Annotated in this window: 59 protein-coding genes (2 of these 59 only partly in view); 15 read left to right on the top strand and 44 right to left on the bottom strand. The window is 73.0% G+C overall.

All coding sequences use genetic code 11. The annotated features are described in order from the left end of the window. The 12 genes from WBQ80_RS13815 to WBQ80_RS13760 form a co-directional block, all read right to left on the bottom strand. On the bottom strand, positions 1 to 178 hold the 5' end (the start) of the coding sequence (locus WBQ80_RS13815; RefSeq protein ID WP_336573146.1) for a regulatory protein RecX. 590 nt of this gene lie to the left of the window's left edge; the window shows 178 of its 768 coding nt (coding positions 1–178); the start codon lies at positions 176 to 178; the stop codon falls past the left edge of the window. 17 nt (positions 179 to 195) lie between these two features. Next, entirely contained in the window at positions 196 to 1266 is a 1071-nt protein-coding gene (recA, locus tag WBQ80_RS13810) for a recombinase RecA (RefSeq protein WP_336573145.1), read from the bottom strand. 260 nt (positions 1267 to 1526) lie between these two features. Next, positions 1527 to 1757 (bottom strand): DUF3046 domain-containing protein, encoded by a 231-nt coding sequence (locus WBQ80_RS13805; RefSeq protein WP_336573144.1) that lies wholly within the window; start codon positions 1755 to 1757, stop codon positions 1527 to 1529. 73 nt (positions 1758 to 1830) lie between these two features. Continuing rightward, positions 1831 to 2145, bottom strand: coding sequence for a helix-turn-helix domain-containing protein (locus WBQ80_RS13800; protein WP_336573143.1), 315 nt, complete (start codon positions 2143 to 2145; stop codon positions 1831 to 1833). A gap of 145 nt (positions 2146 to 2290) precedes the next feature. After that, the gene (locus tag WBQ80_RS13795; RefSeq protein ID WP_336573142.1) at positions 2291 to 2812 is read right to left on the bottom strand and encodes a CinA family protein; all 522 of its coding nucleotides are present in this window, start codon (positions 2810 to 2812) and stop codon (positions 2291 to 2293) included. Next, positions 2809 to 3411 (bottom strand): CDP-diacylglycerol--glycerol-3-phosphate 3-phosphatidyltransferase, encoded by a 603-nt coding sequence (pgsA, locus tag WBQ80_RS13790; RefSeq protein ID WP_336573141.1) that lies wholly within the window; start codon positions 3409 to 3411, stop codon positions 2809 to 2811. The genes WBQ80_RS13795 and pgsA overlap by 4 nt, the downstream gene beginning before the upstream one ends. Before the next feature lie 54 nt (positions 3412 to 3465). Beyond that, positions 3466 to 6351 carry an FtsK/SpoIIIE family DNA translocase gene (locus WBQ80_RS13785; protein ID WP_336573140.1) on the bottom strand — a complete coding sequence of 962 codons (2886 nt, stop codon included), beginning with the start codon at positions 6349 to 6351 and terminating at the stop codon, positions 3466 to 3468. Positions 6352 to 6467: 116 nt separating this feature from the next. Beyond that, on the bottom strand, positions 6468 to 6959 hold the full coding sequence (locus WBQ80_RS13780; protein WP_336573139.1) for a GNAT family N-acetyltransferase: 492 nt from the start codon (positions 6957 to 6959) through the stop codon (positions 6468 to 6470). 84 nt (positions 6960 to 7043) lie between these two features. Beyond that, the gene (locus tag WBQ80_RS13775) at positions 7044 to 8720 is read right to left on the bottom strand and encodes a ribonuclease J (protein ID WP_336573138.1); all 1677 of its coding nucleotides are present in this window, start codon (positions 8718 to 8720) and stop codon (positions 7044 to 7046) included. Positions 8721 to 8824: 104 nt separating this feature from the next. Next, positions 8825 to 9799 (bottom strand): 4-hydroxy-tetrahydrodipicolinate synthase, encoded by a 975-nt coding sequence (dapA, locus tag WBQ80_RS13770; RefSeq protein ID WP_336573137.1) that lies wholly within the window; start codon positions 9797 to 9799, stop codon positions 8825 to 8827. A 538-nt stretch (positions 9800 to 10337) separates the two neighbouring features. Then, complete coding sequence (locus tag WBQ80_RS13765; protein ID WP_336573136.1) at positions 10338 to 10847, bottom strand: dihydrofolate reductase; 510 nt, start codon at positions 10845 to 10847, stop codon at positions 10338 to 10340. After that, positions 10844 to 11653, bottom strand: coding sequence for a thymidylate synthase (locus WBQ80_RS13760; protein WP_336573135.1), 810 nt, complete (start codon positions 11651 to 11653; stop codon positions 10844 to 10846). The genes WBQ80_RS13765 and WBQ80_RS13760 overlap by 4 nt, the downstream gene beginning before the upstream one ends. Before the next feature lie 132 nt (positions 11654 to 11785). Here WBQ80_RS13760 and WBQ80_RS13755 point away from each other — a divergent pair, with 132 nt between their 5' ends. The 4 genes from WBQ80_RS13755 (at position 11786) to WBQ80_RS13740 (ending at position 14128) form a co-directional block, all read left to right on the top strand. Next, entirely contained in the window at positions 11786 to 12247 is a 462-nt protein-coding gene (locus tag WBQ80_RS13755) for a TlpA family protein disulfide reductase (RefSeq protein ID WP_336573134.1), read from the top strand. Further along, entirely contained in the window at positions 12228 to 12719 is a 492-nt protein-coding gene (locus WBQ80_RS13750) for a DUF4395 domain-containing protein (protein WP_336573133.1), read from the top strand. Before WBQ80_RS13755 ends, WBQ80_RS13750 begins: the two co-directional genes overlap by 20 nt. Positions 12720 to 12794: 75 nt before the next feature. Then, on the top strand, positions 12795 to 13220 hold the full coding sequence (locus WBQ80_RS13745; protein ID WP_336573131.1) for an OsmC family peroxiredoxin: 426 nt from the start codon (positions 12795 to 12797) through the stop codon (positions 13218 to 13220). A gap of 2 nt (positions 13221 to 13222) precedes the next feature. Then, entirely contained in the window at positions 13223 to 14128 is a 906-nt protein-coding gene (locus tag WBQ80_RS13740) for a TIGR01777 family oxidoreductase (protein WP_336573130.1), read from the top strand. Here the strand turns inward: WBQ80_RS13740 and WBQ80_RS13735 are convergent. Together WBQ80_RS13735 and dapB are read right to left on the bottom strand one after the other, a co-directional pair. Next, entirely contained in the window at positions 14100 to 14543 is a 444-nt protein-coding gene (locus WBQ80_RS13735) for a hypothetical protein (RefSeq protein ID WP_336573129.1), read from the bottom strand. The genes WBQ80_RS13740 and WBQ80_RS13735 overlap by 29 nt on opposite strands. Next, positions 14540 to 15289, bottom strand: coding sequence for a 4-hydroxy-tetrahydrodipicolinate reductase (gene dapB, locus WBQ80_RS13730; protein ID WP_336573128.1), 750 nt, complete (start codon positions 15287 to 15289; stop codon positions 14540 to 14542). Before dapB ends, WBQ80_RS13735 begins: the two co-directional genes overlap by 4 nt. A gap of 66 nt (positions 15290 to 15355) precedes the next feature. On the opposite strand from dapB, the gene WBQ80_RS13725 reads away from it, so the two are divergent. Further along, the gene (locus WBQ80_RS13725) at positions 15356 to 15832 is read left to right on the top strand and encodes a GNAT family N-acetyltransferase (RefSeq protein WP_336573127.1); all 477 of its coding nucleotides are present in this window, start codon (positions 15356 to 15358) and stop codon (positions 15830 to 15832) included. A 73-nt stretch (positions 15833 to 15905) separates the two neighbouring features. Here the strand turns inward: WBQ80_RS13725 and WBQ80_RS13720 are convergent, their stop codons facing one another. The 12 genes from WBQ80_RS13720 to WBQ80_RS13665 form a co-directional block, all read right to left on the bottom strand. Then, entirely contained in the window at positions 15906 to 16511 is a 606-nt protein-coding gene (locus tag WBQ80_RS13720) for a histidine phosphatase family protein (protein WP_336573126.1), read from the bottom strand. 28 nt (positions 16512 to 16539) lie between these two features. Continuing rightward, positions 16540 to 17925: a M16 family metallopeptidase gene (locus tag WBQ80_RS13715; protein ID WP_336573125.1), complete on the bottom strand. Its 1386-nt coding sequence runs from the start codon at positions 17923 to 17925 to the stop codon at positions 16540 to 16542. A gap of 47 nt (positions 17926 to 17972) precedes the next feature. Then, entirely contained in the window at positions 17973 to 19046 is a 1074-nt protein-coding gene (locus tag WBQ80_RS13710; RefSeq protein ID WP_336573124.1) for an aldo/keto reductase, read from the bottom strand. A 151-nt stretch (positions 19047 to 19197) separates the two neighbouring features. Then, positions 19198 to 20682 (bottom strand): cytochrome b/b6 domain-containing protein, encoded by a 1485-nt coding sequence (locus WBQ80_RS13705; protein ID WP_337282581.1) that lies wholly within the window; start codon positions 20680 to 20682, stop codon positions 19198 to 19200. A gap of 309 nt (positions 20683 to 20991) precedes the next feature. Next, entirely contained in the window at positions 20992 to 21978 is a 987-nt protein-coding gene (locus WBQ80_RS13700; protein ID WP_336572824.1) for an electron transfer flavoprotein subunit alpha/FixB family protein, read from the bottom strand. Between the two features lie 10 nt (positions 21979 to 21988). Then, positions 21989 to 22765: an electron transfer flavoprotein subunit beta/FixA family protein gene (locus WBQ80_RS13695; protein ID WP_336572825.1), complete on the bottom strand. Its 777-nt coding sequence runs from the start codon at positions 22763 to 22765 to the stop codon at positions 21989 to 21991. Continuing rightward, the gene (locus WBQ80_RS13690) at positions 22762 to 23616 is read right to left on the bottom strand and encodes an HpcH/HpaI aldolase/citrate lyase family protein (RefSeq protein ID WP_336572826.1); all 855 of its coding nucleotides are present in this window, start codon (positions 23614 to 23616) and stop codon (positions 22762 to 22764) included. The genes WBQ80_RS13695 and WBQ80_RS13690 overlap by 4 nt, the downstream gene beginning before the upstream one ends. Next, positions 23613 to 24134 (bottom strand): MaoC family dehydratase, encoded by a 522-nt coding sequence (locus WBQ80_RS13685; protein ID WP_336572827.1) that lies wholly within the window; start codon positions 24132 to 24134, stop codon positions 23613 to 23615. The genes WBQ80_RS13690 and WBQ80_RS13685 overlap by 4 nt, the downstream gene beginning before the upstream one ends. 32 nt (positions 24135 to 24166) lie before the next feature. After that, the gene (locus WBQ80_RS13680; protein ID WP_336572828.1) at positions 24167 to 25330 is read right to left on the bottom strand and encodes an acyl-CoA dehydrogenase family protein; all 1164 of its coding nucleotides are present in this window, start codon (positions 25328 to 25330) and stop codon (positions 24167 to 24169) included. Positions 25331 to 25338: 8 nt separating this feature from the next. Then, complete coding sequence (locus WBQ80_RS13675) at positions 25339 to 27312, bottom strand: ATP-binding protein (protein WP_336572829.1); 1974 nt, start codon at positions 27310 to 27312, stop codon at positions 25339 to 25341. Between the two features lie 4 nt (positions 27313 to 27316). After that, positions 27317 to 28924, bottom strand: coding sequence for a carboxyl transferase domain-containing protein (locus WBQ80_RS13670; RefSeq protein WP_336572830.1), 1608 nt, complete (start codon positions 28922 to 28924; stop codon positions 27317 to 27319). Positions 28925 to 29030: 106 nt separating this feature from the next. Then, entirely contained in the window at positions 29031 to 29615 is a 585-nt protein-coding gene (locus WBQ80_RS13665; RefSeq protein WP_336572831.1) for a TetR/AcrR family transcriptional regulator, read from the bottom strand. A gap of 69 nt (positions 29616 to 29684) precedes the next feature. On the opposite strand from WBQ80_RS13665, the gene WBQ80_RS13660 reads away from it, so the two are divergent. From WBQ80_RS13660 to WBQ80_RS13650, 3 genes are all read left to right on the top strand, one after another. Next, complete coding sequence (locus tag WBQ80_RS13660) at positions 29685 to 30416, top strand: MBL fold metallo-hydrolase (protein ID WP_336572832.1); 732 nt, start codon at positions 29685 to 29687, stop codon at positions 30414 to 30416. A gap of 69 nt (positions 30417 to 30485) precedes the next feature. Then, a complete protein-coding gene (locus tag WBQ80_RS13655) occupies positions 30486 to 31115 on the top strand; it encodes an SACE_7040 family transcriptional regulator (protein ID WP_336572833.1) in 630 nt (209 codons plus the stop codon). Next, positions 31094 to 31579 carry a GNAT family N-acetyltransferase gene (locus WBQ80_RS13650; protein WP_336572834.1) on the top strand — a complete coding sequence of 162 codons (486 nt, stop codon included), beginning with the start codon at positions 31094 to 31096 and terminating at the stop codon, positions 31577 to 31579. The genes WBQ80_RS13655 and WBQ80_RS13650 overlap by 22 nt, the downstream gene beginning before the upstream one ends. A 28-nt stretch (positions 31580 to 31607) precedes the next feature. Here the strand turns inward: WBQ80_RS13650 and WBQ80_RS13645 are convergent, their stop codons facing one another. The 5 genes from WBQ80_RS13645 to pdhA all read right to left on the bottom strand — a co-directional run bounded on the left by WBQ80_RS13645 (position 31608) and on the right by pdhA (position 36074). After that, complete coding sequence (locus tag WBQ80_RS13645; RefSeq protein WP_336572835.1) at positions 31608 to 31940, bottom strand: histone-like nucleoid-structuring protein Lsr2; 333 nt, start codon at positions 31938 to 31940, stop codon at positions 31608 to 31610. Positions 31941 to 32081: 141 nt separating this feature from the next. Further along, positions 32082 to 32390: a 4a-hydroxytetrahydrobiopterin dehydratase gene (locus WBQ80_RS13640; protein WP_336572836.1), complete on the bottom strand. Its 309-nt coding sequence runs from the start codon at positions 32388 to 32390 to the stop codon at positions 32082 to 32084. Positions 32391 to 32500: 110 nt separating this feature from the next. Further along, complete coding sequence (locus WBQ80_RS13635) at positions 32501 to 33940, bottom strand: dihydrolipoamide acetyltransferase family protein (RefSeq protein ID WP_336572837.1); 1440 nt, start codon at positions 33938 to 33940, stop codon at positions 32501 to 32503. Beyond that, on the bottom strand, positions 33937 to 34956 hold the full coding sequence (locus WBQ80_RS13630; RefSeq protein WP_336572838.1) for an alpha-ketoacid dehydrogenase subunit beta: 1020 nt from the start codon (positions 34954 to 34956) through the stop codon (positions 33937 to 33939). The genes WBQ80_RS13635 and WBQ80_RS13630 overlap by 4 nt, the downstream gene beginning before the upstream one ends. After that, positions 34953 to 36074 (bottom strand): pyruvate dehydrogenase (acetyl-transferring) E1 component subunit alpha, encoded by a 1122-nt coding sequence (gene pdhA, locus WBQ80_RS13625; protein ID WP_336572839.1) that lies wholly within the window; start codon positions 36072 to 36074, stop codon positions 34953 to 34955. The genes WBQ80_RS13630 and pdhA overlap by 4 nt, the downstream gene beginning before the upstream one ends. A 167-nt stretch (positions 36075 to 36241) precedes the next feature. Between pdhA and WBQ80_RS13620 the strand changes: the two genes are divergently transcribed. From WBQ80_RS13620 to WBQ80_RS13605, 4 genes are all read left to right on the top strand, one after another. Then, entirely contained in the window at positions 36242 to 36706 is a 465-nt protein-coding gene (locus tag WBQ80_RS13620; protein ID WP_336572840.1) for an Lrp/AsnC family transcriptional regulator, read from the top strand. 6 nt (positions 36707 to 36712) lie between these two features. Next, the gene (locus WBQ80_RS13615) at positions 36713 to 37594 is read left to right on the top strand and encodes an ATP-grasp domain-containing protein (protein WP_336572841.1); all 882 of its coding nucleotides are present in this window, start codon (positions 36713 to 36715) and stop codon (positions 37592 to 37594) included. Positions 37595 to 37692: 98 nt separating this feature from the next. Next, positions 37693 to 38355 carry an ArsR/SmtB family transcription factor gene (locus WBQ80_RS13610; protein WP_336572842.1) on the top strand — a complete coding sequence of 221 codons (663 nt, stop codon included), beginning with the start codon at positions 37693 to 37695 and terminating at the stop codon, positions 38353 to 38355. Beyond that, entirely contained in the window at positions 38352 to 38564 is a 213-nt protein-coding gene (locus tag WBQ80_RS13605) for a hypothetical protein (RefSeq protein ID WP_336572843.1), read from the top strand. Before WBQ80_RS13610 ends, WBQ80_RS13605 begins: the two co-directional genes overlap by 4 nt. An 88-nt stretch (positions 38565 to 38652) precedes the next feature. Here the strand turns inward: WBQ80_RS13605 and WBQ80_RS13600 are convergent, their stop codons facing one another. After that, the gene (locus WBQ80_RS13600) at positions 38653 to 40935 is read right to left on the bottom strand and encodes a polyribonucleotide nucleotidyltransferase (RefSeq protein ID WP_336572844.1); all 2283 of its coding nucleotides are present in this window, start codon (positions 40933 to 40935) and stop codon (positions 38653 to 38655) included. A 412-nt stretch (positions 40936 to 41347) separates the two neighbouring features. Here WBQ80_RS13600 and WBQ80_RS13595 point away from each other — a divergent pair, with 412 nt between their 5' ends. Next, the gene (locus WBQ80_RS13595; protein WP_336572845.1) at positions 41348 to 41554 is read left to right on the top strand and encodes a dodecin family protein; all 207 of its coding nucleotides are present in this window, start codon (positions 41348 to 41350) and stop codon (positions 41552 to 41554) included. A 73-nt stretch (positions 41555 to 41627) separates the two neighbouring features. Here WBQ80_RS13595 and WBQ80_RS13590 read toward each other — a convergent pair whose 3' ends face one another. The 7 genes from WBQ80_RS13590 to WBQ80_RS13560 all read right to left on the bottom strand — a co-directional run bounded on the left by WBQ80_RS13590 (position 41628) and on the right by WBQ80_RS13560 (position 48748). After that, a complete protein-coding gene (locus WBQ80_RS13590) occupies positions 41628 to 42254 on the bottom strand; it encodes an FMN reductase (RefSeq protein WP_336572846.1) in 627 nt (208 codons plus the stop codon). Beyond that, positions 42251 to 43471 carry an LLM class flavin-dependent oxidoreductase gene (locus WBQ80_RS13585; protein ID WP_336572847.1) on the bottom strand — a complete coding sequence of 407 codons (1221 nt, stop codon included), beginning with the start codon at positions 43469 to 43471 and terminating at the stop codon, positions 42251 to 42253. Before WBQ80_RS13585 ends, WBQ80_RS13590 begins: the two co-directional genes overlap by 4 nt. Positions 43472 to 43569: 98 nt before the next feature. Then, on the bottom strand, positions 43570 to 44331 hold the full coding sequence (locus WBQ80_RS13580; RefSeq protein ID WP_336572848.1) for a fructosamine kinase family protein: 762 nt from the start codon (positions 44329 to 44331) through the stop codon (positions 43570 to 43572). 74 nt (positions 44332 to 44405) lie between these two features. Continuing rightward, a complete protein-coding gene (locus WBQ80_RS13575) occupies positions 44406 to 46019 on the bottom strand; it encodes a M28 family peptidase (protein WP_336572849.1) in 1614 nt (537 codons plus the stop codon). A 151-nt stretch (positions 46020 to 46170) separates the two neighbouring features. Further along, positions 46171 to 46794, bottom strand: a complete 624-nt coding sequence (locus WBQ80_RS13570) for a hypothetical protein (protein WP_336572850.1) — start codon at positions 46792 to 46794, stop codon at positions 46171 to 46173. Between the two features lie 46 nt (positions 46795 to 46840). Further along, the gene (locus tag WBQ80_RS13565; RefSeq protein ID WP_336572851.1) at positions 46841 to 47728 is read right to left on the bottom strand and encodes an LLM class flavin-dependent oxidoreductase; all 888 of its coding nucleotides are present in this window, start codon (positions 47726 to 47728) and stop codon (positions 46841 to 46843) included. Between the two features lie 9 nt (positions 47729 to 47737). Then, positions 47738 to 48748, bottom strand: coding sequence for an EamA family transporter (locus tag WBQ80_RS13560; protein WP_336572852.1), 1011 nt, complete (start codon positions 48746 to 48748; stop codon positions 47738 to 47740). Positions 48749 to 48841: 93 nt separating this feature from the next. Between WBQ80_RS13560 and WBQ80_RS13555 the strand changes: the two genes are divergently transcribed. After that, entirely contained in the window at positions 48842 to 49384 is a 543-nt protein-coding gene (locus WBQ80_RS13555) for a CGNR zinc finger domain-containing protein (protein ID WP_336572853.1), read from the top strand. Positions 49385 to 49439: 55 nt separating this feature from the next. On the opposite strand, the gene WBQ80_RS13550 is transcribed toward WBQ80_RS13555, so the two are convergent. From WBQ80_RS13550 to rpsO, 5 genes are all read right to left on the bottom strand, one after another. Next, positions 49440 to 50003: a type 1 glutamine amidotransferase domain-containing protein gene (locus tag WBQ80_RS13550; protein ID WP_336572854.1), complete on the bottom strand. Its 564-nt coding sequence runs from the start codon at positions 50001 to 50003 to the stop codon at positions 49440 to 49442. Positions 50004 to 50081: 78 nt separating this feature from the next. Further along, entirely contained in the window at positions 50082 to 50741 is a 660-nt protein-coding gene (locus WBQ80_RS13545) for a response regulator transcription factor (protein WP_336572855.1), read from the bottom strand. After that, positions 50738 to 52786 (bottom strand): ATP-binding protein, encoded by a 2049-nt coding sequence (locus WBQ80_RS13540; RefSeq protein ID WP_336572856.1) that lies wholly within the window; start codon positions 52784 to 52786, stop codon positions 50738 to 50740. The genes WBQ80_RS13545 and WBQ80_RS13540 overlap by 4 nt, the downstream gene beginning before the upstream one ends. A 32-nt stretch (positions 52787 to 52818) precedes the next feature. Further along, positions 52819 to 53523: a hypothetical protein gene (locus tag WBQ80_RS13535; RefSeq protein WP_336572857.1), complete on the bottom strand. Its 705-nt coding sequence runs from the start codon at positions 53521 to 53523 to the stop codon at positions 52819 to 52821. Between the two features lie 221 nt (positions 53524 to 53744). Continuing rightward, complete coding sequence (rpsO, locus tag WBQ80_RS13530; protein ID WP_067946678.1) at positions 53745 to 54014, bottom strand: 30S ribosomal protein S15; 270 nt, start codon at positions 54012 to 54014, stop codon at positions 53745 to 53747. A gap of 190 nt (positions 54015 to 54204) precedes the next feature. Here rpsO and WBQ80_RS13525 point away from each other — a divergent pair, with 190 nt between their 5' ends. Beyond that, positions 54205 to 54965, top strand: partial view of a hypothetical protein gene (locus tag WBQ80_RS13525; RefSeq protein ID WP_336572858.1) — the 5' portion only. The gene runs 118 nt beyond the window's last position; only the first 761 of its 879 coding nucleotides appear in the window; its start codon is at positions 54205 to 54207; the stop codon falls past the right edge of the window.

Here is a 54965-nt window from a genome sequence, read left to right as displayed (position 1 = left end):
GCGCTGAGCCCATCGACGGGCCGGTCGTTCGGTCGCCCCCGGACCGACCGGACGCGTTGCCGTCGGCGTCGGCGACCTCGGCCTGCGTGGGGGCATCGTCGCCGGGCTCTCCCGGCGGCGGTGCCGCCCACGGCAGGTAGGTCACCGGCGCCAGGCCGTCGTTCCGTTGCTCGCCCATACGACCCGGATTCGGACTCAGGCGCCCTTGCGCTTGGACGCGATCGACTCGACGTTCGCCACCGGCGCGACGGGAGCGGCGCCGCCCGCAGGCTGGCCGATGCCGAGCTTCACGAGGATCTTGCGCTCGATGTCGGCGGCGATGTCGGGGTTCTGGAGGAGGAAGTTGCGCGCATTCTCCTTGCCCTGCCCGAGCTGGTCGCCGTCGTAGGTGTACCAGGCCCCGGACTTCTTCACGATCCCCTGGTCGACGCCGTAGTCGATGAGGCTGCCCTCGCGCGAGATGCCGACGCCGTAGAGGATGTCGAACTCGGCCTGCTTGAAGGGCGGTGCCATCTTGTTCTTGACGACCTTGACGCGCGTGCGGTTGCCGACCGCCTCGGTGCCGTCCTTCAGGGTCTCGATGCGACGGATGTCGAGCCGCACGGAGGCGTAGAACTTCAGCGCCTTGCCGCCCGCGGTCGTCTCGGGGCTGCCGAAGAACACGCCGATCTTCTCGCGGAGCTGGTTGATGAAGATCGCCGTCGTCTTGGTCTGGTTGAGGCCACCGGTCAGCTTGCGCAGCGCCTGCGACATGAGCCGCGCCTGCAGGCCGACGTGCGAGTCGCCCATCTCGCCCTCGATCTCGGCCCGGGGCACGAGCGCCGCGACCGAGTCGATCACGACGAGGTCGATGGAGCCGGAGCGGATCAGCATGTCGGCGATCTCGAGCGCCTGTTCGCCCGTGTCGGGCTGCGAGACGAGGAGCGAGTCGATGTCGACGCCGAGCTTCTTGGCGTAGTCGGGGTCGAGCGCGTGCTCCGCGTCGATGAACGCGGCGATGCCGCCCGCGCGCTGGACGTTGGCGATCGCGTGGAGGGTCAGGGTGGTCTTGCCGGAGGACTCGGGGCCGTAGATCTCGATGATGCGGCCACGCGGGAGACCGCCGACACCGAGGGCGACGTCGAGCGCGATGGAGCCGGTGGGGATGACCTCGACCGGGGCGCGTTCCTCGCTGCCGAGGCGCATCACCGAGCCCTTGCCGAACTGTCGGTCGATCTGGGCGAGTGCGGTCTCGAGGGCCTTCTCGCGGTCTGCAGGGGATGGCATCGGGGTGCTCCTTCGTGGTCGTTGCGGCTGCCTCTAGGCTGTCGGTCCGCGTGCCGGGCCGTGACCCGGCACGTCTCGCGACAAGGCGTTGGCGGTGTGTTCCGACGCATCGACCGTACGGCCGGCCACCGACACCCGCCCCCTGCGAGGAGCCGGACGTGGATGGATGCGACATCCCTTCCGTTGTGCAGGAGCCTATCGCGGGATCCGAACGGATGTTCGACATCCGGATCGGCGTGTCGAACGCGTCTTCGGAGCCCTCAGCGCCGGTCGCCCGGCACCGGGCGACCGGCCCCGTACCACCGCGACTCGGGCACGTCGGTGGCCCGGCACACCGCCAGCCACACCTCGCGCGGCGACGCGCCCGCCGCGAGCGCCTCGGCGGCGGTGCGCCCGCCGAGATCGGGCAGGACGAGGTCGTTCACGACCACCGTGCCGTAGCCCGCGCCGAACTCCTGCTCGACGGCGAGGTTGAACTCGCTTCGCTTCACTTGACCCCTCCGGACATGGCTGCGGCCGGTCCGAGGACCGGCCGCAGCAGTCGAGCTTGGATGGACGTGGGCGTCAGCGGACCATGATGTCCGCGTCGAACTCCGCCATGAGGTCGTCGGGCAGGCTGTCGGGAACCGACGGCGTGCTGAGGCCCTCGAGGACCGCGATGCGGTCGCCGACCTCGTGCATGATCACCGAGATCGGCGTGTCGAGTGCTTCGGCCACCGAGGCGAGGATCTCGCTCGAGGCCTCCTTCTGCCCGCGCTCGACCTCGCTGAGGTAGCCGAGTGCGACGCTCGCCTTGCTGGCGACCTGGCGGAGGGTGCGCCCCTTCTGCAGGCGGAAGTCCCTCAGCACGTCGCCGATCTCCTGTCGAACCAGAACCATCGGAACCTCCCTCTCAGATGCCTGCGGCCCTCGCGGGCCGGTGCGGGGAGGTCAGTTTAGCGCCTCTTCCCGATGTACCGAGCCTACTGTCGCACACTGGACTTTTCTTGTGAACCTGACACCTGTAACAGGCTGTTCACGTCGACTATTCCGCGGCTCGCACGCCCATCGCGTCGAGTTCCGCGACCGCCTCGGCGACGGCCCGGGCGACCGTCGCGCGCCGCACGGCGGCACGGTCTCCCGGCAGTCGCAGGGCCACCGATCGGATGCCGCGCGGCGAGGCGATCCCGACGAACACCGTGCCGGGCGGGTGCCCGCCCTGCGGATCGGGTCCGGCGACGCCGGTAGTGCCGATGCCGAGGTCGGCCGGGCGTCCGCCCACCGCGCACAGCGTGCGCACGCGGTCGGCGAGCTGCTCGGCGACCTCGGGGTCGACGGGGCCCCGCACGTCGAGCAGGTGCGCGTCGACGTCGACGAGTGCGCGCTTGAGCTCGGTCGCGTAGGCGACGATCCCGCCGAGGAACGCGTTCGACGCGCCGGGGACGTCGACCAGCGTCGCCGAGAGCAGCCCGCCGGTCAGCGACTCGGCGCAGGCGATCGTGCGACCGGATGCCACGAGCCGTTCGATGAGCGCCGCGGCATCCGTCGTCGCCGCCCGATCGCTCACCGGCCCTCGGCCCGGTGCTCGCGTGCCAGTCGGAACGCGTCGCGCACGTACAGCAGGCCCGACCACACCGTGAGCACCAGCGCGAGGATCATGAAGGCCCAGTTGACCCACACGATCCAGTCGCCGACGAGCGTCCACAGCGGCGTCAGGAACAGGGAGATGGCGATGGCCTGCGTGAGCGTCTTGAGCTTGCCCCCCGAGGAGGCGGGGACGACCGTGCCCCGGCGGAGCTCGACGAGCCGCCACACCGTGATGCCGACCTCGCGCACGATGATGACGATGGTGATCCACCAGGGCAGCTCGCCGAGGATCGACAGGCAGACGAGCGCCCCGCTCGTGAGGAGCTTGTCGGCGATCGGGTCGAGGATCTTGCCGAGGTCGGTGACGAGACCGTTGCGGCGAGCGATCCACCCGTCGACCCAGTCGGTCGCGATGGCGACGATGAAGAAGGCCGCGGCCCACCAGCGCATCGCGCCGTCGGCGCCGGCGTCGGCGAGGAGCAACCAGAAGAACACCGGCGCCATCACGATGCGGACCACCGTGATCGCGTTCGGCACGTTCCAGTTCGCCGAGCGGGTGCTTCCGGCCGCAGAGGTCATGGCGACAGCCTAGTGCGGCGGATGCAGGCGGTCCGGGCCCTCCGACCCGCTGCGTCAGTCGCGTCCCGTGAGCCCCCAGGCGTCCTCGTCGGACGACGGCTCGACCTCCTCGAGGCCCTCCGACGCGCGGCCGACGGGATCGTCGTAGCGGTCGTCGGCATCGACCGTCGCCGGGGCGGGCTGGGCCGACGCGGCGGGTTGCATCGGAGGTGCGGATGCCGCGGTCGCGGGCGCCGGCGCCGCCGGCTCCTCGCCGCGCAGCTTCGCCAGGACGCCGGGCAGCTGCTCGGGCGTCACGAGCACGTCGCGCGCCTTGGATCCCTCGGACGGCCCGACGATCTCGCGGGACTCGAGCAGGTCCATCAGGCGCCCGGCCTTCGCGAACCCGACGCGGAGCTTGCGCTGCAGCATCGAGGTCGAGCCGAACTGGGTGGAGACGACGAGTTCGGCGGCCGCGAGCAGCAGCTCGAGGTCGTCGCCGATGTCGGAGTCGATCTCCTTCTTCTCGACGGCGGCGGCGACGTCGTTGCGGTACTCGGGGCGGGCCTGGCGCGTGACGTGCTTGACCACGCGATCGATCTCGGTCTCGGTGACCCACGCGCCCTGCACGCGGATCGACTTCGACGCGCCCATCGGCAGGAACAGCGCGTCGCCCTGGCCGATCAGCTTGTCGGCGCCCGGCTGGTCGAGGATGACGCGGGAATCCGTGACGCTCGTGACCGCGAAGGCGAGGCGCGACGGCACGTTGGCCTTGATGAGGCCGGTCACGACGTCGACCGAGGGTCGCTGGGTCGCCAGCACGAGGTGGATGCCCGACGCGCGCGCGAGCTGCGTGATGCGCACGATCGAGTCCTCCACGTCGCGCGGGGCCACCATCATCAGATCGGCGAGCTCGTCGACGACGACGAGGAGGTACGGGTACGGCTTGAGCCTGCGCTCCGATCCCGCGGGCAGCACGATCTCGTCGTTCACGACGGCCTTGTTGAAGTCGTCGATGTGGCGGAACCCGAACGACGCGAGGTCGTCGTACCGCATGTCCATCTCCTTCACGACCCACTGCAGCGCCTCGGCCGCCTTCTTGGGGTTCGTGATGATGGGCGTGATGAGGTGCGGCACCCCGGCGTACGGGGCGAGCTCGACGCGCTTGGGGTCGATCAGGACCATCCGCACCTCGGAGGGCTTCGCGCGCATCAGCAGGCTCGTGATCATCGAGTTCACGAAGCTCGACTTGCCGGAGCCCGTCGACCCGGCGACGAGGAGGTGGGGCATCTTCGCCAGGTTGGCGACGACGTAGCCCCCGCCCACGTCCTTCCCGACGCCGATCGTCATCGGGTGCTTGGCGTTCACCGCCGCGCCCGAGCGCAGCACGTCGCCGAGCGTCACCGTCTCGCGGTCGGCGTTCGGGATCTCGACGCCGATCGCGGACTTGCCCGGGATCGGCGAGAGGATGCGGACCTCGTTCGAGGCGACCGCGTACGAGAGGTTCTTGGACAGCGCCGTGACCCGCTCGACCTTCACGCCCGGCCCGAGCTCGATCTCGTACTGCGTGACCGTCGGTCCGCGTGAGAACCCGGTGACCTTCGCGTCGACGCCGAACTGCTCGAGCACGCCCGTGATCTGGCGCACGACCTCGTCGTTGACCGCCGAGCGCGACTTCGCGGGCGCGCCCGCCGCGAGCGTCGAGGCCGCGGGGAGGTGGTACGGCCGGTCGGGCTCGGGCATCGCCGGCGGTTCGTCGACGGATGCCGCGGCGTCGCCGACGCCCACGACCCCGGCGGCCACCGCGGGCTCGAGGCCCGCAAGCGCCTGCGTGGCACCGGCATCGTCGCCTCGGAGGCCCGTGCCGCCGTGCGGCACCTCGCCCGTGAAGCGCTGCAGCGCCGACTCGGCGCGCTCGAGGTCGTCGAGCACTCCGGCGCCGTAGGCGTCGGGCGCGGGCCGTGCACCCTCGAGCGGGGTGTCGAAGCTGCCGGCCGCCGATCCCTCGCCGAACACCTCGGTGATGCCCTCGACGCCGCCGGCGTCGAAGTCGGGGTCCTCCTCGCGATTGGAGGAGTTGCGGCGCCACCACGGCAGCAGCCCGCCGCCGGGCTGCTCGTCGTCGCCGTCCACGCCGTCGAGCTCGACCTGTTCGGCGCGCTCCTTCTTCGAGCGGCGCCCGGGCTTCTCCGCGACCGCGGTCGCCGCGGCGCCCGCCTCGCCGTGGTCGACGGCGCCGAACAGCCACTCGTACAGCTCGCGGAAGCGCTGCGGGATGCGGTTCGGCGGGGTCTTGGTGAGGATGAGCAACGACAGCAGGCCGAGCAGCGCGAGCACCACGCCGGCGCCCACGTCGGTGATGAGGAGGATGAGCGGCTGCGCGAGCATCCAGCCGAGGATGCCGCCCGCGGTCGCGAGGACCGGCATCCCCGCGCTCGGGGACGGCTGGCCGCCGAGCAGGTGGCACAGGCCGGAGACGGTGATGAGCAGCATCCCGAGGCCGATGCCGATGCGCGTGTTGTCGTGGACCGAGCTCGGGTGCCGGAACAGCCACACGGCGAACATGAGCATGACGACGGGAAGCGCGAACGCGACCCGGCCGAACAGCCCGCCGAACGTGTACGCGTCCAGCGTGCGCGCGACCGGATCGTTGATGAGGAACCATTCGACGACGGCGCCGGCGACGGCGAGGAGCACCAGGAAGAACGGGAGGCCGTCGCGGCGCTCCTCGCGCGCGAGGGTCTCGGGACCGAGCGCCCTCGCCGCCGCGCCCGTGAGGTGCGCGAGGCCCATCCAGGCGCGGACGAGGAGCCCGGGCTGGTCGGAGGCGGGCGTCGCGGTGCGCGCGGTGCGCGTCGACGAGCGCTGCGCCGGCAGCTTCTTCGTGGGCGCGGTGCGCGTCGACGAGCCGCGGCCGGACGCACCCGAGGCGCGCCCGTTCGACTTGGTGCTCGTAGCCATGCGTTCCACGTTACGGCCCGCCGCCGACGCGGCCCCGCAGGCCGGGCGAGTGTCGCCCGCACGCGCCGCAGGGCGACGGACGCCGCGACGCGGCACGGCCGCCGCCGCGGCCCCGTTCAGCGCAGGCGGCGCACCATCGTGACGCGCCCCGCGTCGACGGTCACCTCCGTGAATCCCTCGGACCGGTACAGCTCCCGCGCGAAGTTGTCGCGCTCCACGCTCAGCGCGAGCCGCGCGTACCCGCCGGCACGCGCGTCGTCCGCGAGCGCCCGCATCAGGGCCCGGCCGACGCCCTGCGCGCGCCACATCGGGCGGACGCCGATCACGAGCTCGGGCACGCCGGCGGCGACGAAGCCCATCGACGGACGGTCCGCGCCGAACAGGCGGTACCAGGCGGCGCCCACGGGTCGCCCCTCGGGGTCGACCGCGACGACGCCGCGATCCGCCGGACGCTGCCAGCCCGACACGTACGCCGAGTGCCGGGCATCGGCGAGCACGACCGGGCGCGGCCGGCTCGCACCCGCACGCCAGTTCGCGGCCTCCACGACCATGTCGGCGAGGAACCCGCCGTCGGCCGGGGCGGCGGGCCGGATCGTGAACTCGGCCATGCGCGGAGGGTACGTGCGCGGTGTTACGACCGTGTTTCGGGCGGGCGGATGCCGCGGCATCCGCCCGCCGCCCGCGAACCGGTGCTACGCCTCGATGACGAGCGGCACGAGCATCGGGCGCCGGCGCAGGCGCCGGTTGACCCAGCTTCCGAGCGTGCGGCGCACGGTCTGCTGGAGGGCCCGCGGGTCGCGCACGCCGTGGTGCGCGGCATCCGCGAGCGCGGCGACGATCTTCGGCTTGACGTCCTCGAACACCGCGTCGTCCTCGGCGAACCCGCGCGCGTGGATCTCGGGGCCGACGATGACCTTGCCGGTGTTGGCGTCGACCACGATGATCACCGAGATGAAGCCCTCCTCCGAGAGGATGCGGCGGTCCTTGAGGTCGGCGTCGGTGATCTCGCCGACCGTCGAGCCGTCGACGTACACGAAGCCGAGGTCGAGCTGGCCGGCGACCGTCACCCTGCCGTCGCGCAGGTCGAGCACCGTGCCGTTCTCGCCGATGAAGGTGCGCTCGGCGGGGATGCCGGTGTCCTGGGCGAGGCGCGCGTTCGCGACCAGGTGGCGGTACTCGCCGTGGATCGGCACGACGTTGCGCGGCTGCAGGATGTTGTAGCAGTACAGCAGCTCGCCCGCGGCCGCGTGGCCCGAGACGTGCACCTTCGCGTTGCCCTTGTGGACGACGTTGGCGCCGAGCTTCGTGAGCCCGTCGATCACGCGGTACACCGCGTTCTCGTTGCCGGGGATGAGGCTCGACGCGAGGATGACGGTGTCGCCCTCGCCGACCTCGATCTGGTGGTCGCGGTTCGCCATGCGCGAGAGCACCGCCATCGGCTCGCCCTGCGATCCGGTCGACATGTAGACGATGCGGTCGTCGGGGATGTCGCCGGCCTTCTTGTAGTCGATGAGCACGCCCTCGGGCACGTCGAGGTAGCCGAGCTCGGCGGCGATCGTCATGTTGCGCACCATCGAGCGGCCGAGGAGGGCCACGCGACGTCCGTTCTGGTGTGCGGCGTGCAGCACCTGCTGCACGCGGTGCACGTGGCTCGAGAAGCTCGCGACGATCACGCGGCGCGGCGAGCGCGCGATGACCTCGTCGAGCACCGGCCCGATCGCGCGCTCGAGCGGCGTGAAGCCCGGCACGTCGGCGTTGGTCGAGTCGACCATGAACAGGTCGACGCCCTCCTCGCCGAGTCGCGCGAACTCGCGCAGGTCGGTGAGTCGGCCGTCGAGGGGCAGTTGGTCCATCTTGAAGTCGCCCGTGGCGAGCACGAGGCCGGCATCCGTCCGGATCGCCACGGCGAGCGCGTCGGGGATGGAGTGGTTGACCGCGATGAACTCGAGGTCGAACGGCCCGAGCTTCTCGCGCTGCCCCTCCTTCACGGTGAGGCTGTACGGCTGGATCCGGTGCTCCTTGAGCTTCGCCTCGACGAGGGCGAGCGTGAGCTGCGAGCCCACGAGCGGGATGTCGGCGCGGAGCTTCAGCAGGTACGGCACGGCGCCGATGTGGTCCTCATGGCCGTGCGTGAGCACCACGGCGACGACGTCGTCGAGGCGGTCGCGCAGGAACCCGAAGTCGGGCAGGATCAGGTCGACGCCGGGCTGGTGCTCCTCGGGGAAGAGCACGCCGCAGTCGACGATCAGCAGCTTGCCGTCGATCTCGAAGAGCGTCATGTTGCGGCCGACCTCGCCGAGGCCGCCGATCGGGATGACGCGGAGCGTGCCGGCTTCGAGCGGCGCGGGGTCGATGACTTCGTCGGGCATGTGCCCTCCTCACATTCACGGTGTTCAGTTCGGTGCGACCCTCGGGGCCGCGGATGTCTCGTGTCGGATGGCGCGCGCTCGGGCGCGCCGTGCGCCGGACGTCGTCAGCGCGTGGTGCCGGCCACCCTGGGCAGCGCGCCGCCGGCGGCGGCGTTACGGTCGGGGCGGAAGTTGTGGAAGTCCACGCCCGGGATGCCCTGTACGAGGTCGATCTCGTCCTCGATGAGCGCGGCCTCCCATTCCTCGGGGCCGACGAGCGGCAGGCGCACGCGCGGGCTGCCGATGCGGCCGAGGCCGTGGAGGATGTACTTCGCCGCGACCGTGCCGGGCACGTGGGTCATGACGGCGCGGACGAGCGGCTCGAGCCGCCGGTGCTCGGCCGTGGCGGACTTCAGGTCGCCGCGGTTCACGGCGTCGACGATGGCGCGGTACGGCGCGGGGGCGATGTTCGCGGTCACCCCGATGAGGCCGGTCGCACCGATCGCGAGGTGCGGCAGCACGTTGGCGTCGTCGCCCGAGAAGTACATGAGGTCGGTCTGGTTCAGGACGCGGCTGACCTCGCTGAAGTCGCCCTTCGCGTCCTTCACGGCGAGGATGTTCGGGTGCTTGGCGAGGCGCAGGATCGTCTCGTACCGGATCGGCACGCCCGTGCGGCCGGGGATGTCGTAGAGGATCACGGGCAGGTCGGTCGCGTCGGCGACCATGCGGAAGTGGGTGAGGATGCCGGCCTGGGTCGGCTTGTTGTAGTACGGGGTGACGATCATGATGCCGTCGGCGCCGACCGCCTCGCTCTTGCGGTAGAGCTCGATGGCGTGCGCGGTCTCGTTCGACCCTCCGCCCGTGATGATCCGGGCGCGTCCGGCCGCGACGTCCTTGCCGACCTCGACCAGCCGGATCTTCTCGGGGTCGGTGAGGGTCGACGTCTCGCCGGTCGTGCCGGTGACCACGATGCCGTCGGCGCCGGCGGCGATGACGTCGTCGATGTGCTTCTCGACGGCGGGCCAGTCGACCTCGCCGTCCGCCGTCATGGGCGTGACGAGCGCGACGAGCACCTGGCCGAACGGGTTCTCTGCAGTCACGCCCTACAGGCTATCGGCTCCCGCCCTCCCGGCCGATTCCGCGTCGGGACCGCCGCCCGGCGCCGTCGACCTGTGCGCGCCGAAGGAGATCTCGCGCGGCGCGCCGCCGCCGGACGGCGCGCCGAATGCGATCGCGTAGTCGAATCGGAGGGTGTCGAATCCGTGCGCCGCGGCGACGGCGTCGCGGACCGGGTCCCCGTGACGTAGCGACGCCCCGTCATGGTGCTGCCGGCGGATCACAGGAGGTCGGTCGTCAGAGCCACGCCGCCGAGGTCGACGCAGGCTCGCTGCAGCAGGCGGGAATCCGACACGGGCCGAGTCTCCGGCGACGGCCCGGCTCGCATCGCGCTGGCAGGCGACGACGGCGCGCGACGCGTCGTCGTCGTGGCCTGTGGAGGACGGGTCGGTCTGCACTGGGCGAAGGAGCATTCGGGCGGGTCGCCGGGCGGTCGGCGGCGTGCCCGCCGGATCCTCCTTCAGCAGGACGCGGGACCGGGGATCGGGCGACCGGTCGAGGCGCCCGGGTCGGGGCCCGGGATCAGCGTTCGTAGGTGCGGAATCGGTAGCGGGCGCCGCGGGACGACGTGCGCCATCCGTCGGCCGGGTCGGCGGCGACGAGCCGCCATTCGGGGCCGCGCGGGGGCGCGAACGTGTCGCCGTCGACGTCGAGGTCGAGCTCGGTGACGACCAGCCGGTCGGCGTCGCCGATGGTGCGGGCGAAGAGCTCGGCGCCGCCGATGACCCAGATCCAGTCGTCGGCGTCGGATGCCGCGAGCGCCAGGCCCTCCTCGACGGACCGGGCCCGGACGGCGCCCTCGGCGGTCCAGTCCGCCTGCCGTGTGATCACGATGTTCGCCCGCCCGGGCAGGGGTCGGAACCGCGTGGGCAGGGAGTCCCAGGTCCGCCGGCCCATGACCACCGGCTCGCCGTGCGTCGTGCGCTTGAAGTGCGCGAGATCCTCGGGGACGTGCCAGGGCATGCCGCCGCCGGCGCCGATGACGCCGCCGTGCGCCTCGGCCCACACGAGGCCGATCCGCGGACCGATCATACGGCGACGGCCGCGCGGATGGCGGGGTGGTGCTCGTAGCCGACGACCTCGAAGTCCTCGTACCGGTAGTCGTCGATCGAGTCGGGGCGGCGCGCGAGGCGAAGCATCGGGTACGGGAAGGGATCGCGCGACAGCTGCTCGCGGACCTGGTCGACGTGGTTGTCGTAGATGTGGCAGTCGCCCCCGGTCCAGACGAAGTCGCCGACCTCGAGCCCGGCCTGCTGCGCGACCAGGTGCGTGAGCAGCGCGTACGACGCGATGTTGAAGGGCACCCCGAGGAAGAGGTCGGCGCTCCGCTGGTACAGCTGGCACGACAGGCGGCCGTCGGCGACGTGGAACTGGAACAGCGCGTGGCACGGCGCGAGCGCCATGTCGGGGATGTCGGCGGGATTCCACGCCGAGACGATGAGGCGACGCGAGTCCGGGTTGGTCCGGATCTGCTCGATGACCTGCGCGATCTGGTCGACCCGCTCACCCGAGGGCGTCGGCCACGACCGCCACTGCACGCCGTAGACGGGGCCGAGCTCGCCCGCGGCATCCGCCCACTCGTCCCAGATCGTCACGCCGTGCTCCTGCAGCCAGCGCACGTTCGACTCGCCGCGCAGGAACCACAGCAGCTCGTACGCGATCGACTTGAAGTGCACGCGCTTGGTCGTGACGAGCGGGAAGCCCTGGGCGAGGTCGAAGCGGATCTGCCGGCCGAACACGCTGCGCGTGCCCGTCCCGGTCCGGTCGGACTTCGGCGTGCCGTGCTCGAGCACGTCGCGGAGCAGGTCTTCGTACGGGGTCGGGATCGCGCTGGCCACGGGCACAAGGCTACGCCCGGTGGGGCGGTCGGATGCCCGACGCGGCCGAGCCGGCTCGGGAACGCCCCGCCCTTCCCGTCACCCGGCGTCACACGCACGTGGGCGCGGCCGGCGGCCCGTAGCATCCTGCGCATGGATCCCGTGGCCGCGCTCGTCGCGGGCATCGGCCTGCCCGCGGCCGCGACGTTGCTCGGGCTCCTCCTCCGGTCGCGCGACGGTCGGGTCCGCGCGGCGCCCGCGCTGCCGTCCGCGGCGGGCGACGTCGCCGCGCTCGGGCTCCCCCCGGGCGCGCTCGGCGGCGACGTCACGCTCGTGCAGTTCTCGACCGCGTACTGCAGCCGCTGCCCCGGCACCGCACGCGCCCTCGGCGAACTCGCCCGCGCGTACGCCGCCGACGTGCGCCACGTCGAGGTCGACCTCACCGACGACGCGTCGCTCGCCGACCGCTTCGACGTCCGGCAGACCCCCACGGTGCTCGTGCTCGACTCGGCCGGCCGCACGGCGGGACGGATCGCGGGCGTTCCGCGCACCCACGAGCTCCGCACCCTCATCGACGACCTCACCCGGAGGAACCGTGTCCACCAGCACGCCTGAGTCGCGCAGCGCCGACCGGATCGCGGCACGCTCCGGCATCGACCCGCGCGGACCGCGGTTCGCCGCCGGCATCACGGCCGTCCTCCTGCTCGCGACGGTGGTGCTCGGGGCGGGAGGAGCGGATGCCGCGGCGCTCGTGCTCCTCGCCGGCCTCGCCGTGCTCTTCGCCTGGGGCGCGATCGCCGGCGTGGCGCGCCATCCGTTCGGCCTGCTGTTCCGTGCGGCCGTCCGACCGCGACTCGGGCCGCCCACCGGACTCGAGGACCCCCGACCGCCGACCTTCGCCCAGCTCATCGGCCTCGTGGTCACCGGCACCGGCGTCGTGCTCGGCGTCGCCGGCGTCCCGCTCGCGGTGCCGGTGGCCGCCGCCGTCGCGTTCGTCGCCGCGTTCCTCAACGCGGCGTTCGGGTACTGCCTCGGATGCCAGGTGTACCTGCTGCTCGTCCGGGCCCGCGTCATCCGACACGCCTGACGCGCGGGTCGCCGCCCCTGCCGCCCGCGGCATCCGCTCGATAGGCTGGAGCACCGGCTCGAGGAGGAGGACCCATTGGCACTGACGAGCGAATCGACCACGGTCTGGACGGGAACGCTGTTCGAGGGGTCGGGCACGACGCGCCTCGACTCGTCGAAGCTCGCCGAGTTCGACGTGAACTGGAAGGCCCGCGCCGAGGGCGAGGCCGGCACGACGAACCCCGAGGAGCTCCTCGCGGCCGCCCACTCGGCGTGCTTCTCGATGGCGTTCTCGCTCGCCCTCGTGCAGGCCGGCTACACGCCCGAGAGCATCCAGACCACGGCCGCGGTGACGTTCCAGCCCGGTGAGGGCGTGACGGGCAGCCACCTGCTCGTCAGCGCCCGCGTGCCCGGCATCGCCGAGGCCGAGTTCGAGCGCATCGCCGGCGACGCGAAGGCGAACTGCCCCATCTCGAAGGCGCTGGCCGGCACCACGATCACGATCGAAGCGGAGCTCGCGTAGCGGTGCGCGTCCTCGTCGCCGGCGCCTCCGGGTTCATCGGCTCCGCAGTCACCACCCGCCTCGTCGATGCGGGGCACGAGGTCGTGCGCCTGGTGCGGCGGCGTGCGGCGGGCGACGACGAGGTCACCTGGTCGCCGGCGTCGGGCATCATCGACTTCACCGTGATGGACCGCGTCGATGCGGTGCTGAACCTGTCCGGCGCGTCGCTCGCGCGGCTGCCCTGGACGCGGCGCTGGCGCGACGAGATCCTCGAGTCGCGCGTGGCCGCGACGCGCACCCTCGCCGACGCCATGCGGAAGGCGAAGCGACCCCCCGCCGTGTTCCTCAGCGGCTCGGCGGTGGGCGTGTACGGCGACCGCCCGGGCGAACTGCTCACCGAGCACTCGAGCCCGGGCGAGGGGTTCCTGGCCGACGTCGTCGGCCGCTGGGAGGCCGCGGCGCGCCTGGCGCCCGACGAGACGCGCACCGTCATGCTGCGCACCGGCATCGTCGTCGGGCGCGGCGGCGCGATGCAGCGCGTTCGCACCCTGACGACGTTCGGGGTCTCCGGTCGGCTCGGCACGGGCGGCCAGTACTGGCCCTGGATCGCGATCGACGACGAGGTCGGGGCGATCGTGCACCTGCTCGACTCGCAGGTGGCCGGTCCGGTGAACCTCGTCGGGCCCACGCCCGCGACGGCCGACCGCATCATGTCGGCCCTCGCCGAACGGATGCACCGCCCCTACGGGCTGCCGGTGCCCGAGCGGCTCCTCGAGCTGGGCCTCGGCAACGCCGCGGACGACCTGCTGCTGTCGAGCCAGAAGGTCCGGCCGCAGCGCCTCATCGACGACGGCTACCGATTCCGCCACGTGACGGTCGAGTCGGCCATCGACGCGATGCTCAACCTCGAGCACGCTCCAGCTCGATAGCGCGGCGCACGGCACGCCGGGCGCGCCGGCGGTCGCCCGCGGCGTCGTAGGCGAGGCCGAGGCGCAGCCACGCGCGCCACGACTCGGGCTCGGCCTCGACCGCGTCCCGGAACGCCGGGAACGCGTCATCCGCCGCGGCGCGCTCCGGACGTCCGCTCGGGCGGAGCGGCATGCCGAGGTCGAGCGCCCCCTCCGCCTCGAGCTGCCGGACGAGACGTTGCGAGTGCACGCCGAACTGCAGCTCGCGCCAGATCGCCCACGCGGCGAGGACCGGCAGCACGATGAGCGCCACGCCCATCGCCACGGCGATGGGCTCCCCGGTCCGGACCAACTGGACCGCGCGCCAGCCGACCAGCGCGAGATACAGCGCAAGCAGCACCGCCATGACGACGGCGCCGAGCTTCGCGCCGCTCATCGCGCGTCGGGCAGCTCGAGCCCGAGGAGGGCGTCGAGCCCGACGGTCACGCCCTCGGCGGTCGTCGCGCGGCGGAGGGCGAGCAGGATGCCGCTCTCGTACGCCGACGAGGAGACGGTCGAGTGCGCGATCGTGAGGGTCTCGCCGTCGCCGCCCAGCACCACGCGCTGCTCGGCGAGCAGTCCGTTCATCCGCAGGCTGTGCACCGGGATGCCGGACACGAGCTGGCCGCGGGCACGCTGGTCGGCGTGCGGGGCGGCCACGGGGCCGGCCTCGCCGCGCGCGCCGGCGATGAGCTCGGCGGTGCGGACGGCCGTGCCCGAGGGCGAGTCCACCTTCGCGGCGTGGTGCGCCTCGACGATCTCGATCGAGTCGAAATGCCGTGCCGCGAACGCCGCGAACGCCGAGCCGAGCACGCTGCCGATGGAGAAGTTCGGGACGAAGACGACCCCCGGCGCCTCGTCGTGGTCGCGGAGGCGCCGCTCGACCTCGGCGATGCGCTCGCTCGACCAGCCCGAGGTGCCCACGACGACTGCGGCACCGGCCTCGATGGCCGCCTCGACGATGCCCTGGCTCGCCGCCGGATGCGTCACGTCGAGGACCACGTCGGCGCCGTCGAGCTCGTCGAGACTCGAGGACGAGTCGAGTCCGGCGTGGAGCTCGAGGTCGTCGGCCTCCTCGATGAGCCGGAGCGCGAGCCGCCCCATCTTCCCGGTCGCTCCGGCCACCGCCACCCTGATCGTCACGTCGATCACCCTAGCAATCGCCGGGCCGCCGCCCTCCCGCGCGGGGCCCCGTCGTAGGCTGAGCGGATGCTGCGCTTCCGCGACGCCCCCGTGACCGACCCCGACGCGCACCGGCTGCTCGAGGCCTACTTCGCCGAGCGGGCCGCGGGCTTCCCGCCCGAGCAGGGCGTGTACCGCCCGACGTGGCCGGATGCGGCCGGGTTCACTCCCCCGGCCGGCGTCTTCCTCGTCGTCGAGGACGAGTCCGGCGTGCCCGTGGGCTGCGGCGGCGTCCGGCGGATCCCCGACGCCGACGACGGCACCGTCCGCTTCGAGGTGAAGCACCTCTGGCTCGCCCCAGCGGGTCGCGGACGCGGCGAGGGGCGACGGCTGCTCGCCGAGCTCGAACGCCGCGCGATCGCATTCGGCGCGGGCGAGCTCGTGCTCGACACGAATGCGAGCCTCGAGGCCGCGGGCGGACTGTACCGGTCGAGCGGCTACGCCGACATCGCGCCGTACAACGCGAACCCCAACGCGACCACCTGGTACGGCAAGCGGGTCTGAGTCCATCGGACACGCTGCGGCGGGAGGGGCGGGAGGGGCGGGCCGCTCCGGCCCGCGAGGCGCCTGCGGGCGCTCAGAGCGCGTACGGGTCGGGCAGGCCCGTGCGCAGCTCGGGGGGCAGGTGGGCGAGGTCGTTGTGCACGACGAGGCTCCACGGGCGGCCGGGCGCGCGCTGGGTGAGCACCGTCAGGCCGCAGTTGGCCTGGTTGATCGTGACCCATCGCCATTCCGGGGCGCCGAGCACCTCGCGCACGAACCAGCCGATCACGAAGTTGTGCGTGATGAGCAGGTCGTGCCGGTCCTCGCGATGCGAGCTGAGGAACTCGGCCCGCGCGTCGGACATCTGGGCCTGTCCGGCCTCGAAGTCGATCTCGGAGTACGACCCGAAGAACGGCGCGTAGGCGGTCGGCGTGTCGGGCCCGGGCCCCGACGGCACGCAGTCGAACAGCAGCGCGGACGGCTCGGGGTCCAGTGCGGGCAGCTTGCCCGCCATGATCTTCGCGGTCTCGGCGGCGCGTTGCAGCGGCGAGTGCCAGGTGTGGTCGAACGGGATGCCGCCGAGCCGCTCGGCGAGCAGCTCCGCCTGCCGGCGCCCGCGGGGCGACAGTGGTCCGTCGGGCATCCCGTGTTCGGCGTCGAGCTGCTCGCCGTGGCGGACGAGGTACAGGTGGTGGGGCACGTCGGGTCCTGGAGGGGTCGGGCGTCGCTCAGGCGACGTCGGGTCGGGCTACGGGCTGGTCGACGACCGACCGGAAGGCGTGCTCGTCGACGGGCCCGACCGCCACGAGCGACATCGGGCGCCCGGCGAGGTCGGCGGCGAGGGCCTGCACGTCCTCGGCCCTGACGAGCGCGACGCGGCGGAGGGCCTCGTCGAGGTCGGCGAACTCGCCGAGCGCCAGTTCGGCTCGGCCGAGACGCGACATCCGGGTGTCGGAGTCCTCGAGGGCGAGGGCGGACGCGCCGCCGAGGTAGCCCACCGCGCGCTCGAGCTCGTCGGAGGTGACGCCGTGGTGGGCGAGCCGCTCGAGCTCGGTGCGCATGAGCGCGGCGACCGTCGCGGCGTTCTTCGGCGCGCAACCGGCGTACATGCCGAAGACTCCCGCGTCCGAGTAGCCGGGTGCGAACGAGTAGACCGAGTACGCCAGCCCACGCCGTTCGCGGATCTGCTGGAACAGCCGCGACGACATGCCGGCGCCGAAGACCGTGTTGAGCACGCTGAGCACGGCGCGCCGCTCGTCGATGGCGACGAGGCCGGGCACGCCGAGCACGAGGTTCACCTGCTCGTTGGGCTTCTCGACGATGGTGAGGGCGCTCGTGCCGATCGGCGTCGCGGGTTCGACGCCCCGCCGCCCGACCGGGGCGCCCTCGTCGTCGAGCGGCCAGCCCGCTGCGCCGAGCGCCGTGCGGAGGTCGTCGACGACGCGGTCGTGGTCGACGGCGCCCGCGACGGTCACCACGAGGTCCTGGGGCCGGTAGTTCGCCCGGTAGTGCTCCCACACGGCGTCGCGCGTCGCGGCGGCGATCGCATCGGGGTCGCCGCCGATGGGCCTCGCGAGCGGATGCCGCCCGAGGACCGCCTCGAAGAAGCGCTCGCTCGCGACATCCGCCGGGTCGTCGCCGGCCATCGCGAGCTCTTCGAGGATGACGCGACGCTCGCTCTCGAACTCGTCGGGGTCGAGCAGCGACGAGGTGAACATGTCGGCGAGCACCTCGACCGCCATCGGCAGGTCGCGATCCTGCACCTTGGCGTAGTAGCAGGTGTACTCCTTGGCGGTGACCGCGTTGTGCTCGCCGCCCACGGCGTCGAAGGCGATGGCGATGTCGAGCGCCGTGCGCGACTGCGTGCCCTTGAACAGCAGGTGCTCGAGGAAGTGCGTCGAGCCGTAGGTCGCCGGATGGCCCGAATCCGAGGGGTGCTCGTCGCGTGAGCCCACGGCGACCCAGAAGCCGATCGTGGCGCTCCGGCTGCCGGGCACGCGTTCGCTGAGCACGCGGATGCCGGAGGGCAGGACCGAGCGGCGGACGAGGGTGTCGCCTGCGGCGCGGAACTCGAGCTCGGGCGTACCGAGGGGGAGGTCGACGGCGCCGTTCACGCCCTCCAGCCTAGGCCACGCACGCCTGCCGGAGGCGTCGGACGCGTTCAGGACGATGCGCGATCGAGCTCGACGAGCTCGGAGCGCGTGAGGACGAGGGAGGCGGCGCGCATGAGCGCGTCCACGTGCTCGGGCCGGTCCACGCCGACGACCGGCGCGGCGACGGCCGGCCGTGAGAGGAGCCACGCGATGGCGACGGCCGCCGGCTCGGCGGCGTGCTCGGCCGCGACCGCGTCGAGCACCCGCAGGACCCGCGACGTGCGCCGACCGAAGTCCCGGCCCCGCCGCTCGGCCCGGGCGAGCCGGCGAAGGTCGCCCGGACGACGCACGCCCCCGCCGAGGACGCCGCCGCCGAGCGCGGCACTCGGCAGCACGCCGAGCCCCTGCGCGCGGGCCACGAGCTCCGGCGCACCCTCGAAGGCGCGACGCTCGACGAGACTGTACCGCGTCGAGAGCACCTGGAACCGCGGCAGGCCGTCGGCGGCGAGCACCCGGGCCTCGATGAGCCGCTCCGGCGAGAACCCGGACGCGCCGATCGCGAGCACCTTGCCCGCGGCGATGAGCGCGTCGACGGCGCCCAGGCTCTCCTCGAGGGGCACGTCGGGGTCCTCGCCGTGGAAGGCGAGCAGGTCGATGCGATCGGTGCCGAGTCGCCGGAGCGAGGCATGCACCGCGTCGGTGATCGCGGGTCCGGCGGGCCCGCTGCGGTCGGGCCCCACGCGGGTCATGAGTCGCACGCGGTCGCGCGTGCCCCGCGAGCTGATCCACTCGCCCACGACGGCCTCGCCCTGCGCCCCGTCGGCGGTGCCGGCCGTGGCGACCAGGTCGCCGCCGAGGGCGGCGAAGCGGTCCAGGATGTCGGCGGCGGCGTCCGGGGATCGGCCGATCGCGGTCGCGCCGAGCCCGAGGGGGTGCACGTCGATCCCCGACTCGCCGAGCGCCACCCGGTACGGCACGGTGATCGGCCCCGAGAAGGTGTTCGTCTCGATCTCGGCCGTCGTCGGAGCCGCCGTGCCCACGGCGTCGGGGACGTCGATCTCGGCCGTCGCGGCGCGCGCGCCGTCGGGGCCCGGCTCGCCCCCGGCTCGCCGTGCTCGGTCGTCTGCGTGCTCCAGCGCCACGCGTCCTCCTCCCCAGGATCGCTTTCGACAGTAGGCGGCGTCCCGCCCGCGTCTGCGACGGATCCGGTGAAGCGTTACCGAAACGTTGGTGAACTCCGCGTTCCACCGCCCCGGGGACGTGTGTCCGCCACCCGCCTCGTCGGGTCGACCCCTATCGGCCGACCTTGCCGAGCAGTCCGGCGATCGGTGCGAGCACGGCGGGTCGGGCCGCGACCCAGGCGGCCGCGATGACGACGACGGAGGCGACGAAGATCCAGAACCCGAGCCAGTCGCCGGCGTCCCGCGCCGCGTACATGTGGTTGAGGTTCCGCAGCGCGCCGGTCAGGAGCACGAGGGTCACGTGCACCACGATGAACGCCACGAAGTACAGCATGACCGGGAAGTGCACGGCGCGCGCCCATTCGACGGGGTACATCCGGTTGAGGGTGGTGGCGTTCCTCGGCCACAACCCCGACATGCGCACGCCGGTCAGCGCGGCGAGCGGCGCGGCGATGAAGATCGTCACGAAGTAGGCGAGCACCTGGAGGCTGTTGTAGTTGACCCAGCCGTTCTCCAGCGGCCAGTCGAGCGAGAGGTACTGCAACCCGGCCGACACCGCATTGGGGATGACCTCCCAGGTCGTCGGCACGACGCGCATCCACTGGCCCGTCGCGAACAGGAGCACGACGAAGACCAGTCCGTTCGCGAACCACAGCACGTCCAGGGACTGGTGGAACCAGAGGGTGAGGCTGATCCTGCCCTGACCGCCCTTCGACCAGCGCGGCGTCCAGTACGCCGGTGGCCGCCGCTCGGTGCGCACCTGCAGGCCCGAGCGGATGATCAGCACGATCAGGAAGACATTGAAGAAGTGCTGCCATCCGAGCCAGGCCGGGAGCCCGACCGGCGCCCCCTCGGGCAGGGGCGTCTCGCCGGGGTAGGTCGCCAGGAAGTCCTGCATGACGTCGAGGCCGAGGAACCACCTCGTCAGCTGCACGACGATGGTCGCGGCCCCGATGATCGCGAGGACGCCGACGACGGAGGCGCCGACCCACTGCTTCCCGGTCAGCGGACCGAGGCGTCCCGGTTCCGACGGCGACGGGGCGCTCGGAGCCGGGGCCGACGCCGTCGCGGCGACCGGCTGCGCCGCCGGCACCGGCTCGGCCGGCACTGCGGGCACTGCAGGCAGTGCGCGCCCGGCGGGCTGGGCGGGCTCGGCGGGCTCGGCGGGCGCCGGCGTCGTCGCAGCGGTTGCGACGGGCGCGGGGGCGGCGGGCGCCGCGGGCGCGGGCTCGTCGGCGTGGACCGTCGCCGCGGTCGCCGACGCGGACGCCGGCTCGGCCGCCGCCGCGGGAGCACCCTCGACCGGAGCGGGCACCGAGGCCGGCGCCGGCGTCCCGGCGATCGGCGCGATCGGAGTCGGCCAGGGCTCTCCCCCGGCGACGCGCGGCAGTCCGCGGCGCAGTGCGATGCCCGTGCCGACCGCGGGGGCGGCAGCGGCCGCCGGCGCACTCGCGGCCTCCGGTCGCGGCGCGGCGGTCGGGGCGGCCGGCTCGAGGATGGGCTCCGCGGCGACCTCGGGCGGCGCCGCTGCGACCGGCGAGGCAGCCGCGGCCCCGCTCGGCACCGCGCCGCCGGGCCACGGCACGCCGCCCCGCACGCGCGGAAGCCCCGTCCGGAGCCGTCGGCCCGAGGCGGCGGCGGCAGGCGCGGGCGCGGCGGCCGGGGCGGTCGGGACGGTCGGAGCCGGGGCGGTGGGGGCCGATGCGGTGGCCGACACCGCAGCGCCGGCCGGCACCGTCGTCGAAGGGGTCGCGACCGGCGCACCGGCGGTCGGCGGAGCAGGCGCGGCCTCCGCAGTCGCTCCGACCGCGACGACGCGGCCGTTCGCCTCGCCGGCGGGCGGCCAGGGGTCACCGCCGCGTCGACGGGGCAGTCCCCTCCGCAGGTTCCCCGCAGCGACCACGGGTCAGCGCTTCCGCTCGGCGAGCGCGCTGATCAACTGCGGGACGATCGTGAACACGTCGCCGACGACGCCGAAGTCGGCGACGTCGAAGATCGGCGCGTCGGGGTCCTTGTTGACGGCGATGATGGTCTTGGCCGTCTGCATGCCGGCGCGGTGCTGGATCGCACCCGAGATCCCGAGGGCGATGTAGAGCTGGGGCGAGACAGACACGCCGGTCTGGCCGACCTGCTGGCTCGCGGGGACGTAGCCGGCGTCGACGGCCGCCCGCGACGCGCCCACGGCGGCGCCCAGGGCGTCGGCGAGCTCCTCCACGAGCGCGAACTTCTCGGCCGAGCCGAGCCCGCGACCGCCCGAGACGACCCGCTTCGCCCCTCGCAACTCGGGTCGACTCGACGTCTCGGTCACGGGCTCCACCGACTCGATCGTCGCCGACGCCGCGCCCGAGGCGGGAACCTCGAGCGACTCGAGTGCGACGGGCCGTGCGTCGGCTCGGGCATCGACGGCGCCCTGCCGCACCGTGACGACGAGCGGCCCGAAGGTCGCCGCGGAGTCGACGTTGTACGCGCCGCCGTACACGGCGTGGTGCGCGAGCACGCCCTCGTCGTCGCGCGAGACGCCGACGGCGTCCACGGCGAGGGCGGCGCCGGTGCGGGCCGCGAACCGGCCGGCGATGTCGCGCCCCTCGATCGAGTTCGAGACCAGCACCGCCTGCGGCGTCACGAGTGCCGCCGCGGCGGCGAGCGCGTCGACCTGCGGGATCGTGAGCTCGGACTGCGTCGAGGCCGTCTCGACGGCGAGCACCCGCTCGGCGCCGAGCGCGGCGGCCTGCTCGGCGAGGGCCTGCGCCCGGCCGGGCGCGGTGACCGCGAGCGCGACCGGCGTGCCGATCCGCGATGCGGCCCCGAGGAGGCCGGCGGCACTCGACGCGAGCTCGCCGGTCGGCGTCGCCTCGAGCAGGACGAGGATGGGGTCGGCGGTCTGGTCGCTCATCATCGTCCTCTCACACCAGCCGGTTCTCGATCAGGAACTCGGCGATCTTCGTGCCGCCGTCGCCCTCGTCGGTGATCTTGACGCCGGCCGTTCGCGGGGGCTTCTCGGCGACCGCGGTCATGATCGACCACGGCACCGAGAGGTCCTCGGGCTCGATCCCCAGGTCGGCGGCGCTCACCGTCTCGAACGGCTTCTTCTTCGCGGCCATGATGCCCTTGAAGTTCGGGAATCGGGCGTCGGGGAGCGCCTCGGTGATCGAGATGACGGCCGGCAGCGGCGCGCGCACGCGCATGGTGCCCCCGTCGACGTCGCGCGTCCCGGAGACCGTGCCGTCGGAGATCTCGACCGAGGCGAGGGCGGTCGCATGGGGCACCCCGAGCAGCTCCGCGAGCATGGCCGGGATCACGCCCCCGCTGCCGTCGGTGGAGAGGTTGCCCGTGATGACGAGGTCGAACCCGGCGCGGCGGATCGCGGCGGCGAGGGTGCGCGCGGTGAGGCCGAGGTCGGCGGCGGCGAGGCCCGGGTCGGCGATGTGCACGGCCGAGGCCGCCCCCATCGCGAGGCCCTTGCGGATCGTCGTCGCGGCGCGCTCGGGGGCCATGGACATGACGACCACCTCGGTGTCGGCGTGCGCGTCGGCATGCGCGAGGGCCACCTCGAGCGCCCGCTCGCCGATCTCGTCGAGCACCGCCTCGCTCGCGGCGCGATCGGCGATCCCCGTCTCGAGGTCGAGCTTGCGCTCCCCCCACGTGTCGGGGACCTCCTTCACGAGCACGATGATCTTCATCGGGCCTCCGTCCCTTCCTCGAACCGTGCTGGGGATGACGCGCGGCGGACGACCGCCTCGGCCTGCCGCAGCAGCGGCGCGTCGACCATCTGCCCGCGGAACGCGAACACGCCGTCGCGTTCGCGCATGGCGGCCTCGGCGAGGAGCGCCCGCGCCCACTCCAGCCGCTCCGGGCTCGGCGCGTACGCCGATCTGACGACCTCGACCTGGCCCGGGTGCACGCACGCCGTGGCCGCGAAGCCGAGCGCCGCTGCGTCCTCGGCCTCCGCCCGGAGCCCGTCCGCGTCGGCGAGGTCGAGGTGCACCGCGTCGATCGCGGCAACGCCGTGCGCCCCCGCCGCGAGCAGCACCTCGGACCTGGCGTGCCGCGCGACATCCCGGTATCGACCGTCCGGGTACCGGCTCGAGCCGCCGCCGAGCGAGGCGACGAGGTCCTCCGCACCCCACATGAGCGCGGACACGATCGGCACCGACGCGAGGTCGGCCGCGGCGAGCACGCCACGGGCGGTCTCGCACAGGGCGATCACGTCGAAGTCCTCGAGGCCGACGAGGTCGGCCGTGCCCTCGCACTTGGCGAGCATGACGGTGCGGTACGAGGTGCGCCGGAGCGCCACGAGGTCGTCGGCGAGATGCGGCGTCGACGCCGGGTTCACGCGCACGACGACCCGCGCGGGATCGAGCGGGTTCGCCACGAGCGACTCGCGCGCCGCCGACTTCGCGACCTCGGAAACGGCGTCCTCCAGGTCGAGGATCACGGCGTCGGCCCGCGCGAGGGCCTTGGCGTAGCGATCGGGCCGGTCGGCCGGGCAGAACAGCAGCGCGGGACCGAAGGGGAACGGGGGGTGCGTCATCCGCTCGCCTCGCCGTCCGTGCGCGACCGCCGTTCGCCCGCCTCGCGCGTCCAGACCAGCATCGTGCGCGACGCCGTCGCGACCACCTCGCCGTCCTGGTTGCGGGCGGTGTGCCCGAGCACCACGATGCCCTCTCCGGGACGCGACGACGACAGCCGCTTCGACTCGACGACGCTCTCGCCGTAGAGGGTGTCGCCCACGAACACCGGAGTGGGGAACGCGACCGCACCGAACCCGAGGTTGGCGACGAGCGTGCCCTGCGTGAGCTGCCCCACCGACTGGCCGACGAGGGTCGACAGCGTGAACAGCGAGTTCACGAGGACGCGGCCGAACGGCTGGCGCGCCGACCACGCCGCGTCGAGGTGGAGCGGCTGGGGGTTCATCGTGAGCGTGGTGAAGAGCACGTTGTCGGCGTCCGTCACCGTCCGGCCCGGACGATGCAGGTAGCGCACGCCCTCCTCGAACTCCTCGAACCAGAGCCCGCGCTGGACGACCTCGCGCATCGCGGCATCCGTCATGACGTTCCCTTCCACTCCGGCGGGCGAGTCGCCTAGCCGGCCAACCCGAGGTCGCGAGCGATGACCATGAGCTGCACCTCGTTCGTCCCCTCGCCGATCTCGAGGATCTTCGAGTCACGGTAGTGCCTGGCCACGGTCGTCTCGTTCATGAAGCCCATCCCGCCGAAGATCTGGGTCGCGTCCCGCGCGTTCAGCATGGCGGCGTCGCTCGAGACGAGCTTGGCGATCGCCGCCTCCTTCTTGAAGGGGAGCCCCGCGTCGGCGCGCCGTGCCGCGTCGTGCCAGGCGAGGCGTGCGGTGTGCACGCGGGCCTGCATCCCGGCGATGGTGAACGCGATGTACTGGTGGCTCGCGATCGGTACGCCGAAGACGTTGCGGGTCTTCGCGTAGGCCACGGCCTCGTCGAGGCAGCCCTGGGCCGCGCCCGTCGCGAGGGCGGCGATCGCGATGCGGCCCTCGTCGAGCGCCTGGAGGAAGTTGGCGAAGCCGCGTCCGCGTTCACCGAGCAGGTTGGCGGCCGGCACCCGGACGTCGTCGAAGGTCAGCGGGTGGGTGTCGGAGGCGCGCCATCCGGACTTGTCGTAGTCGGGCCCCACGGTGAACCCGGGCGTGCCGTTCGGCACGATGATCGTGGAGAGCTCCTTCGAGACGGAGCCGTCGGAGCGGGTCCGCTCCCCGGTCACCGCGGTGACCGTCACGAATCGCGTGATCGGCGTGCCCGAGTTGGTGATGAACTGCTTCGACCCGTTGACGACCCACTCGTCGCCGTCGAGCACCGCGGTCGTCCGGGTGGCGCCGGCGTCGGATCCCGCCTCGGGCTCGGTGAGCCCGAAGCCGGCGAGCGCGCGTCCGGCCACGAGATCGGGGAGGAACTCGGCCTTCTGCTCGTCGGTGCCGTGACGGTAGATCGGCATCGCGCCGAGCCCGACGCCCGCCTCGAGGGTGATCGCGATCGACTGGTCGACGCGGGCGAGCGCCTCGATCGCGAGGCACAGCGCCATGTAGTCGCCGCCCTGCCCTCCGACCTCCTCGGGGAACGGCAGGCCGAAGAGCCCGAGCTCGCCCATCTGGGCGACGACGTCCATCGACAGCTCGTGCGAGCGGTCGGCCTCGTAGGCCTGCGGGGCGACGACGGTGTCGGCGAACTCGCAGACCATGTCGTACAGCTGCTGTTCCTCGTCGGTCAGGTCGTGCATGGTGCTCCTCATTCCTGGTGGGATGCGTCGGGGCCGGCGGCGTCGTGGGCGCCGGACCGGGGTTCGTCGTCGGATGCCGCGTCGCCGGCCGCGCCGCGCTCGGCGGCGTGCTCGATGCGCGCGACGACCTGGTCGCGCGCGACCTGTTCGCCGACGGCCACGCGGATGCGGGCGATGCCGTCCGCAGTGGCCGTCACGCGGTGCTCCATCTTCATGGCTTCGATGGCGAGCACGGCCTGGCCGGCTTCGACCCGGTCGCCGTCGGCGACGAGGATCGTCGTGACGTTCCCGGGCATGGGCGCGCGGAGGTCGGGGTCGGCGCTTCCGCCGCGCTCGAGCAGCGCGAGGCGCGCCTCGAGTGCGACCCGACGATCGGGTCGCGCGAACGCCGCGGCGCGACCGTCGAGGTGCACCCAGACCGTGCCGTCACCGCCGGTCGCCGTGACGGCGCCCTCCGGGAGCCGGTCGGGCCCGCGCACCGTGCCGATGCGCCAGCCGCGCTCGCGGTGCCAGGCGTGCGCGGTGGAGGTCGCCGCACGTGCGTCGCGCTCGCGCGCGGTGCGTGCGACCGCGGCGAGCGGGTCGGCTGCGGCATCCGTCGTCTCGGGTTCGGGGAGCCGGTCGATGAGTCCGGTGTCGAGGTGCCCGGCCCGCACGTCGGGGTGGGCGAGCAGCCGGCGGAGGAACGCGACGTTCGACTCGACCCCGAGGAGGACGGTGCCGGCGAGCGCGGCGTCGAGCCGGTCGAGGGCCTCGGCGCGGTCGGCGCCGAACCCGATCACCTTGGCGATCATCGGGTCGTAGTCCGCGGTCACGTGCTGGCCCTCGCGGATGCCGGCGTCGACGCGGACGCCCTCGCCGGCCGGCGGTCGCCAGGCGAGCACCTCGCCCGTCGAGGGCAGGAAGCCGCGCTCGGGGCTCTCGGCGTACACACGCGCCTCGACGGCGTGCCCGGTGAGCCGCACGTCGGACTGGGCGAGCGCGAGCGGCTCGCCCGCCGCGATCCGGAGCTGCTGCTCGACGAGATCCACGCCCGTGACCAGCTCGGTCACCGGGTGCTCGACCTGCAGGCGCGTGTTCATCTCGATGAAGAAGAACTCGTCGGGCGCGGCATCCGACACGAGGAACTCGACGGTGCCCGCACCGAGGTACTGCACGCTGCGCGCGGCGTCGCAGGCGGCCTGCCCGATGCGCTCGCGGGTCGCGTCGTCGAGCAGCGGGGACGGCGCCTCCTCGACGACCTTCTGGTGGCGGCGCTGCAGCGAGCATTCGCGCTCGCCGAGGTGGAGGACGTGGCCGTGCGCGTCGGCGAGCACCTGCACCTCGATGTGCCGCGGCTGCGCGATGAACCGCTCGAGCAGGAGCGTGTCGTCGCCGAACGCGGCGCGCGCCACGCGACGCGCGGCGGGGAGCGCGTGCTCGAGTTCGGCCTGGTCGCGCGCCACCTGCATGCCCTTGCCGCCGCCGCCCGCCGACGGCTTCACGAGGATCGGGAAGCCGATGAGCGGGGCCGCGTCGAGCAGTTCGTCGTCGGTCGCGTCGGGCTCGCTGACGCCCGGCACGACGGGCACTCCCGACTCGGCGACATGCCGCTTGGCGCGGATCTTGTCGCCCATGACCTCGAGCGCGAGCGCGCCGGGACCGACGAAGACGATGCCCGCCTCGGCGCATGCGCGGCCGAACGCGGCGTTCTCGGAGAGGAAGCCGTAGCCCGGGTGGATCGCCTGCGCGCCCGTGTCGAGCGCCGCGCGCACGATGCGCGCGGGGTCGAGGTAGCTCTCGGATGCCGCGGCGGGGCCGATGCGCACGGCCTCGTCGGCGAGCGCGACGTGGGGCGCACCGGCGTCGGCGTCGGAGTACACGGCGATGGCGTGGATGCCCAGGCGCTTCAGGGTGCGGATGACGCGCACGGCGATCTCGCCGCGGTTGGCGACCAGCACGCGGTCGAACGGGCGGGTGGCGGAGGGGGACGGCTGCGTCATCCGGTCACATCCTGAACAGGCCGAAGCGGGGCTCGGGCAGCGGCGTGCGGCTCGCGAGCTCGAGGGCGAGGGCGAGCACCGTGCGCGTGTCGCCCGGGTCGATGATGCCGTCGTCCCACAGGCGCGACGTCGAGTGGTAGGGGCTGCCCTGCGCCTCGTACTGCGCGCGCACGGGCGCCTTGAAGGCGGCCTCGTCGTCGGCCGACCACTCCTCGCCGCGCACGGCCGACTGGTCGCGCTTGACGGTCGCGAGCACGGATGCCGCCTGCTCGCCGCCCATCACGGAGATGCGCGCGTTGGGCCACATCCAGAGGAAGCGCGGGGAGTAGGCGCGGCCGCACATCGAGTAGTTGCCCGCGCCGAACGACCCGCCGATCACGACGGTGAACTTCGGCACGCGGGTCGTCGCGACCGCGGTCACCATCTTCGCGCCGTGCTTGGCGATGCCGCCGGCCTCGGCGTCCCGGCCGACCATGAAGCCCGAGATGTTCTGCAGGAAGACCAGGGGGATGCCGCGCTGGTCGCACAGCTCGATGAAGTGCGCCCCCTTCATGGCCGACTCGCTGAAGAGGACGCCGTTGTTGGCGACGATGCCGACGGGGTGGCCGTCGATCCACGCGAAGCCCGTCACGAGCGTGTCGCCGTACTCGCGCTTGAACTCGTGGAACTCGCTGCCGTCGACGAGCCGGGCGATCACCTCGCGCACGTCGTAGGGCTGCTGCACGTCGACCGGCACGACCGACGTGAGCGTGCCGGGGTCGACCGCCGGTTCGCGCGGCTCGCGCACGGCCCACGCGCGGTCGGCGGGCTCGGGCAGCGTGCCGACGATGTCGCGCACGAGCTCGAGGGCGTGCTCGTCGTCCTCGGCGAGGTGGTCGGTCACGCCGGAGTGGCGGGAGTGCAGCTCGCCGCCGCCGAGTTCCTCGGGCGTCACGACCTCGCCGATGGCCGCCTTCACGAGCGGCGGTCCGCCGAGGAAGATCGTGCCCTGGTTGCGCACGATCACGGTCTCGTCGCTCATCGCGGGCACGTAGGCGCCGCCGGCCGTGCACGACCCCATGACGGCCGCGATCTGCGGGATTCGCCGCGCCGACAGGTTGGCCTGGTTGTAGAAGATGCGGCCGAAGTGGTCGCGGTCGGGGAACACCTCGTCCTGCTTGGGCAGGAAGGCGCCGCCGGAGTCGACCAGGTACACGCACGGAAGCGCGTTCTCGAGCGCGACCTCCTGCGCTCGAAGGTGCTTCTTGACCGTCATGGGGTAGTAGGTGCCGCCCTTGACGGTGGCGTCGTTGCAGACGACCATGACGGGCCGCCCGTGGACGAGCCCGACGCCGGCGATGACGCCAGCGGCGGGCGTGTCGTCGTCGTAGAGGTCCTCGGCGGCGAGGGGTGCGAGCTCGAGGAACGCGCTGCCCTCGTCGAGCAGCCGCTCGACCCGGTCGCGGGGCAGCAGCTTGCCGCGGGCGACGTGGCGGTCGCGGGATGCCTCGGGCCCGCCGAGCGCGGCCCTCGCGAGCTTGGCGCGCAACTCGTCGGCGAGCACCGCGTGCGCGTCGGCATTGGCGCGGGCGACGTCGGATGCCGCGTCGATCGCGCTCGTGAGGATGTGCATCCGCTCCTGCTCCGCCTCTCCGTCGTGGCGTGGACCGAGCGCTTCGGTGAACGCTCGCTAACCGGGATTCATGTTAGCGACCATTCACCGAGATCCGCAACACGACTCACGAGCCCGAGCGCCCGCGCTCCTCCCTGAGACCCGCCACGACGTGCTCGAGGCCGAACTCCCAGGCCCGCTCGACGTCGCCGCCGAGCCGGAAGGCGCCGGCGAGCTCCATGCTCGTGAAGCCGTGCATCCAGGCGGTGAGCGTGCGCGCCGCCTCGAGGGCGCGCTCGTCGCCGACGAGCCGGCGGGCGATGTCGAGCACCGCGCCGCTGCTCCGATCCAACGCGGGGCGGCCGGCGCGCTGCGCCTCCGGGAGCGGCCCGAAGACGAGCGCGTAGCCGTTCGGCCGCTCGTGGGCGAAGCGACGGGCCGCGGCGGCCAGCGCGCGGGCGGCCGAGGTCGCATCCTCCCCCGCGTCCTCGACTGCGGCGCCGACGTGCTCCGCGAGGTCGCGCGCGACGTCCTCCGCGACGACGCGGACGAGGTCGTCGCGGTCGCGGACGTGCTTGTACAGCGATGGCGCCCGGACGCCGAGCGAGGACGCGACCGCCTGCATGGTCAGTCCGTCGCGTCCGTCGCGCTCGAGCACCTCGCGGGCGGCGGCGCGCAGCGATTCCGGCGTGATCCTGGTGGGGGTGGGCACTGGTCCTCCTCGCGGTCGTCGACCTATGGCTATTGACAGTAGCCATCATAGCTACGTAGCATAGCCGACATGGAACTCACCACCGGACTCCGGCGCGTCGGCAACGAGATCGTCGCGGCCTATCTCTTCATCGACGACCGCGGGGTCACCGTCGTCGACGCGGGACTCCGCGGGCACTACCGGGACCTGCTCGCCGAGCTCGACGCCGCCGGACGGTCGCTCGACGACGTGCGCGCCGTGATCCTCACGCACGGGGACACCGACCACATCGGGTTCGCCGAGCGGCTCCGCCGCGAGCGCGGTGTCCCCGTCTACGTCCACGAGGCCGACGCGGCCCGCGCTCGGGGCGAGGCGAAGCCCGCTGCCACCTCGCTCGGGCGGGGTGTGCGCCTCGGGGCGCTCGCCCGGTTCTTCGGGTATGCGCTCCGCAAGGGCGGCGCGAAGACGGAGTACCTGACGCAACTCCGCACGGTCTCCGACGGCGATCGACTCGACCTGCCCGGCTCCCCCGCGGTGATCGGCCTGCCGGGGCACTCGCCCGGCAGCATCGCCGTCCACTCCCCCGGACTCGACGCGGTGTGCGTCGGTGATGCGCTCACGACGCGGCACGTGCTCACGGGTCGCCGCGGGCCGGCGCCGGCGCCGTTCACCGACGAGCCCGACGAGGCGCTCGACTCCCTGGCGCGTCTCGCCGCAACCGGGGCGACCTGGGTGCTGCCCGGTCACGGCACGCCGTGGAACGGCGGTGCGGCCGAGGCCGTGCGACTCGTGCGGGAGGCCGCTGCGGCATCCGCTCGCTGAGGTCGCACGCGCGCGGCACCCGCCGGGGCGGTGCGCGGCCGGTTGCCGCTCGCTCGCCGGTCGGTTAGTGTGCATTCACCGAATTCCCCCCGGAGGTGCACCCTGAGCGACACGCTCACCGACCGCGGCCGCGCCAAGGCCGACCGTCGCGTCGCGCTCCTCGAGGCCGCCGCGCGGCTGTTCGCCGACCGCGGGTACGCGGGCGTCACGCTCGAGGAACTGGGCCAGGCGGCGGGGGTCTCCGGACCGGCGGTCTACCGGCACTTCCCGGGCAAGGCGGCGGTGCTCGCCGCGATCCTCGCGGACGCCAGCCGCGGACTGCTCGACGGCGGGCGCCGCACCATCGCCGCGGCCGACGACCCGGCGCGCGCGCTGCGCGACCTCATCCGCTTCCACGTCGAGTTCGCGCTCGCGAACGCCGACGTGATCCGCGTGCAGGACCGCGACCTCGGCAGCCTCGAGGAGGCCGACGCCCACGAGGTCCGCCGCCTGCAGCGCGAGTACGTCGAACTGTGGGTGGGCGTGCTCGCCCGCCTGAGGCCCGATCGGGCCGAATCGGAGTTGCGGATCCGGGCTCACGCGGCCTTCGGGCTCATCAACTCCACCCCCCACAGCGCCCGCACCCATGGGCGCCGACCCGCGGACAAGGTGGTCCGCAGCATCCTGGAGGACATGGCATGGTCGAGCCTCACGTCGTGACCCTGCGCGCGACCCGCGCCGGCGACCGCGACGAGCTGTTCCGCATCCAACTCGACCCCGAGGCGAACCGCATGGCGGCGTTCACGGCGACCGATCCCACGGACCGCGCGGCGTACGATGCGCACGTCGCCCGGTTCTCGGCCCGCGACGACTACGACGCGCGGACCGTGCGCTGCGACGGCCGCGTCGTCGGCAGCGTCGCGCGCTGGATCGACGCCGAGACGGGCATGCCCGAGATCACGTACTGGATCGACCGCGAGCACTGGGGTCGGGGCATCGCGACGCGCGCGCTGCGCCTGTTCCTCGACACGCAGCCCCGACCCGTGCGCGCGCGGGCCGCGGCCGACAACGCGGCATCCGTCGCCGTGCTCCGCAAGCTCGGCTTCGTCGAGGTCGGTCGCGACCGCGACTGGGCCAACGCCCGCGGCGAGGAGATCGAGGAGATCGAGTTCGTCCTCCGGTGACCGGATGCCGCGTGGCGCGGCGTCGTCGTCAGCGGTCGCGGTAGAGCTCGAGGAGCGGGGCGGGGATGCGACCGCGGTCGGAGACCTGGTGGCCGTTGGCCCGCAGCCACTCGCGGGCGTCCTTCGTGTCGGCGCCGCCGCCGCCGCCGCCGGCGCGTCGGCGCGCGCCGCCGCTCGAGCGGTTCGACGAGGTGCGTCGTGCGGCGTCGATGAACGGCGCGAGCGCCGCCTCGAACTTCCCGGCATTCGCCGAGGAGAGGTCGATCGCATAGCCCTCGCCGTCGATGCTGAATGCGATGGTGCGGTCGGCTTCGGATCCGTCGAGGTCGTCGATGAGGGTCTCGACAATTCGCTTGGCCATGCTGCACGCCCTTTCTGCGGGATTCCCCGCTGAATTCGACAGTGGGACTGCTGTCGAATACGAAGCATATTCCGCCGCGAATTCCGACGGCGAATCCCGATGCGAATGTGGAGAATTCCGTACGGTCGGCGACGGAGGAATTCAGGCGCTCCGCGCCCCCTGCTCGCGTGCGATCTCCGCGATCCGCCTCGCGAGCGCCACGTCCCGGAGCGTGACGCTCCCGACGTCGTGCGACACGAGGTCGAATTCGATGCGTCCCCACCCGAGTGCGACATCCGGATGGTGATTCGCGGCATCGGCCTCGGTCGCCACCGCGTCGAGCAGTCGCACCGCACTCGAGAAATCCGTGGTGCGGAATTCGGCGGTCAGTCGCTCGCCGTCGTGTCGGAATCCCGTCCCGGCGATCTCGGCCGCGACGTCCTCGCGCGACAACGGCGTCCGCTCGTCCATGACCCCATCCTGCCCGTCCGGATTCCCGCGCGCACCACCCCGCCGGACGCGGATCGCCGGAATCCCGATGGCATTCCGGCGATCCGCGCCCGCGCGAGCGGACCCGCGGGTCAGGACATCGTCAGCGCGAGGCCCGGCTCCCGCAGGATGCGGCCCACGTCGGCGAGGAAGCGCGAGCCCTGCTCGCCGTCGACCAGGCGGTGGTCGAACGAGAGCGACAGCGTCATGACCTCGCGCAGCGCGATCTCGCCGCGATGCTCCCACGGCATGCGGCGGACCGCGCCCATCGCGAGGATCGCCGCCTCACCCGGGTTCAGGATCGGCGTCCCCGCGTCGATGCCGAACACGCCGATGTTCGTGATCGAGATCGTGCCGCCCGACAGGTCGGCGGGCGGCGTCCTGCCCGCGCGGGCGGTCTCGGCGAGCGCGGCGATCGCGTCGGCGAGCTCGATGAGCGTCATCCGCTCGGCGCCCTTGACGTTGGGCACCACGAGGCCGCGCTCGGTGGCCGCGGCGATGCCGAGGTTCACGTGGCCGAAGCGGACGATCTCCTGCGCCTCGTCGTCCCAGCGCGAGTTGACCTCGGGCGTGCGTCCCGCCGCGATGCAGAGGGCCTTCGCGACGACGGTGAGCGGCGTGACCTTGTGCCCGGCGTAGGCGCGATCCGCGCGGATGCCGGCGAGCAGCTCCATGGTCGCGGTCACGTCGACCGTGAGGAACTCGGTGACGTGCGGCGCCGTGAAGGCGCTGCGCACCATCGCGGCGGCGGTGTGCTTGCGCACGCCCCTGATCGGGATCCGCGTCTCGGACGGGGCGATCGCCGCCGGTGGCATGGTCGCCCGCGCGGTCGCGCCCGCGGTCGACGCGCGCGCGGGCGCGCCCACCGGGGTCCCGGATGCCGCGGCCTCGACGTCGGCGCGCGTGATGAGCCCGCGCTCGCCCGTCCCGACGACCTGCTCGAGGTCGATCCCGAGGTCGCGTGCGAGCTTGCGGACCGGCGGCGTCGAGCGGGGGCGCTCGGGACGCTCGTCGGCGTCGGGCAGGCCGTTCGCTCCGGCGTGCGCGGCGGTGTCGGGCTCGATGCGGTCGTGCTCGGGCGGAGCGGGGACGAGGTCGTCGCTCAGCGCGGCGGCCGCGCCGAGGCGTCGCGCGCGACGCTTGGGACCGCGCTCGGCGCCGGCGCCGTACCCCACGAGCGTCGGCTCGCGGACCTCGGCCGGCTCGGCCGGCGCCGCGGCCGGCACCGCCTGATCGGCAGCGGAGGCCGGCGCGGCGACGTCCGCGGTCGCCGTGCCATCCGGGGCACCGCCGACCGTGTCGCACGAGAACAGCTTCTCGCCCACGTTGACCGTCTCGCCCTCGGCCGCATGCAGCGCTGTGACGGTGCCCTCGAACGGCGAGGGCAGCTCGACGACGGCCTTGGCCGTCTCGACGTCGGCGATGATCTGGTTCAGCTCGACGTGGTCGCCGACCTTCACGCGCCAGGCGACGATCTCCGACTCGGTGAGTCCCTCGCCGAGGTCGGGAAGTGCGAAGTCGCGGATGCTCACGCCTCCACCCCCGACATGTCGGACAGGGAGTTGGGCCGGCCCATCGCCCGGTCGACGCCGTCGAGGATGCGGTCGAGATCGGGCAGGTGGTGCTGCTCGAGCTTCGCGGGCGGGTACGGGATGTCGTGCCCGGTGACCCGCACGGGCGCCGCCTCGAGGTACTCGAAGCAGCGCTCGGTCATGGACGCGGCGATCTCGGCGCCGACGCCGCCCTGCTCGCCGGCCTCGTGAGCGACGACGAGCCGGCCGGTGCGGCGGACGGAGGCCTCGATGGTGGAGTAGTCGACGGGCGCGAGCGAGCGGAGGTCGACGACCTCGATCGACACGCCCTCCTCGGCGGCGGCGGTCGCGGCGTCCCTCGCCGTCTGCACGAGCGCGCCGTACGTGACCAGCGTGACGTCGCGACCGGAGGCCACGACCGTGGCCACGCCCATGGGGCGCGCGTCGGCGAGGTTGGCGTCGAGGTCGACCTCGCCCTTGACGTGGTAGCGCCGTTTCGGCTCGAGGAAGACCACCGGGTCGTCGCTCGCGATCGCCTGGCGGATCATCACGTACGCGTCGGCGGGGTTCGAGCACGCGACGACCCGCAGGCCCGCGGTGTGCGTGAAGTACGCCTCGGGCGACTCGGAGTGGTGCTCGGCCGCTCCGATGCCGCCGCCGAACGGGATGCGGATCACCATGGGCATCTTCACGTTGCCGCGCGAGCGGTAGTGCAGCTTCGCGACCTGCGCGACGATCTGGTCGAACCCGGGGTAGACGAATCCGTCGAACTGGATCTCGACGACCGGGCGGAAGCCGCGGTACGCGAGTCCGACGGCCGTGCCGAGGATGCCCGCCTCGGAGAGCGGCGTGTCGACCACGCGCTCGGCGCCGAACTCCGCCTTCAGCCCGTCGGTGATGCGGAAGACGCCGCCGAGCGTGCCGATGTCCTCGCCCATGAGCACGACCGTGTCGTCGTCGGCGAGTGAACGGCGGAGGCCCTCGTTGATCGCCTTGCCGAGGGTCAGTGCGGTCATCGGGCGCCCTCCTCGTCGAACATCGCGAGGTAGCGCGCGTAGCGCGTCCTCTGCCGCTCGAGGTGGCTGTTCGGCTCGGCGTAGACGTGGTCGAACACGCTCATGGGCTCGGGGTCGGGGATGTTCGTGATCGCCGCGCGCAGGTCGGCCGCGGCCCGGTCGGCGGCGGCCTTCGCGTCGGCGTCGACGGCCGCCATGTCGGCGCCGGATGCGGCGAGCAGGGCGTGCAGGCGCGCGATGGGGTCGCGCTCGCGCCAGGCCGCGAGGTCGTCGTCGGTGCGGTAGCGCTTCGGGTCGTCGGCGGTGGTGTGCGGGCCCATGCGGTAGGTGACGGCCTCGATGAACGCCGGCCCCTCGCCGCGGCGGGCGCGATCGAGCGCCCAGCGCGTCACGGCGAGCACGGCGAGCACGTCGTTGCCGTCGACGCGGATGCCGGGCATGCCGAAGCCGTCGGCACGGCGCGCGAGCGGCTGCTTGGACTGCAGTCCCACCGGCTCGGAGATGGCCCAGCCGTTGTTCTGGCAGAAGAAGACCACGGGGGCGTCGAAGCTCGACGCGAAGACGAACGCCTCGTTGACGTCGCCCTCGCTCGTCGCACCGTCGCCGAAGTAGCTGATCGCGACGTGCTCGTCGCCCTGCCACTTGGCGCCCATGGCCCAGCCGACGGCGTGGAGCGACTGCGCGCCGATGATGATCTGCGGCACCGCCATGCGCTTCTCGTAGGGGTTCCAGCCGGATGACGCGGTGCCGCGCCAGACGCTCAGGAGCTCGACCGGCTGCACGCCGCGGAGCCACGCGACCGCGTGCTCGCGATAGCTCGAGAACACGAAGTCCTCGTCGTCGAGGGCGCGCGCGGATCCGATCTGGGCGGCCTCCTGGCCGGCCAGCGGCGGCCACAGGCCGAGCTCGCCCTGGCGCTGCAGCGCCGTGGCCTCGGTGTCGAGGCGGCGCACCACGACCATGTCGCGGTGGAGGTCGGCCAGCGCGTCGGTGTCGACGTCGGCGACCCACGGGTCGAAGTCGGGGTTCGCGTGTCGCGTGCCCGCCGGGTCGAGGAGCTGCACGAGGTCGCCGGGACGGGTCAGCAGCCCGGTGGCCTCTCGGTCGGAAGGGGTCATCGTCGAACCTCCGTGTCGGCTCGGCCGCCTTGTGGGCAGCGTCGCACCCGGCGCCGATGCCGGATACCCGCAGCGTACGACGATCTTGCAATCGGCTCAAGCAAGCACGGACGCGTTGCGCAGATTGCATGGTGCACGCCGGGGGCGGGGTGCTAACGTGTGGCGCTATGAACGGGTACGACGCGGTCGACCGCGCGCTGCTCAAGGCGCTCGCCGACGACCCGCGCGCGACCGCGGTGGCCCTCGCGGACCGGCTCAAGATGAGCCGCAACACGGTGCAGGCACGCATGGCGCGGCTCGAGGCATCCGGCGCGTTCCTGTCGTTCGAGCGGAGCATCGACCCGGCGCCGCTCGGGTATCCGCTCGAGGCGTTCGTCTCGGTGCACGCCAGGCAGAAGGTCCTCTCCGACGTGGTGCGCGAGCTCGCGCGCATCCCGGAGGTGATCCAGGCGCACGGGCTGTCGGGGCAGGTCGACCTGCTCGTCCGCGTCGTCTGCCGCGATGCGCACGACCTCTTCCGCATCGACGAGGAGATCCTCGCGATCGAGGGCGTCGAGCGCACCGAGACCTCGCTCGCGATGGGCGAGCTCATCCCGTACCGGCTCGCGCCGCTGCTCGGCCGTCCGGGGTGATGCGCGGTGCGCGTCGCGGTGCTCCGCTGCGAACGGCTCCCCCGCTTCGTGACGTGGGAGATCCCGGAGGTCGAGGCGCTGTTCGACGACGACCGGAGGCTGATCGCGGCCCTGCAGCGCCGGGGCGTCGACGCGGTGCCCGTCGCGTGGTCCGCTGACGTCGACTGGAGCGGGTTCGACCTCGCGGTGGTCCGCAGCACGTGGGACTACGTCGACCGGCTGCCCGAGTTCCTCGCTGCGCTCGAGCGCATCGAGCGCAGCGGATGCCGCGTGCGGAATCCGCTCGACGCGATCCGCTGGAACAGCGACAAGCGCTACCTCGACGACCTCGCTACCCGGCAGGTGCCCGTCGTCCCGACCGTCAGGGCTGCGGCGGCGGACGCGGACGCCGCCGTGCGCGCGGTCGAGGCGGCACGGTGGACCGAGCTCGTCGTCAAGCCCGCCGTCGGGGTCGGCGGCGGCGGCGTGACGCGAGTGCCCGCGACGCGTCTCGCGGCGCACCTGCGCGGCACCGAGGGCGACTCGCTCGTGCAGCCGTTCGTGCCGGACGTGGTCGGCGAGGGCGAGTTCTCGTACGTCGTGATCGGGGGCCAGGTGAGCCACGTGCTCCGGAAGCGGCCGGCGACGGGCGACTTCCGCGCCCACGGCATCTACGGCGGCACCGTCGAGGCGCACGAGCCGGCAGCGGCCGACCTCCGCGCCGTCCGCGAGCTCGCGGCACGGCTCCCCTTCGACCTGGACTACGCCCGGTTCGACCTCGTGCGACGCGAGGGGCGTCTCGCCGTGCTCGAGTTGGAGCTCATCGAGCCGATGCTCTATCTCGCCTCGGCCCCGGGAGCCGAGGAGCGGCTCGCGGCGGCGGTGACGGCACGCCCCGCCGGCCCGTGAGCGCTGTGCCGCCCGGTCCTGCGCACCACGCGGACATGCAACGGAAGTGATGCAAAGAAATCCTTGCAAACCTTTCTTTGCAGCGGTACCTTTGCAATATGGATGAGCACCCCGGCGACGAGATCGACGCCCAGCCGAGCAGCACGCAGCACCCGTTCGTCGACCACGTGCTGCCCACCAGCAGCCTGAAGAGCCTGGCGCACCCCCTCCGCGTCAGGATCTACGACGAGCTCTCCGCCTACGGCCCCCTCACCGCGAGCGGCCTGGCCGAGCGCCTCGGCGAGTCGAGCGGCGCGACGAGCTACCACCTCAGGCAGCTCGAGCGGGCCGGGCTCGTGCGCGAGGACGAGACCCGCGGAAAGGGCCGCGAGCGCTGGTGGGAGCGCCGCCCCGGGTCCGTCGCGATCCCCGACTCGCGGTCCCTGCCTCCTGGCAGTGCCGAGCGGCTCGCCGTACGTCTCGTCGAGGACGAGTGGAACCGGTCGCGCGAGCAGAACTACCACGAGTTCGTCGCCGAGGGTCATCAGGTGTTCGGCCCTGAGTGGCTCGACATCGCCACGTCCGACACGATCAACCTCCGGCTCACGCCCGAGCAGCTGCACTCGCTCGTGGCCGACATCGACACGGTGCTCGCGAGGTACATCTCGGCCTACAAGCGCACCCCCTCGCCGGGGTCGCGCCCCGTGCAGATCCACGTCAACGCGTTCCCGCTCGTCCGCGGCGAAACCACCGACGAGCATCCGAAGGAGTCCACGCCATGAACACCCTCACCCTCTCCCCCGCCGCCGGCCGCCCCGCGCAGTGGGCCGTGCGCGCCGGGCTCGCCCTCGCGCGCTGGGGCCGCCGCCGGGCGGCACGACGCACCGACCGCGACCGTCTGCTGCGACGCGCAGCCGGCCGCGCGGCCGCCGAGGCCGCGACCGCGGAGCGCGACCGCACCATCCGCTCGGCGACCTTCCCCTCGATGTAGCCGGCGAGATCGGCCACCCCGAGGCCGCCGAGACGACGGATGCCCGCCCCGACCGAGTCGGGGCGGGCATCCGCGTGGAACGAGGCGCTTACGCGTCGGCGCCCTCGGCGGGCTCGACGGGGTGCACCCGCTCGGTCTCGGTGACGGCCGAGTCGGCCTCGTCGGCGATGACCGGAGCGAGCGAGAGCTTGCCACGGTCGTCGATCTTGGTGATCTCGACGAGGATCTTCTGGCCGACGCCGAGGACGTCCTCGACGTTCTCGACGCGCTTGCCGCCGGCGAGCTTGCGGACCTCCGAGATGTGGAGGAGGCCGTCCTTGCCGGGCAGCAGCGAGACGAAGGCGCCGAACGCGGCGATCTTCACGACCGTGCCGAGGAACTGCTCGCCGATCTCGGGGTTCGTCGGGTTCGCGATCGCGTTGACCGCGGCCCGCGCCGCCTCGGCCGTCGGGCCGTCCGTGGCGCCGATGTAGACGGTGCCGTCGTCCTCGATGGAGATCTCGGCGCCCGTGTCGTCCTGGATGCCGTTGATCGTCTTGCCCTTGGGGCCGATGAGCTCGCCGATCTTGTCGACCGGGATCTGCACGCTGATGACGCGCGGCGCGGTGGGCGCCATCTCGTCGGGTCCGTCGATCGCGGCGTTCAGCACCTGGAGGATCGTGGTGCGCGCCTCCTTCGCCTGGGTCAGCGCGCCCGCGAGGACCGAGGCGGGGATGCCGTCGAGCTTCGTGTCGAGCTGGATCGCGGTGACGAACTCGGACGTGCCGGCGACCTTGAAGTCCATGTCGCCGAGTGCGTCCTCCGCACCGAGGATGTCGGTGAGCGCCGCGTAGCGGGTCTCGCCGTCGACGGTGTCGGAGATGAGGCCCATCGCGATGCCCGCGACCGGCGCCCTGAGCGGCACGCCCGCGTTCAGCAGCGACAGCGTGGACGCGCAGACCGAGCCCATCGAGGTCGAGCCGTTCGAGCCGAGCGCCTCGGAGACCTGGCGGATGGCGTAGGGGAACTCCTCGCGCGTGGGCAGCACGGGCGTGAGGGCGCGCTCGGCGAGCGCGCCGTGGCCGATCTCGCGGCGCTTGGGCGAACCCACACGGCCCGTCTCACCCGTCGAGTACGGCGGGAAGTTGTAGTTGTGCATGTAGCGCTTCTTGGTGACCGGGCTCAGCGAGTCGATCTGCTGCTCCATCTTGAGCATGTTCAGCGTGGTGACGCCCAGGATCTGGGTCTCGCCGCGCTGGAAGATGGCGGAGCCGTGCACGCGCGGGATGACCTGCACCTCGGCGTCGAGCGGGCGGATGTCGGCCAGGCCGCGGCCGTCGATGCGCACGCCCTCGGCGAGCACGCGCGAGCGCACGACGTGCTTGGTGACCGACTTGTAGGCGGCCGACACCTCGCCGTTGGCCGACTCGGGGAGTTCCCCGGCCTCGACCTTGGCGGCGACGGCCTCCTTGACGCGCGCCTTGAGCGCGTCGTCGGCGTCCTGGCGCTCGACCTTGCCGGCGATCTGGTAGATCCCCTTGAGCTCCTCGAGCGCGAGCTCCTCGACGGCGGCCTTCGTCGCGTCCTGGTAGGGCGGGAAGGTCGGGTAGTCGGCGGTGGGCTTCGCGGCGGTCTTCGCGACCTCCTGCTGCGCCTCGACGAGCTGCTTGATGAAGGGCTTCGAGGCCTCGATGCCCTGCGCGATGACGGTCTCGTCGGGCTTGACCGCGCCGGCCTGGATGAGGTTCCAGGCGTTGTCGGTCGCCTCGGCCTCGATCATCATGATCGCGACGTCCTGCGAGCCGTCGGCCTCGGTCACGACACGGCCGGCCACGACCATGCTGAAGACCGCGTCCTCGAGCTGCGAGTGCTTGGGGAAGCCGACCCACTGGCCGTCGATGAGGGCGACGCGCACGCCGCCGACCGGGCCGGAGAACGGCAGGCCGGACAGCTGCGTCGAGAGCGAGGCGCCGTTGATCGCGAGGACGTCGTAGAGCTCGTCGGGCTCGATGGCGAGCACGGTCACGACGACCTGGACCTCGTTGCGCAGGCCCTCGACGAACGAGGGGCGCAGCGGGCGGTCGATGAGACGGCAGGTCAGGATCGCCTCGGTGGAGGGACGGCCCTCGCGGCGGAAGAACGAGCCGGGGATGCGGCCCGCGGCGTACATGCGCTCCTCGACGTCGATCGTGAGCGGGAAGAAGTCGAAGTGCTCCTTCGGCTGCTTCGACACCGACGTGGCCGAGAGCAGCATGGTCTCGTCGTCGAGGTAGGCGACCGCCGAGCCCTGCGCCTGCTGCGCGAGTCGGCCGGTCTCGAAGCGGATGGTGCGGGTGCCGAACTTGCCGTTGTCGATGACGGTCTCGGCGAACGTGATTTCAGGACCTTCCAAGAGGTCTCTCTCCTTTGTTCGTACGTCGCGCACGCGGACGCGCGCGATGTGGACAAGGAGCAGGGAACAGGCAGATCTCAGCGGGTCGTCCGACCCGCCAGCGCTGGCCACCAGTAGAAGTCCACCAAGCTCTCGCTTGGTAAGCCACCACAGGGGACCAGCTTCCTGCCGGCCTGCTCCGTCGCGCGCCCATGGGAGGGCGCGAGCTCATGTTGATTTGAGCGGGTGCCGCACGGGCACCCTCGGCGAGCCTACCAGCCCGGCGTGTCGTGACCTAGCCGGGCCCGGCGGCGCGCGGTGCCCTGCCGCGGCATCCGCTCGGGAAACCCTCGCGGTGAGCGGCCGAGGCGCGCAAGATGGGCGGTGGGGGTCATCGTCCGGTGCGTCCCCGGAACGTTCGAGGAGGAACGCCATGTCATCCGTCGCACGCGTCACCACCATCACCGCGTTTTCCGAGACGAGCTTCGACGACGCCGTCGCCGTCGGCATCGCCCGCTCGGCCCAGACGCTCCGGAACGTCAAGGGCGCATGGGTCAAGGAGCAGAAGGTGAAGGTCGACGGCGACCGGATCATCGAGTGGTCGGTGACCCTCGAGGTCACCTTCGTGCTCGACGACTGACCCGCCCCGCCCGCGTCGGCGACGCACGGGCGGGAGGCCCTCGCCTCCCGCCCGTGCGCGCGCGCCGCCGGGGCTACTCCCCGGCGAGCCCGCCCAGCAGGTGTCCCATCGGCCGGTCGAGCGAGAACGGGTCGTTGACGCGCTCGCTCCGGTCGGTGCGCTCGACCAGTTCGGCGAACTCGCGAGCGCCGCGGAAGATCCGCTCGGGAAGCGACCGGACGCCGTCCCCGCCGCCCCAGTCGCCCGTCGCCGCGAACACGCCCGTCGTGACCGGGATGGCGTGGAGGTAGGTGAACAGCGGCCGGATGGCGTAGTCGATCGCGAGCGAGTGCCGGGGCGTGCCACCGGTCGCGCCGATCAGCACGGGCAGGTCCGTGAGCGCCTGCGGGTCGAGCACGTCGATGAACGACTTGAACAGGCCCGCGTAGCTCGTGGAGAAGATCGGCGTCACCGCGATGAGGCCGTCGGCCGAGGCGAGCTGCTCGAGCACCTCCTCGAGCTTCGGCGGCGCGAAGCCCGTGAGCAGGTGGTTCGTGATGTCGTGCGCGAGGTCGCGCAGCTCGACGGTGCGGACCTCGGCCTCCACGCCGCGCTCCCGGAGGACGCCGACGGCGTCGCCGGCCAGGCGGTCGGCGAGCTGCCTGGTCGAACTCGGCGTGCTGAGGCCCGACGAGACGACCATGATGCGCTTGGCGGTCATCGCGCACCCGCCGTCCGGGTCGCGGCCAGCCCGAAGGCGGCGCCCTGCGCCGCCGCGGCGGGCGCGGCGTCCTGGTAGGGCGAGCCGGCGGTCAGGTTGTCGCCGCGATTGGCCCGGGGGGTCGCCTGGCGGGGGGCGCCGTCACCGTACTTCGCCTTCACGAGCGACGCGTGGGTGGGCGCGTCGGGCACGTCGGCCGGGCGGTCCTTCGCGAATTCGCGGCGCAGGACCGGCACGACCTCCTCGCCCAGCAGGTCGAGCTGCTCGAGCACCGTCTTGAGCGGCAGGCCGGCGTGGTCGATGAGCCACAGCTGGCGCTGGTAGTCGCCGACGTAGTCGCGGAAGCCGAGCGTGCGGTCGATGACCTCCTGCGGGCTGCCGACCGTGAGCGGGGTCTGCTGCGTGAAGTCCTCCATGCTCGGGCCGTGTCCGTAGACCGGCGCGTTGTCGAAGTACGGGCGGAACTCGTCGACGGCGTCCTGCGAGTTCCTCCGCATGAACACCTGCCCGCCGAGGCCCACGATCGCCTGCGCGGCGGTGCCGTGGCCGTGGTGCTCGAAGCGCTGGCGGTACAGCGCGATCATGCGCTGGGTGTGCGAGGCGGGCCAGAAGATGTGGTTGGCGAAGAAGCCGTCGCCGTAGAACGCGGCCTGCTCGGCGATCTCGGGGGTGCGGATCGAGCCGTGCCAGACGAACGGCGGGACGCCGTCGAGGGGTCGCGGGGTCGAGGTGAAGCCCTGCAGCGGCGTGCGGAACTGGCCGGACCAGTCGACGACGTCCTCCCGCCAGAGGCGGTGCAGCAGTTCGTAGCTCTCGATGGCGATCGGCAGGCCCTGGCGGATGTCCTTGCCGAACCACGGGTACACGGGGCCGGTGTTGCCGCGGCCGATCATGAGGTCGGCGCGACCGCCCGACACGTGCTGCAGCATCGCGTAGTCCTCGGCGAGCTTCACGGGATCGTTGGTCGTGATCAGCGTCGTGGCGGTCGAGAGCTGCAGGGTGGAGGTCTGACCGGCGATGTAGGCCAGCGTCGTCGTCGGGGAGGAGGACCAGAACGGCGGGTTGTGGTGCTCGCCGAGCGCGAAGACGTCGAGCCCGACCTCCTCGGCGTGCTTGGCGATCGTCAGCGTGGCCTGGATCCGCTCCGCCTCGCTCGGCGTGCGGCCCGTGGTCGGGTCCTGGGTGATATCGCTGACGGTGAAGATTCCGAACTGCATGTTCCTCGCCCTCCTGGGCCGATCCGGTTTTGCATACATTCGCATGCAATGATGGCCAACGGATGCCGCCCCTCCACTATTCCCGACCTCGGCCGTGGTCACGAGAGGCCGAGCACGGCCTCCGCGGCGTCGCACAGGGCCAGCCCGTAGCCGCGACCGTGGCCGGCGGCATGCACGGCGAGCGGATGGAGCTGGTGCAGCGGGACGCGCTCGCGCCATCCGTCTCGCAGCGGCGCCGCGCGATCGTACGTGGTCAGGATGTCGGCCAGGAAGGGACAGCCGAACAGCTGGAGCATGGCCAGGTCGGTCTCCCGGTGGCCGCCGTGGGCGGCGGGGTCGATGAGCACGACGTCGTCGGGCGACCACAGGACGTTGCCGTTCCAGAGGTCGCCGTGGAGGCGCGCGGGCGGCTCGTCGTCGTCGAACGCTCCCGAGGCGATCAGCTCGGCCGCCCGGCGCACGAGGCCGGACTCGGCCGCCGTGAGGCTGCCCGCGCCCTCGGCGATCGGGAGGAAGGGCAGCACGCGGTCGCGCGCGTAGAAGGCGCCCCAAGTCGACTCGCGGGCCGAGGGCATGGGCCGCCGCCCGATGAACAGCGGGCCGCTCCACCCGTCGGGTCGCGCACCGAACGCGGCCGCCCCGGCGGCGTGCGTGCGCGCGAGGTCCCGTCCGAACGCCGCGGCGGCGGAGCGGTCGGGCCGGCCCTCAGGGATGCGTTCGAGCTCGATCCGTCCGGGGCCGACGGCCGCGACCTGCGCGACCCGCACGCCGCGGGCGGCGGCGAGCCAGCCGAGTCCGGCGGCCTCCGCCTCGAAGAACCCGGCAGGTGCATCCTCGCGGCGCTTGACGATCGTCTGCACGCGTTCAGTCTGGCGCACGTGCGGGGGCCCGCCGCTCTCGCGACGGGCCCCCTGGGTGGTTCGGGCAGACCGGATCAGTCGAGCTCGGTGGGCTCGTGGTCGTGGTCGTGCTCGAGTCCGCCGCCCTGCGGCTGGTTGACCGTGCCCTCGGGGCCGGCCGGCACCGGCAGTGAGAACCCGGCGGGAACCGGCTCGCCGGCGACGCCGTTCACGGCCTCGGTCGTGTACGAGAAGGCCAGCACCGCCGCCGCGATCGCGTCGATGTTGACGTCGAACGCGTGCATGTTCAGGTTGTCGATGTCATCGCACGCCTGGTGGTAGCACGGGTCGTACGACGCACCCGCGGTGCCGCCCCAGATCGCCGCCTGCTCCTCGGTCTTCGGCACCTCGGCGCCGGTGAAGAGGCCGCCCGAGGGGATGCCCACGCGGATGAAGGCGTCGTAGTCGCTGCGACCGCTGAACTGCGCGTCGTCGTAGGGCTCGCCGGCCCACGTGTAGTAGCTCTCGAAGAAGTCCTCGATCTGCACCGAGCCCTCGGGGATCGGCACGCCGGCCGGCGCGTCCCATCCGGACTCGTCACCGTCGTACACCATGAAGATGTAGTTCGGCGAGGCGACCATGTCGAAGTTCAGGTACAGCGCGATGCGGTCCCGCTCCTCCTGGCTGAGCTCGGCGACGTACTCCTCCGAGCCGATCAGGCCGGACTCCTCGGCGCCCCACCATGCGAGGCGGATGGTGTTCTCCGGCTCGAGCTTCGAGATCTGCTGCGCGAGCTCGAGCAGCGAGGCCGACCCGCTGCCGTTGTCGTTGATGCCGGCACCGGCCTGGACCGAGTCGAGGTGCGCGCCCGCCATCACGACGTTGTCGTCGTTCACGCCGGTCTTCTCGGCGATGACGTTCTTCTGCGGACGGGATACGGGCTCGGGCACCATCACGCGAGCCGTCGAGTTCTGCTGCGCGAGTGCGACGCCCTGCTGGAAGCTGGCACCGACCACCGGGATGTCGACGATGTCGGTGCCGCCGAGGGTACCGACGATCAGGTTGTTGCGGTCGGCGGCGGTGGAGTCGCCCGCGTTGAAGAGGATCACTGCGGAGGCCCCGGCCGCCTCGGCGTTCAGCGCCTTGATCGAGAAGTTGCAGGAGCCGCGCTGGACGAGGGCGATGTTGCCGGCCGGGAAGCCGACGAAGTCCGCCGCGTCGCATCCGCTCGTGTTGGTGTTCGGCGTCGTGAGCTGCACGTCGACCGCCGTCACCGCGCCGGTGACGTCGCCGTAGCCCGTGCCGGTGAAGGGCCCGGTCGGGTAGGTGGCGTTGACCGGCGTGAGCTGCTGCAGGGTCGACGGTCCGACGTAGATGTACGGGAACTCGTCGATCGTGACGCTCCACCCGGCGGCCTCGAGCGTGTCGACCACGTAGTCGACGCTCGCCTCGTAGCCCTCGGTGCCGGCGGCGCGGTTGCCGCCGAACTCGTCGGCGATCGCCTGGAACGCCTCCTGGTGCTCCATCGCACCTTCGGCGCTGACGCACGACAGCAGCTTGTCCATCGTGTTGTTGTTCCTGGTGTCGCACACCTTCGCAGGGGGTGCGGCCAGGGCGGCGCCCGCAGGCACCAGCGCGAGTGCTCCGACCACGGATGTCGCGGTCGCGAGCACCGTGGCGCGGCGGGAAAGCCTTGCAGATCGGTACATCGTCTCTCCTTCTCGGGGGACGTCCTCGTCGACGACCCTCCGCCGCGACCCTATGTCGCAGGAGACGGGAAGAAACAGTCTTGACATTCCCTCGAGTCCCCCGTATGGGCGGCACCCGTCCGGGCGACTCGTCAGTCGGTCGGCCCGGTGATCAGGCCGGTGCGTCGCCCCGATCGGCGTCGAGGGCGTCGGGCAGCCCGCTGAGGTCGAGCTCGACCCGGAACGGCCGCGCCGCACCCTCGATCCGGGCCGGCACGCGGGCGTACCGACCGGTCTGCGCGAGCGCATCGAGCCGGTCGCGCCACGTGGCGTCCGACGCCTCCCCGACGAAGCCCGCGTGGCGCGGCCGCCCGTCGCCCACGAGCTGCACGCCGATCCGGTGCCGCGGCGACAGCCACCGCCGGGCGCGGGGCACGAGCACGGCCTGCTGTTCCGGCCCGCCGTGGAGCCGGGCGAGCTCGATGGCGGCCTGGTGCCGTTCCGCGTCCGCCACGGAGACGACGGTGCGCACCTCGCGGCCCGCCGACGGGGCGTCGACGACGTCCAGCCCCTCGAGGTCCGACAGGTCGCCCATCGTGTCCGGGTTGCGCGTGCGCCGCTCCCGGACGAGCAGGCTCACGAGCCAGATGCCCGAGAGCAGGATCGCCGCCACGAGTGCGACGAACGCGGGCCCGGACTCCGGTCGGATGACGCCGGTGAGGACGAGCAGCACGAGGAGGACCAAGTAGGGCAGGGGCTCCCAGCGGAGCGGGTGGACGTAGCGGGGCGCGGGCACCACGACAGGCTACCCGCGGGCCGGCGCGCCGCCGGCCGCGCATCCGTCATCGCAGGGCGTCGAGCCGGGAACCGATCTCGTCGAGCACGGCCTCGCTGCCGGCGTACAGCCCGTGCTCCCGCGGTCGATGGGCGACGACATCGGTGAAGCCCAGCTCGCGCGCGCGGCCCACCGCGTCCTCGAACGCGTCGACGCTCGCCATCGAGTACCGCGCGTCGTCGTCGAGCGACAGCACGCGGTCGAGGTCGCCCGGGTCGCGCCCCTCGGCGGCGCAGGCCTCGTCGAGTCGGGCCGCGAGCTCGGCGACGCCCGCCCACCACGCGGCATCCGTCTCGGCCTGCGGCCCCGTCGTCACCCACCCGGAGCCGAACCGCGCGGCCAGCCGCATCGACCGCGGCCCGTTCGCAGCCATGAGGAACGGCATGCGCGGGGCCTGGGCCGGCTCGCCGACCATGCGCGCCGCATCGGCCGAGAAGTGGTCGCCCCAGTACGAGATGCCCTCGCCCGATCCGCGCTCGAACCGGAGGAGCAGGTCGAGCGCCTCGGTGAACTCGCGGAACCGGTCGTATCGCTCCCGCGCGGTCAGCTCGCCCTGGCCGAGCACGCGCGCGTCGAAGCCCGTGCCGCCCGAGCCGAGGCCCAGGACGACGCGCCCTCCGGCGATCTGGTCGAGGGTGGCCACGTCCTTCGCGAACGGAACCGGGTGGCGGTAGTTCGGGCTCGCGACGAAGGTGCCCAGGCGGATGCGCTCGGTGACCGTGGCGGCAGCCGTGAGCGTCGGGATGGTCGCATGCCACCGCTCCCCTGCGAGCCCGCGCCACGACAGGTGGTCGTAGGTCCACGCGTGGTCGAAGCCGAGCCGCTCGGCGTCACGCCAGAGCCGGGCCGCCGCGGGCCACTCGTACTGGGGCAGGATGACGAGTCCGAAGCGCATGGCCGAAGCCTACGCGGGCTCGCCGACGCGGGTGCCGCGGCGGTCGGCGGGCGGATCCGCCGGGGTTCCCTCGGTCACCGGGACGAGGTCGAGGTCGAGCGCGACCGGGGCGACGTCGCGCTCGCGCTCCATGCGGACGAGCACGATGCCGCCGAGGATCAGCACGCCGCCGAGCACCTGCACCGGGCCGAGGGCCTCGCCGAGGAGGATCCAGCCGACGATGCCGGCGAACACGACCTCGGACAGGCCGAGGAAGGACGACAGGCGCGATCCGAGCATGCGGATGGCCGCGAGGCCCGCCGAGTACGCGAAGGCCGTCGACACCGCGCCCACCGTGAGCAGCGGCACCCACCACGGCGCCGTGCCGCCGAGGAACGCCACGTCGGTGAACGTCGCCTCCATGGGCATGAGGCCGACGAGTCCGGCCAGCGCGAGCGCGACCGCTCCGACGACGAAGCCCGCGGCGATGAGCGCGACCGGAGGGAGCTGCTCCGTGGCCCGCTCCCCCATCGCGTAGTAGACGCAGACGCCGATCATGGCGATCGCCGCGAAGACGAGGCCCAGGACGTCGAGGTCGCCGCCGCCCGGGCCGATCACGAGCACGAGGCCCGCGATCGCGAGCACCGACCCGCCGAGCACGATGAGCTGCGGCATCCGCCGGGTGCGGACCCAGGCGAACAGCACGAGCGCGATCGGGGCGAGGTACTCGATCAGGAGCGTCATCGAGACGGGGATCCGCTCGAGCGAGGCGTAGAACGCGACCTGCACGGCCGCGACGGCGACGAGGCCGTAGAGCAGGACGGTCCAGCGCGCCCGCCACAGCGGCCGCAGGTCGAATCGGAGCGCGATGAGCGCCGGGACGGCGAGGAGCGCGGCGGCGATCGAGATGCGGGCGAGCACGGCCGCGCCGGGCGACCAGCCGCTCTCGAGGAGCGGCTTGACGAACACGCCGCCGGCGCCGAACGCGAGCCCCGCGCCGAGCCCGAGCGCGATGCCGACGATCCCCCGTGATGCCCGCACGAGCCCCTCCTCCACACGTTCCCGCATTTCGTCCCCGTCAGGACCGAACGACGTTATGCTCGTGACGGTACTCGACAGGGAGTCAGGAGTCAAATGATTTTCACCGCTGACACGACGGCGGCCCTGGGCTTCATGGCGGCGGTGGCCGACACGGTGCCGGGCGCGTCCGAATCGGGAGAGGACGAACTCGCCACGGCGGCCCGGCTCCGCGCGCTCCTCGACGAGTGGGGGTTCTCCGGGCGACGCGACGGCGACCGCCGCGAGCTCGACGAGGTGCGAGCCGTGCGGACTCGCCTCCGGGACCTGTGGACGCTCGAGCGCGACGCCATGGTCGACGCCGTGAACGCCATCCTCGAGGAGACCAATGCGACGCCGCGCCTCATGCGGCACGACGACCTCGACTGGCACATCCACGCCGTCTCGCAGGAGTCGCCCCTCGCGGAGCGCATGCTCGTCGAGGGCGCCATGGCGCTCGTCGACGTCATCCGCGCCGACGAGACCCGACGGCTCGCGCGCTGCGACGCCGACGACTGCACCGGCGTGTTCGTCGACCTGTCGAAGAACGCCTCGCGGCGCTACTGCAGCACGCGCTGCGGCAACCGGATGGCCGCACGCGCCCACCGCGCCCGGGCATGAGGATGCCGCGGGCAACCCCATGCCCGCGGCATCCGCTCAGTGCCCGCCCGGCCGATCAGGTCGTCTGGCCGGCGTGCTCCCCCTCGGCGATCTCCTCGATCGCCTTGGCGATGAACGCGGGCAGGTCGTCGGGATCGCGACTCGACACGAGGCCCTGGTCGACGACGACCTCCTCGTCGACCCAGTCGGCGCCCGCGTTGCGGAGGTCGGTCCGGAGCGACGGGTACGACGTGATGGTGCGGCCTCGGACCACGTCGGCCTCCACCAGGATCCACGCGCCGTGGCAGATCACGGCGACCGGCTTGTGCTGCGCGAAGAAGCCGCGGGCGAAGGCGACCGACGCCTCGTCCATGCGCAGGTGGTCGGCGTTCACGACGCCGCCGGGCAGCACGAGCGCGTCGTACACATCGGCCGAGGCGTGCGTCACCAGGTGGTCGACCTCGAACTCGTCGCCCTGATCGACGTGGTGCATCCCTCGCACGGTGCCCTCCTTCGGCGACACCAGGTCCACGTCGGCGCCGGCGGTCTCGATGGCCTCCCACGGCTCGGTGAACTCGACCTGCTCGAACCCGTCGGTCACGAGGAACGCGACCTTCCTGCCATCGAGTCGTTCGGCCATGCGACTCCCCCTTCGTCGTCATCGGACCCGCCCGACGCTACGGGGACCGGCAGGGCCGCTCAACGGGTTGACAGCCGGTCAGGACCCGAGCCCGGCCTCCCTCGCGGTGACGATCGCCGCCGCCCGCGAGTCCACCCCGAGCTTGGCGAAGATGCTCGACACGTAGTTGCGCACCGTCTTGTCGGACAGGAACAGCCGGCGGGCGATGTCGGCGTTCGAGGCCCCCTCCGCGATGAGGCCGAGGACCTCGCGCTCGCGGTCGGACAGGCCCGGGAACGGGACCGCCGAAGCGCCGGCGGCGGCCCTGCCCGTGAAGAACGAGCGCAGGCGACGCGCCACCTCCGGTCCGTAGACCGCCTGTCCCGCCGCCACGGACGCGAGGGCCCGGCCGATCTCCTCCTGTCCCGCTCCCTTCAGCAGGTAGCCGACCGCACCCGCCTGCACTGCGGCGAACACCGCCTGGTCGTCATCGACCATGGTGAGCACCACGACCTTCGCCTCGGGCATGAGATCCACCAGGCGCCGGGTCGCCTCGACACCGCTGACGCCGGGCATCTGCAGGTCCATGAGCACGAGGTCGGGCCCGTGCTCGACGACCGCCGTGACCCCGCCCTCGCCGTCCGCCGCCTCCGCCACGACCTCCACGCCGAGGTCCTCGAGCAGGGTCCGAAGGCCCTGCCGGAAGATCGGATGGTCGTCCACGATGACGACCCGGAGCCCGGCGACCGGGGCGGTCATGCCGCCTCCCCACCGGACGGCACGGGCTCCCGCGTGACCGGCAGGTGGGCGCGCACGAGCGTGCCGCGCTCCGACGGCTCGACGGCGCACCATCCGCCGAGCTCCGCCGCACGCTCGCGCATCGAGGCGAGGCCGACGCCCGGAGCAGCGCCGGGGCGCATGCCCGATCCGTCGTCCTGGATGCGGACCTCGAGGGCGTCGGGGGTCGCGCGCAGCCGCACGTCGATGGCGCCGGCGTCCGCATGCCGCACCGCGTTCGTCATCGCCTCCGTGGCGATCCGGAAGGCGGCGACCTCGACGAGGGCGGGCAGGCCGTCGAGCAGCCCCTCCGCCTCGATCGTCACCCGCGGACCCCCCTCGGCGGCGGCGAGGCCGGTGGCGCGCAGCGCGCCGACGAGCCCGAGGTCGTCGAGCGCCGGCGGCCGAAGACCCTGCACGAGCCGACGGACGTCCTCGACGGCGGCTCGGGCCTGCGCTCCGGTGCGCACGGCGAGTTCGCCGGCGCGGTCGGCGTCGCCCCGCGAGAGCGCCGACCGGACCACGTCGAGCCCCATGACGAGGCCCGCCAGCTGCGGGCCCAGGCCGTCGTGGAGGTCGCGGCGCAGCCTGCGCCGCTCGTCCTCGCGCGCCGCGAGCAGCCGCCGATGCGAGTCCTCGAGGTCACCCGAGAGCCGGAGGGCGTAGGCGGCCGACGCGAGCGGCCCCGCGAGCGCCTGCAGGACCCGGGTGTCGGCGGCGTCCATCGCGGTCGATCGCGCGTCGCGTGGCGCGGCGAGCAGCTCGCCGACCTGGCGACCGTGCAGCTCGAGCGGGATGACGGCCGGCGCCTCGGTGAGCTCGCCCGACTGCTCGCGGACCTCCCCGCCGCTCGGAAGCGGCACGACGAGGCCGACGCCCGGGAGCCGCAGTCCGGCGCGCACCTGCGCCGCCGCACGGGAGAGCGCCTCGCGCGGCGAGTCCGCCTCCCGTAGGGTCCGGTCGAGGTCGCGCAGGAGCGCATACGGGTCGCCGCGCAACCCGTGGAAGAGCCGGTCGACGAACCGCTGGAGCCGGATGCGCGCGGGGTGGAAGGCGAGCGCCACGGCGAAGGCCGCGACGAACGGCACGATGCCCTCGGACGTGCCGACGAGCGCACCCACCCAGGCGACGAGCGCGGCGTAGGCGATCGCGGCGCCGGCCAGCAGAAGGGCGATGACGACGGTGCGGTTGACAAGGAGGTCGAGGTCGTAGAGCCGGTAGCGGAGGGTCGCCACGGCGATGCCGACGGGGATGAGCAGCACGACCGCGTTGGCCCATGGCGAGGGCGCGACCAGGATCACCACGACCACGAGCGCGACGGCGTAGCCGAACCAGCCCACCTGGCGGCGCTCGATCCCGTCGGCACGCACGACGCGCACCACGACCGATGCGAGCGAGACCGCGACGAGCACCAGGACGCCGGGCTGCAGGGCCCCGACGACCGGCTCGAGCACCGCGGCGAGCGCGGGCACTGCGAACGGATTGTCGATCCCCTCGAAGAAGCCGATCGGTCCGGGCGCGACCATGAACGACAGGATCCCGATGCACCCTGCGACGGCGGTGGCCCAGAGCGGCACGCGCCACCAGCGGCCCGGCAGCGGTCGGCCGTCGGGCACGACCTGCGGCAGCACCGTCGAGACGAGCAACCACGACGGCAGCCAGGCCCACCCCGTCACCCACGCGGTCACGAGGGCGAGCTCGGAGCCCGGCGGCAACGGTGCCGTCGCATCGCCGCCCAGGACGAAGGCGGTCCACGAGACCGACGCCGCGTAGATCGCCGAGGTGACGCCGATGGCGAGCAGCAGCCCGCCGATGCGGTGACCGCGCTTGGTACCGGCGAGCAGCGCACCGGTCACCGAGAAGGAGATCGCCACGGCGATCTCGGGCGTGCCCGCGATCTCGTCGAGGTAGTCCAGGCCGCTCACGAGCGGCAGTGCCACGGCGACCGCGGCGAGCGCCACGGCGACCGCGGCGAGGAGCCGGGCCGCCATGACGGCGACCCGGCCCTGCTGACGTCTCGCGGCCACGAGCCCACTGTAGGCGCGGCGGGCGAAGCGTGTCAGGCGTGCTTCCACGCCCGGGCCCCGTCCCGCACGACGTGGACGGCCAGGCCGACCGCGCCGGCGAGGTACAGCCAGTGCGGGTCGATCGGACCGACCGCGCCGATCGTGAAGTCGAGGACGATGAAGAGCAGCCAGGCCGCCGGGATCCAGCGAGGCACGCCGGCGCCCTTCACGAGCAGCCCGACGGTGAGCACCACCATGCCGAGCACGGTGCCGGCCATGAACGGCATCGCGAACACGATGCCGAGCAGCGGCACGGACTCGAGGCCCTGCATCCAGGTCGCGGCGGCGAGGCCGTCGGCACCCGACTGGAGGGCGATCACCTGCAGGAGCTGGGAGATCTGGATCCCGAGGAACCCCCACATGCCGAGCACGAGCAGGGACCCCGCGATCCGCCCGGTGCGACGGGCGCGGCGCGCGAGCAGGTGCGCCGCGGCGACGAATCCCAGTGCCATGAACGGGATCGCGATCGTGCCCGCGAGTGACATCGCGGTGACGAGGCCGCCGCGCTCGGCGGCGAGGGCGGCCTGTTCGGCGATGGTCTCGGGCCGGCCGCCGAGCACCTGGGTGAGGACGGCCTGGAGGGTGTTGCCGACGGCGCCGAGGACGAGCGTGGCGGCGGCGAGGCCGGCGCCGAACGGGACGGTGCGGCGGACCGGAGGCGTGGCCGTGTCGACGGCCGGGGTGGTGAGCGTGGTCATGGTTCTCCTGGTTCGTGTGGTCTGCGGCGGAACTCCGCCGGCAGACCCCACGCTCCCGCACCGGATGTCCCGGGCGATTGGGAGCGGAGTCCCGACATCGGGTGGGACATGCGATGCGCGCGCCCCGCGGACATGACGAAGGCCCCCGGCGGGCTCGTGGAGCCGGCGGGGGGCCTTCGCAAGAAGTTGGCGGTGTCGTCGAGAGCCGCGCGGGAATGCGCTTAGCGGCGCAGCCCGAGACGCTCGATCAGCGAGCGGTAGCGGTTGATGTCGACGTCGGCGAGATAGCCGAGCAGACGACGACGCTGACCCACGAGGAGCAGCAGGCCACGACGCGAGTGGTGGTCGTGCTTGTGCTCCTTGAGGTGCTCGGTGAGGTCCTTGATCCGCTTGGTGAGGATCGCGATCTGGACCTCGGGGGATCCAGTGTCACCGGGGTGCGTCGCGTACTCTTCGATGATCGCCTTCTTGGTGTCTGCATCCAGAGCCATAGATGGGATCCCCTTCCTCTTCGTTGCGCGCTGCCCGGGGCCTTGTGCCTGGGCTCTCTTCATGCGCGGCCGATTCACGGCAACCTCAAGAGTCTAGCAGAGCGGATGCCGCGGTCCGGCCGCGGCCGGCGGCTCGCGGCACCGTGGCCGGGCCGGGCCATCCGGGTTAGCCTACGACCGGGCGAGCGGCATGGCGATCGACGAGGACGGACGTTCGGAGCTCGAGGAGCTCGACGAACTGGAGGCGCGGGTGTACTCCCGCGCCGGAGCCGACGAGCCGCGCGTGGAACGCGTCGACCCGGTCACGGGGCGGTCGATCTCCGTCACCGAGAGCGAGTGGCGGCTCCTGCAGGTACGACGCGCGCGCGTCGGCGCGACCGGAGCGCGGGAGCGGATCGAGCCGCCCGGCGGGGACGCCGGCGTCGCCGAGGGCCGTGCCGCCGGACGCCCAGCCGGGCGAGCCGCCGGGAACGAGGCGGCGCCCGACCCGCCGGGCGCCGCCCGCCCGCGCCCGCGGCCGGGCCGAGTGACCGCCGGGGTCGCGGGAATGCTCCTCGGCGGCGCGATCGTGGCCGGATGGGCGGTCCTCGCCGAGCCCGGCCCGCGCGGGGCGACCGTCGAGGCGGTGATCACGCCGACCGTCGCCCCCGAGCTGGCCGAGGCGGACGGCCTGCCCGCCGGTGACGCGTACGCGGTGTTCCGCGACTTCGGCCTTCGGGGCGGGACGCTTCCGGCGGGACTCGACCAGTTCTTCCCCGCCGAGCAGGTGGCGCGCCTGCTCCGGCAGTCGGGCCCGATCCGGGGCGCCGACGTGTACGCCGCCGTCTCCCGCAACTCGCTGGCCTGCCTCATCGTGCGCCTCGACCCGAACGGCATCGTCGCCAACTGCCGTTCGGTCGAACGCGTGCGCAGCGGCGGCATGACCCTCCGCGCGGCGATCCCGTCGGAGAT

The sequence above is a fragment of the Agromyces sp. CCNWLW213 genome (assembly GCF_037199545.1).
In the GTDB taxonomy this organism is placed as follows: domain Bacteria; phylum Actinomycetota; class Actinomycetes; order Actinomycetales; family Microbacteriaceae; genus Agromyces.
The sequence above is the reverse complement of the archived record's forward strand: the minus strand, read 5'-3'. Positions and strand labels throughout refer to the sequence as shown.

Coding starts and splice junctions, on each gene's coding strand:
- recA (WP_336573145.1), bottom strand. CDS start 1,266: ATGCCATCCCCTGCAGACCGCGAGAAGGCCCTCGAGACCGCACTCGCC.
- WBQ80_RS13800 (WP_336573143.1), bottom strand. CDS start 2,145: ATGGTTCTGGTTCGACAGGAGATCGGCGACGTGCTGAGGGACTTCCGC.
- pgsA (WP_336573141.1), bottom strand. CDS start 3,411: ATGACCTCTGCGGCCGGAAGCACCCGCTCGGCGAACTGGAACGTGCCG.
- WBQ80_RS13785 (WP_336573140.1), bottom strand. CDS start 6,351: ATGGCTACGAGCACCAAGTCGAACGGGCGCGCCTCGGGTGCGTCCGGC.
- WBQ80_RS13780 (WP_336573139.1), bottom strand. CDS start 6,959: ATGGCCGAGTTCACGATCCGGCCCGCCGCCCCGGCCGACGGCGGGTTC.
- WBQ80_RS13775 (WP_336573138.1), bottom strand. CDS start 8,720: ATGCCCGACGAAGTCATCGACCCCGCGCCGCTCGAAGCCGGCACGCTC.
- WBQ80_RS13765 (WP_336573136.1), bottom strand. CDS start 10,847: ATGATCGGTCCGCGGATCGGCCTCGTGTGGGCCGAGGCGCACGGCGGC.
- WBQ80_RS13755 (WP_336573134.1), top strand. CDS start 11,786: ATGGATCCCGTGGCCGCGCTCGTCGCGGGCATCGGCCTGCCCGCGGCC.
- WBQ80_RS13735 (WP_336573129.1), bottom strand. CDS start 14,543: ATGAGCGGCGCGAAGCTCGGCGCCGTCGTCATGGCGGTGCTGCTTGCG.
- WBQ80_RS13725 (WP_336573127.1), top strand. CDS start 15,356: ATGCTGCGCTTCCGCGACGCCCCCGTGACCGACCCCGACGCGCACCGG.
- WBQ80_RS13700 (WP_336572824.1), bottom strand. CDS start 21,978: ATGAGCGACCAGACCGCCGACCCCATCCTCGTCCTGCTCGAGGCGACG.
- WBQ80_RS13695 (WP_336572825.1), bottom strand. CDS start 22,765: ATGAAGATCATCGTGCTCGTGAAGGAGGTCCCCGACACGTGGGGGGAG.
- WBQ80_RS13690 (WP_336572826.1), bottom strand. CDS start 23,616: ATGACGCACCCCCCGTTCCCCTTCGGTCCCGCGCTGCTGTTCTGCCCG.
- WBQ80_RS13685 (WP_336572827.1), bottom strand. CDS start 24,134: ATGACGGATGCCGCGATGCGCGAGGTCGTCCAGCGCGGGCTCTGGTTC.
- WBQ80_RS13680 (WP_336572828.1), bottom strand. CDS start 25,330: ATGCACGACCTGACCGACGAGGAACAGCAGCTGTACGACATGGTCTGC.
- WBQ80_RS13675 (WP_336572829.1), bottom strand. CDS start 27,312: ATGACGCAGCCGTCCCCCTCCGCCACCCGCCCGTTCGACCGCGTGCTG.
- WBQ80_RS13670 (WP_336572830.1), bottom strand. CDS start 28,924: ATGCACATCCTCACGAGCGCGATCGACGCGGCATCCGACGTCGCCCGC.
- WBQ80_RS13660 (WP_336572832.1), top strand. CDS start 29,685: ATGGAACTCACCACCGGACTCCGGCGCGTCGGCAACGAGATCGTCGCG.
- WBQ80_RS13650 (WP_336572834.1), top strand. CDS start 31,094: ATGGTCGAGCCTCACGTCGTGACCCTGCGCGCGACCCGCGCCGGCGAC.
- WBQ80_RS13645 (WP_336572835.1), bottom strand. CDS start 31,940: ATGGCCAAGCGAATTGTCGAGACCCTCATCGACGACCTCGACGGATCC.
- WBQ80_RS13640 (WP_336572836.1), bottom strand. CDS start 32,390: ATGGACGAGCGGACGCCGTTGTCGCGCGAGGACGTCGCGGCCGAGATC.
- WBQ80_RS13630 (WP_336572838.1), bottom strand. CDS start 34,956: ATGACCGCACTGACCCTCGGCAAGGCGATCAACGAGGGCCTCCGCCGT.
- pdhA (WP_336572839.1), bottom strand. CDS start 36,074: ATGACCCCTTCCGACCGAGAGGCCACCGGGCTGCTGACCCGTCCCGGC.
- WBQ80_RS13620 (WP_336572840.1), top strand. CDS start 36,242: ATGAACGGGTACGACGCGGTCGACCGCGCGCTGCTCAAGGCGCTCGCC.
- WBQ80_RS13610 (WP_336572842.1), top strand. CDS start 37,693: ATGGATGAGCACCCCGGCGACGAGATCGACGCCCAGCCGAGCAGCACG.
- WBQ80_RS13605 (WP_336572843.1), top strand. CDS start 38,352: ATGAACACCCTCACCCTCTCCCCCGCCGCCGGCCGCCCCGCGCAGTGG.
- WBQ80_RS13595 (WP_336572845.1), top strand. CDS start 41,348: ATGTCATCCGTCGCACGCGTCACCACCATCACCGCGTTTTCCGAGACG.
- WBQ80_RS13590 (WP_336572846.1), bottom strand. CDS start 42,254: ATGACCGCCAAGCGCATCATGGTCGTCTCGTCGGGCCTCAGCACGCCG.
- WBQ80_RS13585 (WP_336572847.1), bottom strand. CDS start 43,471: ATGCAGTTCGGAATCTTCACCGTCAGCGATATCACCCAGGACCCGACC.
- WBQ80_RS13575 (WP_336572849.1), bottom strand. CDS start 46,019: ATGTACCGATCTGCAAGGCTTTCCCGCCGCGCCACGGTGCTCGCGACC.
- WBQ80_RS13565 (WP_336572851.1), bottom strand. CDS start 47,728: ATGCGCTTCGGACTCGTCATCCTGCCCCAGTACGAGTGGCCCGCGGCG.
- WBQ80_RS13555 (WP_336572853.1), top strand. CDS start 48,842: ATGATTTTCACCGCTGACACGACGGCGGCCCTGGGCTTCATGGCGGCG.
- WBQ80_RS13550 (WP_336572854.1), bottom strand. CDS start 50,003: ATGGCCGAACGACTCGATGGCAGGAAGGTCGCGTTCCTCGTGACCGAC.
- WBQ80_RS13545 (WP_336572855.1), bottom strand. CDS start 50,741: ATGACCGCCCCGGTCGCCGGGCTCCGGGTCGTCATCGTGGACGACCAT.
- WBQ80_RS13535 (WP_336572857.1), bottom strand. CDS start 53,523: ATGACCACGCTCACCACCCCGGCCGTCGACACGGCCACGCCTCCGGTC.
- rpsO (WP_067946678.1), bottom strand. CDS start 54,014: ATGGCTCTGGATGCAGACACCAAGAAGGCGATCATCGAAGAGTACGCG.